This is a genomic window from Bradyrhizobium sp. WSM2254 (assembly GCF_000472645.1).
Classification (GTDB): Bacteria; Pseudomonadota; Alphaproteobacteria; order Rhizobiales; family Xanthobacteraceae; genus Bradyrhizobium; species Bradyrhizobium niftali.
Window position 1 is genome coordinate 55,844 of sequence record NZ_AXAB01000024.1, and the last position, 56,084, is coordinate 111,927.

General features: G+C 64.9%; 57 protein-coding genes (2 of these 57 running past the window's edge). 27 read left to right on the plus strand and 30 right to left on the minus strand.

The features are described from left to right. From cyoB to A3M7_RS44425, 7 genes are all read left to right on the plus strand, one after another. Positions 1–1,893 carry the 3' portion of a cytochrome o ubiquinol oxidase subunit I gene (cyoB, locus tag A3M7_RS0118165; protein ID WP_027545211.1) on the plus strand. 105 nt of this gene lie to the left of the window's left edge, so the window shows 1,893 of its 1,998 coding nt (coding positions 106–1,998); the start codon falls outside the window, past its left edge; the stop codon is at positions 1,891–1,893. Continuing rightward, positions 1,894–2,523 carry a cytochrome o ubiquinol oxidase subunit III gene (gene cyoC / locus A3M7_RS0118170; RefSeq protein WP_027545212.1) on the plus strand — a complete coding sequence of 210 codons (630 nt, stop codon included), beginning with the start codon at positions 1,894–1,896 and terminating at the stop codon, positions 2,521–2,523. Continuing rightward, positions 2,520–2,900, plus strand: a complete 381-nt coding sequence (gene cyoD, locus A3M7_RS0118175; RefSeq protein ID WP_027545213.1) for a cytochrome o ubiquinol oxidase subunit IV — start codon at positions 2,520–2,522, stop codon at positions 2,898–2,900. Before cyoC ends, cyoD begins: the two co-directional genes overlap by 4 nt. Beyond that, positions 2,897–3,757: an SURF1 family protein gene (locus tag A3M7_RS0118180; protein ID WP_027545214.1), complete on the plus strand. Its 861-nt coding sequence runs from the start codon at positions 2,897–2,899 to the stop codon at positions 3,755–3,757. The genes cyoD and A3M7_RS0118180 overlap by 4 nt, the downstream gene beginning before the upstream one ends. Continuing rightward, a complete protein-coding gene (locus tag A3M7_RS0118185) occupies positions 3,729–5,126 on the plus strand; it encodes an ATP-binding protein (RefSeq protein ID WP_027545215.1) in 1,398 nt (465 codons plus the stop codon). Before A3M7_RS0118180 ends, A3M7_RS0118185 begins: the two co-directional genes overlap by 29 nt. Further along, positions 5,116–5,649, plus strand: coding sequence for a response regulator transcription factor (locus A3M7_RS0118190; RefSeq protein ID WP_027545216.1), 534 nt, complete (start codon positions 5,116–5,118; stop codon positions 5,647–5,649). The genes A3M7_RS0118185 and A3M7_RS0118190 overlap by 11 nt, the downstream gene beginning before the upstream one ends. Before the next feature lie 140 nt (positions 5,650–5,789). Further along, positions 5,790–7,181 carry an adenylate/guanylate cyclase domain-containing protein gene (locus A3M7_RS44425; RefSeq protein ID WP_049823512.1) on the plus strand — a complete coding sequence of 464 codons (1,392 nt, stop codon included), beginning with the start codon at positions 5,790–5,792 and terminating at the stop codon, positions 7,179–7,181. Between the two features lie 89 nt (positions 7,182–7,270). Here the strand turns inward: A3M7_RS44425 and A3M7_RS46685 are convergent, their stop codons facing one another. The 5 genes from A3M7_RS46685 to A3M7_RS0118220 all read right to left on the minus strand — a co-directional run bounded on the left by A3M7_RS46685 (position 7,271) and on the right by A3M7_RS0118220 (position 14,308). Next, the gene (locus A3M7_RS46685; RefSeq protein WP_198033762.1) at positions 7,271–8,053 is read right to left on the minus strand and encodes a CarD family transcriptional regulator; all 783 of its coding nucleotides are present in this window, start codon (positions 8,051–8,053) and stop codon (positions 7,271–7,273) included. Positions 8,054–8,397: 344 nt separating this feature from the next. Continuing rightward, on the minus strand, positions 8,398–8,736 hold the full coding sequence (gene fdxA, locus A3M7_RS0118205; protein ID WP_027545217.1) for a ferredoxin FdxA: 339 nt from the start codon (positions 8,734–8,736) through the stop codon (positions 8,398–8,400). 132 nt (positions 8,737–8,868) lie between these two features. Further along, positions 8,869–9,126, minus strand: a complete 258-nt coding sequence (locus tag A3M7_RS0118210) for an RNA-binding S4 domain-containing protein (protein ID WP_084302260.1) — start codon at positions 9,124–9,126, stop codon at positions 8,869–8,871. Positions 9,127–9,147: 21 nt separating this feature from the next. Beyond that, complete coding sequence (locus tag A3M7_RS0118215) at positions 9,148–12,543, minus strand: helicase-related protein (RefSeq protein ID WP_027545219.1); 3,396 nt, start codon at positions 12,541–12,543, stop codon at positions 9,148–9,150. A 955-nt stretch (positions 12,544–13,498) separates the two neighbouring features. Beyond that, positions 13,499–14,308 (minus strand): DUF3108 domain-containing protein, encoded by an 810-nt coding sequence (locus tag A3M7_RS0118220; protein WP_027545220.1) that lies wholly within the window; start codon positions 14,306–14,308, stop codon positions 13,499–13,501. Between the two features lie 531 nt (positions 14,309–14,839). Here A3M7_RS0118220 and rpmB point away from each other — a divergent pair. After that, positions 14,840–15,148, plus strand: coding sequence for a 50S ribosomal protein L28 (gene rpmB, locus A3M7_RS0118225; protein WP_027545221.1), 309 nt, complete (start codon positions 14,840–14,842; stop codon positions 15,146–15,148). A 242-nt stretch (positions 15,149–15,390) separates the two neighbouring features. Here the strand turns inward: rpmB and A3M7_RS0118230 are convergent, their stop codons facing one another. Together A3M7_RS0118230 and A3M7_RS0118235 are read right to left on the minus strand one after the other, a co-directional pair. After that, positions 15,391–16,380: a DUF3644 domain-containing protein gene (locus A3M7_RS0118230; RefSeq protein ID WP_027545222.1), complete on the minus strand. Its 990-nt coding sequence runs from the start codon at positions 16,378–16,380 to the stop codon at positions 15,391–15,393. 97 nt (positions 16,381–16,477) lie between these two features. Then, positions 16,478–17,257, minus strand: a complete 780-nt coding sequence (locus A3M7_RS0118235) for a hypothetical protein (protein WP_027545223.1) — start codon at positions 17,255–17,257, stop codon at positions 16,478–16,480. Here A3M7_RS0118235 and A3M7_RS0118240 point away from each other — a divergent pair. The 3 genes from A3M7_RS0118240 (at position 17,256) to ftsZ (ending at position 19,628) form a co-directional block, all read left to right on the plus strand. Beyond that, positions 17,256–17,618: a hypothetical protein gene (locus A3M7_RS0118240; protein ID WP_027545224.1), complete on the plus strand. Its 363-nt coding sequence runs from the start codon at positions 17,256–17,258 to the stop codon at positions 17,616–17,618. The genes A3M7_RS0118235 and A3M7_RS0118240 overlap by 2 nt on opposite strands. 389 nt (positions 17,619–18,007) lie before the next feature. Continuing rightward, positions 18,008–18,316, plus strand: coding sequence for a hypothetical protein (locus A3M7_RS50520; RefSeq protein WP_245284272.1), 309 nt, complete (start codon positions 18,008–18,010; stop codon positions 18,314–18,316). 52 nt (positions 18,317–18,368) lie between these two features. Beyond that, positions 18,369–19,628, plus strand: coding sequence for a cell division protein FtsZ (gene ftsZ, locus A3M7_RS0118250; RefSeq protein ID WP_027545226.1), 1,260 nt, complete (start codon positions 18,369–18,371; stop codon positions 19,626–19,628). Positions 19,629–19,785: 157 nt separating this feature from the next. Here ftsZ and A3M7_RS0118255 read toward each other — a convergent pair whose 3' ends face one another. Then, on the minus strand, positions 19,786–20,466 hold the full coding sequence (locus A3M7_RS0118255; RefSeq protein ID WP_027545227.1) for a hypothetical protein: 681 nt from the start codon (positions 20,464–20,466) through the stop codon (positions 19,786–19,788). Positions 20,467–20,518: 52 nt separating this feature from the next. Here A3M7_RS0118255 and A3M7_RS50525 point away from each other — a divergent pair, with 52 nt between their 5' ends. Further along, on the plus strand, positions 20,519–20,644 hold the full coding sequence (locus tag A3M7_RS50525; RefSeq protein ID WP_245284273.1) for a DUF2235 domain-containing protein: 126 nt from the start codon (positions 20,519–20,521) through the stop codon (positions 20,642–20,644). An 11-nt stretch (positions 20,645–20,655) separates the two neighbouring features. Here A3M7_RS50525 and A3M7_RS0118265 read toward each other — a convergent pair whose 3' ends face one another. From A3M7_RS0118265 to A3M7_RS0118275, 3 genes are all read right to left on the minus strand, one after another. Further along, entirely contained in the window at positions 20,656–20,934 is a 279-nt protein-coding gene (locus A3M7_RS0118265; RefSeq protein WP_011083000.1) for a DUF1488 domain-containing protein, read from the minus strand. A gap of 269 nt (positions 20,935–21,203) precedes the next feature. Beyond that, the gene (locus tag A3M7_RS0118270; RefSeq protein WP_027545228.1) at positions 21,204–21,500 is read right to left on the minus strand and encodes a hypothetical protein; all 297 of its coding nucleotides are present in this window, start codon (positions 21,498–21,500) and stop codon (positions 21,204–21,206) included. Further along, complete coding sequence (locus tag A3M7_RS0118275) at positions 21,493–21,789, minus strand: hypothetical protein (RefSeq protein ID WP_027545229.1); 297 nt, start codon at positions 21,787–21,789, stop codon at positions 21,493–21,495. The genes A3M7_RS0118270 and A3M7_RS0118275 overlap by 8 nt, the downstream gene beginning before the upstream one ends. Positions 21,790–22,179: 390 nt before the next feature. Here A3M7_RS0118275 and A3M7_RS44430 point away from each other — a divergent pair, with 390 nt between their 5' ends. From A3M7_RS44430 to A3M7_RS0118295, 3 genes are all read left to right on the plus strand, one after another. Then, positions 22,180–22,515: a hypothetical protein gene (locus tag A3M7_RS44430; protein WP_049823513.1), complete on the plus strand. Its 336-nt coding sequence runs from the start codon at positions 22,180–22,182 to the stop codon at positions 22,513–22,515. A gap of 334 nt (positions 22,516–22,849) precedes the next feature. Next, entirely contained in the window at positions 22,850–24,214 is a 1,365-nt protein-coding gene (locus A3M7_RS44435) for a DUF2235 domain-containing protein (RefSeq protein ID WP_049823514.1), read from the plus strand. Between the two features lie 436 nt (positions 24,215–24,650). Next, positions 24,651–24,896 carry a PilZ domain-containing protein gene (locus tag A3M7_RS0118295; protein ID WP_027545230.1) on the plus strand — a complete coding sequence of 82 codons (246 nt, stop codon included), beginning with the start codon at positions 24,651–24,653 and terminating at the stop codon, positions 24,894–24,896. Between the two features lie 212 nt (positions 24,897–25,108). Here the strand turns inward: A3M7_RS0118295 and A3M7_RS0118300 are convergent, their stop codons facing one another. From A3M7_RS0118300 to cobS, 7 genes are all read right to left on the minus strand, one after another. After that, positions 25,109–25,516, minus strand: coding sequence for a hypothetical protein (locus A3M7_RS0118300; RefSeq protein WP_027545231.1), 408 nt, complete (start codon positions 25,514–25,516; stop codon positions 25,109–25,111). 153 nt (positions 25,517–25,669) lie between these two features. Next, on the minus strand, positions 25,670–26,782 hold the full coding sequence (locus A3M7_RS0118305) for an NADH:flavin oxidoreductase/NADH oxidase (RefSeq protein ID WP_027545232.1): 1,113 nt from the start codon (positions 26,780–26,782) through the stop codon (positions 25,670–25,672). 282 nt (positions 26,783–27,064) lie between these two features. Beyond that, positions 27,065–27,763 (minus strand): hypothetical protein, encoded by a 699-nt coding sequence (locus A3M7_RS0118310; protein ID WP_027545233.1) that lies wholly within the window; start codon positions 27,761–27,763, stop codon positions 27,065–27,067. A gap of 31 nt (positions 27,764–27,794) precedes the next feature. Beyond that, complete coding sequence (locus A3M7_RS0118315) at positions 27,795–28,865, minus strand: esterase-like activity of phytase family protein (protein ID WP_027545234.1); 1,071 nt, start codon at positions 28,863–28,865, stop codon at positions 27,795–27,797. Next, entirely contained in the window at positions 28,862–30,769 is a 1,908-nt protein-coding gene (gene cobT, locus A3M7_RS0118320) for a cobaltochelatase subunit CobT (RefSeq protein WP_027545235.1), read from the minus strand. The genes A3M7_RS0118315 and cobT overlap by 4 nt, the downstream gene beginning before the upstream one ends. Next, positions 30,766–31,176: an N-acetyltransferase gene (locus tag A3M7_RS0118325; protein ID WP_027545236.1), complete on the minus strand. Its 411-nt coding sequence runs from the start codon at positions 31,174–31,176 to the stop codon at positions 30,766–30,768. Before A3M7_RS0118325 ends, cobT begins: the two co-directional genes overlap by 4 nt. A 3-nt stretch (positions 31,177–31,179) precedes the next feature. Continuing rightward, positions 31,180–32,178, minus strand: coding sequence for a cobaltochelatase subunit CobS (cobS, locus tag A3M7_RS0118330; protein WP_008144548.1), 999 nt, complete (start codon positions 32,176–32,178; stop codon positions 31,180–31,182). Positions 32,179–32,476: 298 nt separating this feature from the next. Here cobS and A3M7_RS0118335 point away from each other — a divergent pair, with 298 nt between their 5' ends. Continuing rightward, positions 32,477–33,136 carry a DedA family protein gene (locus A3M7_RS0118335; protein WP_027545237.1) on the plus strand — a complete coding sequence of 220 codons (660 nt, stop codon included), beginning with the start codon at positions 32,477–32,479 and terminating at the stop codon, positions 33,134–33,136. A gap of 70 nt (positions 33,137–33,206) precedes the next feature. Here the strand turns inward: A3M7_RS0118335 and A3M7_RS0118340 are convergent, their stop codons facing one another. Beyond that, positions 33,207–34,445, minus strand: a complete 1,239-nt coding sequence (locus A3M7_RS0118340; RefSeq protein WP_027545238.1) for a citrate synthase family protein — start codon at positions 34,443–34,445, stop codon at positions 33,207–33,209. A gap of 78 nt (positions 34,446–34,523) precedes the next feature. On the opposite strand from A3M7_RS0118340, the gene A3M7_RS0118345 reads away from it, so the two are divergent. Continuing rightward, the gene (locus A3M7_RS0118345) at positions 34,524–35,618 is read left to right on the plus strand and encodes a citrate synthase/methylcitrate synthase (protein WP_027545239.1); all 1,095 of its coding nucleotides are present in this window, start codon (positions 34,524–34,526) and stop codon (positions 35,616–35,618) included. A gap of 346 nt (positions 35,619–35,964) precedes the next feature. Beyond that, a complete protein-coding gene (locus A3M7_RS44440; protein ID WP_198033763.1) occupies positions 35,965–36,888 on the plus strand; it encodes a sensor histidine kinase in 924 nt (307 codons plus the stop codon). Here the strand turns inward: A3M7_RS44440 and A3M7_RS0118355 are convergent. Further along, positions 36,885–37,517, minus strand: coding sequence for a J domain-containing protein (locus A3M7_RS0118355; RefSeq protein WP_027545240.1), 633 nt, complete (start codon positions 37,515–37,517; stop codon positions 36,885–36,887). The genes A3M7_RS44440 and A3M7_RS0118355 overlap by 4 nt on opposite strands. Before the next feature lie 107 nt (positions 37,518–37,624). Between A3M7_RS0118355 and A3M7_RS0118360 the strand changes: the two genes are divergently transcribed. Further along, positions 37,625–37,900, plus strand: coding sequence for a BolA family transcriptional regulator (locus tag A3M7_RS0118360; RefSeq protein ID WP_027545241.1), 276 nt, complete (start codon positions 37,625–37,627; stop codon positions 37,898–37,900). A 158-nt stretch (positions 37,901–38,058) separates the two neighbouring features. Here the strand turns inward: A3M7_RS0118360 and A3M7_RS0118365 are convergent, their stop codons facing one another. From A3M7_RS0118365 to A3M7_RS0118375, 3 genes are all read right to left on the minus strand, one after another. After that, positions 38,059–39,363 (minus strand): HlyC/CorC family transporter, encoded by a 1,305-nt coding sequence (locus A3M7_RS0118365; RefSeq protein ID WP_027545242.1) that lies wholly within the window; start codon positions 39,361–39,363, stop codon positions 38,059–38,061. 92 nt (positions 39,364–39,455) lie between these two features. Continuing rightward, positions 39,456–40,604 (minus strand): 3-dehydroquinate synthase, encoded by a 1,149-nt coding sequence (gene aroB / locus A3M7_RS0118370; protein ID WP_027545243.1) that lies wholly within the window; start codon positions 40,602–40,604, stop codon positions 39,456–39,458. Then, on the minus strand, positions 40,601–41,224 hold the full coding sequence (locus A3M7_RS0118375; RefSeq protein ID WP_027545244.1) for a shikimate kinase: 624 nt from the start codon (positions 41,222–41,224) through the stop codon (positions 40,601–40,603). Before A3M7_RS0118375 ends, aroB begins: the two co-directional genes overlap by 4 nt. Positions 41,225–41,406: 182 nt before the next feature. Between A3M7_RS0118375 and A3M7_RS44445 the strand changes: the two genes are divergently transcribed. From A3M7_RS44445 to A3M7_RS0118410, 7 genes are all read left to right on the plus strand, one after another. Then, entirely contained in the window at positions 41,407–41,553 is a 147-nt protein-coding gene (locus A3M7_RS44445; protein ID WP_035669499.1) for a hypothetical protein, read from the plus strand. Between the two features lie 17 nt (positions 41,554–41,570). Then, positions 41,571–42,530, plus strand: a complete 960-nt coding sequence (xerD, locus tag A3M7_RS0118385; protein ID WP_027545245.1) for a site-specific tyrosine recombinase XerD — start codon at positions 41,571–41,573, stop codon at positions 42,528–42,530. Positions 42,531–42,875: 345 nt separating this feature from the next. Then, the gene (locus A3M7_RS0118390) at positions 42,876–43,838 is read left to right on the plus strand and encodes an acetyl-CoA carboxylase carboxyltransferase subunit alpha (protein ID WP_027545246.1); all 963 of its coding nucleotides are present in this window, start codon (positions 42,876–42,878) and stop codon (positions 43,836–43,838) included. Positions 43,839–44,361: 523 nt separating this feature from the next. Next, positions 44,362–45,912 carry a murein L,D-transpeptidase family protein gene (locus tag A3M7_RS0118395; protein WP_245284274.1) on the plus strand — a complete coding sequence of 517 codons (1,551 nt, stop codon included), beginning with the start codon at positions 44,362–44,364 and terminating at the stop codon, positions 45,910–45,912. 104 nt (positions 45,913–46,016) lie between these two features. Then, positions 46,017–46,859 (plus strand): DUF3883 domain-containing protein, encoded by an 843-nt coding sequence (locus A3M7_RS0118400; protein ID WP_049823516.1) that lies wholly within the window; start codon positions 46,017–46,019, stop codon positions 46,857–46,859. Positions 46,860–46,989: 130 nt separating this feature from the next. Then, positions 46,990–47,226, plus strand: a complete 237-nt coding sequence (locus A3M7_RS0118405) for an AbrB/MazE/SpoVT family DNA-binding domain-containing protein (RefSeq protein ID WP_027545249.1) — start codon at positions 46,990–46,992, stop codon at positions 47,224–47,226. Then, entirely contained in the window at positions 47,223–47,627 is a 405-nt protein-coding gene (locus A3M7_RS0118410; RefSeq protein ID WP_027545250.1) for a PIN domain-containing protein, read from the plus strand. The genes A3M7_RS0118405 and A3M7_RS0118410 overlap by 4 nt, the downstream gene beginning before the upstream one ends. A 298-nt stretch (positions 47,628–47,925) precedes the next feature. Here A3M7_RS0118410 and A3M7_RS0118415 read toward each other — a convergent pair whose 3' ends face one another. The 7 genes from A3M7_RS0118415 to A3M7_RS0118445 form a co-directional block, all read right to left on the minus strand. Further along, on the minus strand, positions 47,926–48,621 hold the full coding sequence (locus A3M7_RS0118415) for an ABC transporter ATP-binding protein (RefSeq protein ID WP_027545251.1): 696 nt from the start codon (positions 48,619–48,621) through the stop codon (positions 47,926–47,928). Continuing rightward, the gene (locus A3M7_RS0118420; RefSeq protein ID WP_027545252.1) at positions 48,614–49,348 is read right to left on the minus strand and encodes an ABC transporter ATP-binding protein; all 735 of its coding nucleotides are present in this window, start codon (positions 49,346–49,348) and stop codon (positions 48,614–48,616) included. The genes A3M7_RS0118415 and A3M7_RS0118420 overlap by 8 nt, the downstream gene beginning before the upstream one ends. After that, a complete protein-coding gene (locus tag A3M7_RS0118425) occupies positions 49,335–50,444 on the minus strand; it encodes a branched-chain amino acid ABC transporter permease (protein WP_027545253.1) in 1,110 nt (369 codons plus the stop codon). The genes A3M7_RS0118420 and A3M7_RS0118425 overlap by 14 nt, the downstream gene beginning before the upstream one ends. Positions 50,445–50,450: 6 nt before the next feature. Further along, positions 50,451–51,668: a substrate-binding protein gene (locus A3M7_RS0118430; RefSeq protein WP_027545254.1), complete on the minus strand. Its 1,218-nt coding sequence runs from the start codon at positions 51,666–51,668 to the stop codon at positions 50,451–50,453. 4 nt (positions 51,669–51,672) lie between these two features. Next, positions 51,673–52,530 carry a branched-chain amino acid ABC transporter permease gene (locus A3M7_RS0118435; protein ID WP_025576496.1) on the minus strand — a complete coding sequence of 286 codons (858 nt, stop codon included), beginning with the start codon at positions 52,528–52,530 and terminating at the stop codon, positions 51,673–51,675. A 99-nt stretch (positions 52,531–52,629) separates the two neighbouring features. After that, a complete protein-coding gene (locus A3M7_RS0118440) occupies positions 52,630–54,144 on the minus strand; it encodes an amidase (protein WP_027545255.1) in 1,515 nt (504 codons plus the stop codon). A gap of 165 nt (positions 54,145–54,309) precedes the next feature. Then, on the minus strand, positions 54,310–55,494 hold the full coding sequence (locus A3M7_RS0118445) for a substrate-binding domain-containing protein (protein ID WP_027545256.1): 1,185 nt from the start codon (positions 55,492–55,494) through the stop codon (positions 54,310–54,312). 179 nt (positions 55,495–55,673) lie between these two features. Here A3M7_RS0118445 and A3M7_RS0118450 point away from each other — a divergent pair, with 179 nt between their 5' ends. After that, a protein-coding gene (locus A3M7_RS0118450; RefSeq protein ID WP_027545257.1) for a MarR family winged helix-turn-helix transcriptional regulator crosses the window boundary here: on the plus strand, positions 55,674–56,084 show its 5' portion. 33 nt of this gene lie beyond the right edge of the window; the window shows 411 of its 444 coding nt (coding positions 1–411); its start codon is at positions 55,674–55,676; the stop codon falls past the right edge of the window.

The following is a 56,084-nucleotide window of genomic DNA, read 5'->3' on the forward strand; positions in this document are numbered from 1 at the left end:
GGCGCCACGCTGCTCGGCGGCCTCACCTATTTCCGTCTCTGGGGCTACCTCTGGCGCGAATGGTTCACCACGGTGGACCACAAGCGCATCGGCATCATGTACATGATCCTCGGCATCGTGATGCTGCTGCGCGGCTTCGCGGACGCGCTGATGATGCGCGGCCAGCAGATGCTCGCGTTCGGCGGCTCCGAAGGCTATCTCAACGCCCATCACTACGACCAGGTCTTCACCGCCCACGGCGTGATCATGATCTTCTTCGTGGCGATGCCGCTGGTCACGGGCCTGATGAACTACGTCGTGCCGCTCCAGATCGGCGCGCGCGACGTGTCGTTCCCGTTCCTGAACAATTTCAGCTTCTGGATGACGGTCGGCGGCGCGGTGCTGGTGATGGCCTCGCTGTTCATCGGCGAATTCGCCCGCACCGGCTGGCTCGCCTATCCGCCGCTGTCGAACATCGGCTACAGCCCTGACGTCGGCGTCGACTATTACATCTGGGCGCTGCAGGTCGCCGGCGTCGGCACGACCTTATCCGGCATCAACCTGATCTGTACCATCGTCAAGCTGCGCTGCCCCGGCATGACCATGATGAAGATGCCGGTGTTCACCTGGACGTCGCTCTGCACCAACATCCTGATCGTCGCCTCCTTCCCCGTCCTGACCGTGGTGCTCGCGCTGCTCTCGCTCGATCGCTACGTCGGCACCAACTTCTTCACGAACGATTTCGGCGGCAGCCCGATGATGTACGTGAACCTGATCTGGATCTGGGGCCATCCCGAGGTCTACATCCTGGTTCTCCCCGCCTTCGGCATCTTCTCGGAAGTCACCTCGACCTTCTCCGGCAAGCGGCTGTTCGGCTACACCTCGATGGTCTACGCCACGGTCGTCATCACCATCCTGTCGTACCTGGTCTGGCTGCACCACTTCTTCACGATGGGCTCGGGCGCCAGCGTCAACTCGTTCTTCGGCATCACCACGATGATCATCTCGATCCCCACGGGCGCGAAGATGTTCAACTGGCTGTTCACGATGTATCGCGGCCGGATCCGCTACGAGCTGCCGATGATGTGGACGATCGCCTTCATGCTGACCTTCGTGCTCGGCGGCATGACCGGCGTTCTGCTCGCAGTGCCGCCGGCCGACTTCGTCCTGCACAACAGCCTGTTCCTGATCGCGCACTTCCACAACGTGATCATCGGCGGCGTGGTGTTCGGCGCCTTTGCCGGCATCAACTACTGGTTCCCGAAGGCTTTCGGCTTCAAGCTCGATGTCTTCTGGGGCAAGCTGTCGTTCTGGTTCTGGGTCGTCGGCTTCTACCTCGCCTTCATGCCGCTCTATGTGCTCGGCCTGATGGGCGTGACCCGCCGTCTGCGCGTGTTCGACGATCCCAGCCTCCAGATCTGGTTCGTCATCGCCGCGATCGGCGCCGGCCTCGTCTTCCTCGGCATTCTCAGCATGCTGATGCAGTTCGCGGTCAGCTTCCTGAAGCGCGAGCAGCTCAAGGACGTCACTGGCGATCCCTGGGATGCGCGCACGCTGGAATGGGCGACTTCCTCGCCGCCGCCGGACTACAACTTCGCCTTCACCCCCGTCGTTCACGACAATGACGCGTGGTGGGACATGAAGAAGCGCGGCTACCAGCGTCCGCTCACCGGGTTCAGGCCGATCCACATGCCCCGCAGCACCGGCACCGGCGTCATCCTCGCCGGCCTCGCCACCGCGATGGGATTCGGCCTGATCTGGTACATCTGGTGGCTGGCGGCTGCGAGCTTCATCGCGATGCTCGTCGTCGGGATCGGTCACACCTTCAACTATCACCGCGACTTCGACATTCCGGCCGACGACGTCATCCGGACCGAGGACGCGCGCACCAAGCTGCTCGCCGGAGTCAAGTAAATGACTGTCGCTCTCAATCCCTCGCAAACCGGCGAGCCGGTCTTCTATCTCGCCGACGAACATCCGCATCCGGAAGGCTACAGCACCTCGCTGGGCTTCTGGATCTACCTGATGAGCGACTGTCTCATCTTCGCGATGCTGTTCGCCGCCTTCGGCGTGCTCGGCGCCAACTACGCCGCCGGGCCCGCGCCGAAGGACCTGTTCGACCTGGACCTGGTCGCGGTGAACACCTCGATGCTGCTGCTGTCGTCGATCACCTACGGCTTCGCGATGCTGACCATGCAGCAGAACAAGATCGCCCAGACGCAGATGTGGCTGGCGATCACCGGCCTGTTCGGCCTCGCCTTCATCGGCATCGAGCTGACCGAGTTCGCCCACATGATCCATGAAGGCGCAACGCCCCAGCGCAGCGCCTTCCTGTCCGCCTTCTTCACCCTGGTCGGCACCCACGGCCTGCACGTCAGCTGCGGCCTGATCTGGCTGGTGACCCTGATGGTGCAGGTCTGGAAGTTCGGCCTGATCGAGGCCAACCGCCGCCGCCTGATGTGCCTGTCGATGTTCTGGCACTTCCTCGACGTGGTCTGGATCGGCGTCTTCACCTTCGTCTATCTCCTGGGAGTTCTGCGATGAACACCGATACCCACGCCGCCCACGGGGGCGATCATCACCACGGCGATGGTCACGCCCACGGCACGTTCTCGACCTATCTCCTCGGCTTCGTGCTCTCGGTCGTGCTCACCGCGATCCCGTTCTGGCTGGTGATGAGCGGCGCGCTGCCGAGCAAGCAGATCACCGCGCTGGTCATCATGGCCTTCGCGGTCGTGCAGATCGTGGTGCACATGATCTACTTCCTGCACATGAACACGAAATCCGAGAACGGCTGGAGCATGATGGCGCTGATCTTCACCATCGTCATGGTGGTGATCGCACTGTCCGGTTCGCTGTGGGTGATGAACCACCTCAACAGCAACATGATGCCGATCCACCAGATGAGCGGAATGAAGTGAACGAATTGGGGACCCTGACGAGCAAGACAGGATGGGCGCGCCGTAACGCTGCGCGCCCGTCCCTGTGGCTCACGGTCCTCTCGCTCACGGCCTTTGCAGTTCTGATCGCGCTCGGCGTCTGGCAGATCGAACGCCGCGCCTGGAAGCTGGCGCTGATCGACCGCGTCGAGCAGCGCGTCCATGCTCCGGCCCAGCCGATCCCCTCGCCCGCTTCGTGGCCTGCGGTCTCCACCGCAAGCGACGAATACAGGCACGTCACGGTCAGCGGCCGCTTCCTGCATGACCGCGAGACGCTGGTTCAGGCCGTCACCGAGGAAGGCCCCGGCTATTGGGTGCTGACGCCGCTCAAGCGCGACGACGGCACGCAGGTCCTGATCAACCGCGGCTTCGTGCCGCCCGAGCGGCGCGACGCATCGACACGCCGGGATGGCAATCCGGACGGCGCGGTCGTGATCACCGGCCTGCTCCGCATGACGGAGCCGAAAGGCGGCTTCCTCCGGAACAACGTTCCCCAGCACAACCGCTGGTATTCGCGGGATGTCGCCGCGATCGCGACGGCACGCGGCCTCCACGATGTCGCACCCTTCTTCGTCGATGCCGGTGCCGGATCACAAACCGCCCAAGGCCCCATCGATGGCCCCATCGGCGGATTGACCGTGATCCGCTTTCCCAATAACCACCTGATCTACGCACTGACGTGGTTTGCCCTGGCTTTCATGCTGGCCGGTAAACTTTTCGTCACATTCGGCGGCGGGCTGTTCCGCCGCGGGCGCTTCGTCCACGAACCGGCCGGCGGCTCCGATGCTGCCGCCCGCAGGACGGGATCAGATGCTGGAACGATCGTCGAACAGGCCTGACGACGGAAGAACGCCTCCCCAGGCGTTTGGCGAGCTCGCCGTCACACTGCAATCGCAGGCGGACGCGCGCAGCGAGCTGGTCGGCGCTACGCCGACCGACGACGAGACCAACCGCAAGAACATGGCGCTGCTGATCCAGCTGCGCTGGACCGCGGTGGTCGGCCAGATCGTGACCATCGGCGGCGTGCATTTCTGGCTCGGCATTCCCCTGCCGCTGGAGCGGATGGGCGCGGTGATCGGCGCGCTGGTGCTGCTCAACGTCTCGAGCCTGGTCTGGGTGCGCCATCGTGCCGCGATCTCCAACAACGAGCTGCTGGTCGCCCTGATGCTCGACGTCGCGGCACTGACCGCGCAGCTCTACCTCAGTGGCGGCGCCACCAATCCGTTCACCTCGCTATTCCTGCTCCAGGTGACGCTTGGCGCCGTGCTGCTCGATGCGCGCTCGACCTGGTCGCTGGTGGCGCTGACCTGCGCCAGCTTCGTCTGGCTGACGCTGGCGTACCGGCCGCTCGACCTGCCGCCGAACCCGATCAGCGAGACCTACAGCCTCACGGTAACAGGCATGCTCCTGGGCTTCGTGCTCAATGCCGTGCTGCTGGTCGTGTTCGTCACCCGCATCAACAGGAACCTGCGCGAGCGCGACGCGCATCTGGCGGCTCTGCGCCAGCATGCGGCCGAGCAGGACCATATCGTCCGCATGGGCCTGCTGGCATCGGGCGCGGCGCACGAGCTCGGCACCCCGCTGGCCTCGCTCTCGGTGATCCTCAGCGACTGGCGCCGCATGCCGGATCTCGCCGCCGATCAGGAGCTCGCGGAGGATCTCGCGGAGATGGAGACCTCGCTGCAACGCTGCAAGTCGATCGTCACAGGCATCCTGGTGTCGGCGGGCGAAGCGCGCGGCGAAGGGTCCTCGCCGACGACGGTGACGGCCTTCGTCACCGCGCTGGTCGATGAGTGGCGCAACGCCCGTTCGGCGCGCACGCTCTATTTCGTCAACACGTTCGGCGAGGACGTCGCGATCGTCTCCGACGTGGCGCTGAAGCAGGTCATCTTCAACGTGCTCGACAACGCCTATGAGGTCTCGCGCGAATGGGTGGAACTGCTGGCCGAGCGCGAGGGCGACAATCTCGTGCTGTCGATCAGCGATCGCGGCCCGGGCTTTGCGCCGGAGATGCTGGCGCAGCTCGGAAAACCCTACCACTCGAGCAAGGGCCGCGCCGGCGGCGGGCTCGGCCTGTTCCTGGTGGTCAACGTGGTACGCAAGTTAGGGGGCAGCGTGACCGCCGAGAACCACAGGAAGCGCGGCGCCACCGTCCGCCTCACCCTGCCGCTCGCAACGCTCGCGATCGGGGGCAGCTTTGACGCCTGACCGTTCGCTCATCGTCGTCGAGGACGACGAAGGCTTTGCGCGCACGCTGAAACGCTCGTTCGAGCGCCGCGGCTACGAGGTCGTGCTGGCCGGCTCGATCGAGGAGGTCCGGAAAGTGCTGGAGGAGCGATCCTTCGGCCACGCCGTCGTCGACCTCAAGCTCGGCGGCGCCTCGGGGCTAGCCTGCGTCGAGCTGCTGCACACCCACGATGAGGAGATGCTGATCGTGGTGCTGACCGGCTTTGCCAGCATCTCGACCGCCGTCGAGGCGATCAAGCTGGGCGCCTGCCACTATCTGGCAAAACCCTCCAACACCGACGACATCGAGGCCGCCTTCAACAAGGCCGAAGGCAATGCCGAAGTCGCGCTCGACGCGCGGCCGACCTCGATCAAGACGCTGGAATGGGAACGCATCCACCAGACCCTGATCGAGACGGATTTCAACATCTCGGAAGCCGCAAGGCGGCTCGGGATGCACCGGCGGACGCTGGCAAGGAAGCTCGAGAAGCGGCCGGTGAAGTGAGCGGTTCGCTGCGCGGGTGAAAAACACTCACCCGAGCTGATGACCTCGCGGCCATGCATCACTAGACTGAAGATCGGTTGCGGCGGCTGACAGCCGTCGTCGTGCTGCAACGGCTCAAGCGAGGAGACCGCCCCGTGACAATGCTCGTCGAGCGCAGCGAATCGTCTGCCGAGCCTTCACGCGCGCGCAGCCAGCGCGAGACCGAAACCGTCCAGTTCGCGCAGGCCGCACTCGCATCCGCCAAGCAGGAGGGCCTGCAACTGGCCGTGCGGGCGCGCTATGTCGCGCTTGCCATCATCGCTTGCCTGCTGCCGGCCATTAACCCGGCATGGGAGCAGCTCTACTACGTGGCGCTGCTGGGCCTGTTTGCGCTGATCGGCTGGGCCCAGGTCAGGGTTGGGCGGGTCGGCGTGTCGCGGTCGGAATTGGCGCTTTTGTTCTGCGACCTGGCGCTGCTCACCTTCGTCATCGTCGTCCCGAACCCCTTCGGCACGACGCACTGGCCGGTGGCGATGCAGTACCATTTCGGCAACTTCATCTACTTCTTCGTGCTGCTCTCGGGCGCCACGCTGGCCTATTCCTGGCGAACCGTGGTTGCGGTCGGAACATGGACCGCAGCGCTCTGGGTGATCGGCATGGCCTGGGTGTGGTGGCAACCTGATCGCGATCCCGCACTGACCGCCCGCATTGCGGACGCGGTGGGCAGCGATCACAGGCTGTTCGCGCTGATCTCGCCCGCTGCGATCGGATTCGGCCTCCGCATCCAGGAAATCGTCGTCTTCATGATCGTCGCCGTGACGCTGGCGCTCGCCGTCCGCCGCAGCAACGATCTGCTGATCCGGCATGCCGCGGTGGAACGGGAACGCGGCAATCTTGCGCGCTACTTTTCACCCAACGTCGTGACGGAATTGTCGAAGCACGACGAGCCACTGAAGCAGGTGCGCACGCAGGACGTCGCCGTGCTGTTCGTGGATATCGTCGGCTTCACGGCCTTTGCCGATGCGCGCACCCCGGAGGAGGTGGTGCGGACGTTGCGCGAATTCCACGGATTGATGGAGCGGGAGGTATTCCGTCACGACGGCACGTTGGACAAATATCTGGGTGACGGATTGATGGCCACATTCGGCACGCCCTTCGCCGGCACGCGTGACGCCAGCAACGCGCTGCGCTGTGCCCAGGCCATGATTGCGGCGGCGGACAGGTGGAGCGCGCAGCGAAGGGCATCCGGTGAGCCGCCGATGCACGTCAGCTTTGGCCTGCATTACGGGCCGGTGGTGCTCGGCGACATCGGGCACACCTGTCTGGAATTTGCCGTGATCGGCGCGACCGTCAACGCAGCAAGCCGTCTCGAAGCGCTGACGCGCACGCTCGACTGCGCGCTGGTGGCAAGCCACGATCTCGTCAGCCGCGCCATGCTGGAGCTCGGCAGCACAGCCGAGACATTTGCATCGTTGATCGCCCTGGATCCCCAAGCGATCCGCGGGCTGGAGCGGCCGATCGCGATCTGGACCCAGCCGCGCGCGGCGCCGTAGGGCGAGGCTCGACCGCCGTTGCATCACAAACAAAAAGCCCGGCCAAGCAGCCGGGCTTTTGATCTGTTGCGATCGACGCGACGAGAGGCTTACGCCGCCTCGTCGGCGACGGTGGTGTCGTCGCCATCGGTATCGTCGGCATCGCCCTCGGCATCCGCCTCGCCCTCGGCGGCTTCCGCCTTGGCGTTGCGGCGCGGGCTCTTGGCGAGCTGGGCCTCGATCTCCTTGACCGCTTCGGTCTCGGTCGAGTGCTGCACCACCGCGATCTCGCGGGAGAGACGATCGAGCGCGGCTTCATAGAGCTGGCGTTCGCTGTAGGACTGCTCAGGCTGCGACTCGGAGCGATAGAGGTCGCGCACGACTTCCGCGATCGCGACGATGTCGCCCGAATTGATCTTCGCTTCGTACTCCTGGGCGCGGCGCGACCACATGGTGCGCTTGACGCGGGCGCGGCCCTTGAGCGTCTCCAGCGCCTTCTTCACCAGCGCGGGCTCGGACAGCTTGCGCATGCCGACATTGGCGACCTTGGCGGTCGGCACGCGCAGCGTCATCTTGTCCTTGATGAAGTTGATGACGAACAGCTCGAGCTTCGCACCGGCGATCTCCTGCTCCTCGATGGCCAGGATCTGGCCGACGCCGTGAGCGGGATAGACGACGAATTCGTTGGCCTTGAAGCCCTGACGCTGGGTCACGACCTTCTTTTCCTCGACCTTCGGCGCAGCAGCCGCCGGCTTCACAGCCGGCTTGGCAGCGACAGGAGCCTTGGCAGCAGCAACAGGGGCCTTCGGCGCGACGGACTTGGCAGCGGGAGCCTTGGCAGCAGGCTTGGCAACGGTCGCTTTCGCGGCCGGTTTGGCAGTCTTGTTAGGCATTGCGCTTCTTTTGTTCTTCGAGGACTTTGCAGCCGGCGCCTTCGTCGCGGTCCGACCCTTGGATGCGCTACGGCTGGCCGCGGCGACTTTTTTGGCCTCCTTATGGGAAGCCCTCGCTGAAGTACTCTTTTTACGCGTTTTCTGTGACACAGCCTGCGCGCGGAAACTGCCACGCCCCTGTTCGACATTTGGTTTCACGGGAACCCAGAAGGGCCAACGGGGCTGACGGGGTTCGGCTTAATGTGCCCAATATAGCACATTTCCCGCAAAAATCAATGATTTAGGGGTCTTCAGGCCTGGTTTTCGGCGGTAACGCCGCTATTAGGGTTAAGTTTGCGGCCGAATTAGTCTCCGGAGCCGGGGTTCGGAGAAAAATATTTCTCGAACTTCCCCTCCATGCCGTCGAATTCCTTGGCGTCGGCAGGTGATTCTTTCTTCTGGGTGATGTTCGGCCAGCTCTTGGCGTAGTCGGCGTTGACCGACAGCCACTTTTCCAGGCCCGGTTCCGTGTCCGGCTTGATGGCGTCGGCCGGGCATTCCGGCTCGCACACGCCACAGTCGATGCATTCGTCGGGATGGATGACGAGCATGTTCTCGCCCTCGTAGAAACAGTCGACCGGGCAGACCTCGACGCAGTCGGTATACTTGCACTTGATGCAGGCTTCAGTGACGACGTAAGTCATCCAACGCTCCGAAAAGCTCTTTTAAAAGTCGCGGCTTGCGTAGCGCGGATGGCCCGGCGCCGCAAGGTCGGGGACGGTCGATCATGACGGCTTTGCGCGATTGATCGACCAAGAAATGAATTCAAAGCGCAATTAATTGCGCTTTCCTTCGCCGAGCTCGTCGTAGAGCACGCGCGCCGAGGCGGCATCGCCGCGGCGCTCGTTGAAGGCTATCACTTTCAACACGCGAATGGTGCGGTCGAGCGCGATGGTGAGCACGTCGCCGGCCTTGATCGCGTGGCCCGGCGAGGTCTCGCGCACGCCGTTGACGCGGACATGGCCGGACTCGACCAGCTCAGCCGCGGAGGTGCGCGCCTTCACCACCCGCGCGTGCCACAGCCATTTGTCGATGCGCTGCCGCTCGGTCGTGGGCTACTCCTTGCGCCCCGCGAGCTGCTCCTTCAGCGCAGCGAGCTTTGCGAAGGGCGAATTGGGATCGACCGGCCGATCGCGCTCGCGCGGGTTCGCGCTCGAGGCGTAGGGGCGCAGCGACGGCCCGCCCTGGCGGTCACGGCCCTTGTCACGGTCGCGGCCGCGATTGTCGCGGCCCTTGTCGCGATCGCCGCCGAACTTGCCCTTGTTGCGATCGCGATCCTTGTCGCGGTCCTTGCCCTGGAAGCTGCGGTTCTTGTCATCGCGCCCTTCGGGGCGCGGCGCGCCTTCGGCACCGCCTTCGCGGCTTTTGCGGAAGTCTCTGCCGCCATCCCTGCGACCGCCGTGACGATGGCGCTCGCCGCGCTTCTCGCCGTCGGCTGCTTGCGCTGCCTCGCCTTCCGCGGGCGCAGCACCCGCCTCGGCGCCCGCCTGCGGACGCGGCTGATGATGGTGACGCTGGTGACGATGACGCTCGTGGCGCGGCTTGCGATCCTCGTGACGGCCGCCGGGACGCCAGACCTCGACCAGCTCGGGCTCGGCGGGCGCGGCCTCGACAGGCGCGGCGGCATCGGGCGCGGCGGCGTCGGGCGATGCAGCGGCCTCGACCGCGGCAGCTTCAGCGGGAGCTGCCTCAAGGCCGGCAGCCTCCGCAGGCGCAGCGGCTTCCTCTTCGGCCGGCGGCGCGATGCCGGGAGCGTCTTCGGGCGTGACGGGAGCATCTAGCGATGCTTCGAGCACCGGCTCGTCCTGCGCGGGCTCGTCGTGCTGCTCCATGCCGGGCGCGTCTTCGACGGTGACTGCGACTGCAGCGGCTTCGATCGGCGTGTCTGCGAGGACAGCGTCCTCGACCGGTGTTTCGGTCGCAGGCGTCTCGGCGGGAGTCTCTGCGCTGGACGCTTCCGCAACGACCGCCACAGGCTTCGGCGGCAGCGGCGGGCGCTTCTCCATGCGATAGCCGAGCGCACGCAGCACCGAGGCGAAATCTTCGCCCGCGGAGCCCGTGAGCGAGGTCATCGCCTGCGTCACCACGAAGCTGCGGCCGTCGAACGCGCCGGCGGGCTTTTCGCCGGGGGAGTTATCACGCCAGGCCAGCGCCGGGCGGATCAGATCGGCAAGGCGCTCCAGAATGTCGACGCGCACGGCGCGCTCGCCGGCCTGCTTGTAGCCGAGCACGCGATAGGCATCGCGCGGCAGTTGCTTGTCGACCGGGAACGAGGTGCGGCCCGAAGATGCCAGATGCTGCGCGCCCGAGAGCGAGGACAGATCGACATTGTCCTGCTTCAGCGCCCACAGCAGCGCGGCCAGCGCACGCGCGGCGGGCTTCAAGAGGCCGGGGAAATAGAGGTGATAGGCGCCGAAGCGGACGCCGTATTTGCGCAAGGTCGCGCGCGAGGGCTGGTCGAGATCCTTCAGCTCGTTGGCGATCTTCGGACGCTCGAGCACGCCGAGCGCCTCGACGAGCTGATAGGCGATGCCGCGGGCAATGCCGGTAACGTCCTCGGCCTTGGAGAGCTCGAACATCGGCCCGAGCAACTTCTCGATATGCGTCTTGAGCCAGAGTTCGAGCCGCGCCTGCACCTTCTCGCGCGGGCTGCCGGTCAGGCGCTCGTCGGAGATGATGCGGATGCGCGGATGCAGCGCGTCCTCTGCAGCGGACAGTCGCGCCACGGCGTCGCCGGTCCAGCGGATGGTGCCTTCCGAGGTCAGCACGAACTGCTCGTCCGGCGCGTTGCCCAGTTTTTCGGCCCGCGCGTTGATCTCGCCGGCGAGCACCGCTTGGGCCGCAGCCTGCAAGGCTTTCGCATCGGAGCCGGCTTCCGCCGCATCCGGTGCAAAGGTGAAGCCATCGAGACGGCCGATGACATGGCCTTCGACGATGACTTCGCCGGTCTTGCCGATTTCAGTATTCAAGCTCGTGTTCTCCCGCAGGCGGCGCATCAATACACTGGTCCGGCGATCAACGAAACGCTCAGTCAAGCGTTCATGGAGCGCATCCGATAATTTATTTTCGACCTCCCGCGTAATCCCCTGCCAGTGTTCGGGGTCCGCGAGCCAGTCCGGCCGGTTGGCGACGAAGGTCCAGGTGCGGATCTGCGCGATCCGGCCCGACAGCGTGTCGATATCGCCGTCGATGCGGTCGGCCTGGTCCACCTGGGCCGCGAACCAGGCATCTGGAATGCGGCCTTTCTGCATCAGGAAGCCGTACAGCGTGGTCACGAGCTCGCCATGGGCCGCCGGCGACAATTTTCGGTAATCGGGGACCTGGCAGGCCTCCCACAGCCGCTCCACGGCCAGCTTGCCATGTGCGGAATCGCGCACATCGGCGTCGCGGGCGACGTGGTCGAGCACGCGCATGTCTTCTGCAATGGGCGCCCGCGTCAGCGCCTCATGGCCGGGGGAGAGGTTCAGCGACACCTGGAGCGCGCCGAGCGAGGAGAAATCCAGCTTCGAATTGCGCCATTGCAGCATCTTCACGCTGTCGAAGGTGTGGTTCTGCAGCGCGTTGACGAGCTCGGGCTCGAACGGCGCGCAGCGGCCGGTGGTGCCGAACGTTCCATTCCGCGTGGCGCGGCCGGCGCGGCCGGCGATCTGCGCGAATTCGGACGGCGTCAGGCGGCGGAACTGGTAGCCGTCGAACTTGCGGTCGGAGGCGAAGGCGACGTGGTCGACGTCGAGATTGAGGCCCATGCCGACGGCGTCGGTGGCGACGAGATAGTCGACGTCACCGTTCTGGAACATCGACACCTGCGCATTTCTGGTGCGCGGACTGAGCGAGCCGAGCACGACAGCCGCGCCGCCATGCTGGCGGCGGATCAGCTCGGCGATGGCGTAGACCTCGTCGGCCGAGAACGCGACGATGGCGGTGCGGCGCGGCTGGCGGGTGATCTTGCGATCGCCGGCGAATTCCAGCTGCGACAGCCGCGGCCGCGTGATCATGGACACGCCGGGCAGGAGCCGCTCGATGATCGGGCGCATGGTCGCAGCGCCCAGCAGCAGCGTCTCGTCGCGGCCGCGGCGATTGAGGATGCGGTCGGTGAAGACGTGGCCGCGCTCCAAGTCAGACGCGATCTGGACCTCGTCCACGGCGAGGAAAGAGACGTCGAGATCCCTGGGCATCGCCTCGACGGTCGAGACCCAATAGCGCGGGTTCTTCGGCTTGATCTTCTCCTCGCCGGTGATCAGCGCGACGCTCTCCACGCCCTTGCGATCGACGATCTTGTTGTAGACCTCGCGCGCGAGCAGCCGCAGCGGCAGGCCGATCATGCCGGAGGGATGCGCGAGCATCCGCTCGATGGCGAGATGGGTCTTGCCGGTGTTGGTCGGCCCGAGCACCGCAGTGACGCCCGCGCCGGGTGCGCGCTCGGAGGCGAAGGGGGAAGGGGGAAAAGCCATTCTGTACGATTAGGTAGTGCCGATTGGGGCGAATGTCAGTGCTGTTTGGGGCGTGTCAGGGGCTGCCGCCTTTTCCGTCATCCTGAGGTGCGAGCCGCGCGGCGCGGCGCGCCGGGCGGAGAGCCTCGAAGGATGAACGGCCAAGGTGCCAGCCGGACGCACTCTCGCGACACCAGTCGGGCCCGTCGCCCTTCGAGGGCCGCTGAAGAAGCGGCCACCTCAGGGTGACGGGAGTGGGACCGGCTCCTCAAAACCTCGCGCAACTGTCTCACTTTGCGACGCTTTTCCCTGTGTCCTTAAGTATCGGAACGACTCTAGAACGAATCGCGGCCGAATCGCTGACTCCCCATTGAGTCCTGTTCCGTTCACGCAACATGTCGCGGCGCCCTGTGTTTGATTGCACTAGATGGAGTTTTGGGCTGCCGCACAAGCGACACTTCGGTGGCGAGTTCCTTAAAATTGGGGACGGCGCGGAGTCGAATCAGAATCGGGGCGGAGTCAAATGGATTCACTGGCCTCGTCATGCGCGGGCCTGACCCGCGCATCCATCGACGGAAGAGCTTTTCCGAAGCGGGATGGATGGCCGGGTCAGGCCCGGCCATGACGGGCATGCCCCCCAAACTCATTTTCGCGAAAACAACCCCATGCACAGTAGAAACGGCGCTCGGGCGAATGGCGGGGTGACGGCGGGTAAGGTGTTGAGGTTGTGCGCCGAATGCCTCCGCCGGTCATTCCGGGGCGCGACGCAGTCGCGAACCCGGAATCCATCAGGCCGCAGGGCCTATCTCACGATGGATTCTCAGGTGCGCAATTGCGCACCGTAGTTCGCGCCAAGGGGCGCGCCCCGGAATGACGGAGGGATCGTAGCCCGTATGGAGCGGGGCGGAATACGGGGAGCCAAGGCGAAGAGCCCCGGATTGCGCTGCGCTCCATCCGGGCTACGGCAGCGCGGCCGTTACTGCGTCTTCGCAACCCGCGGCGGCTGGGCTGATGTGATGAAGCTAGTCGCTTCCAGCATCGCGGGGCCGAGCGGCGTCGGCACTTTCAGCCAGAACGGGACCAGGATGCGCGTGCCGGCGACGGGGGCGAAGGCGATCTCGATGTTGCGCTGGGCGGCGAGGTATTTGATCACGGGGCGGTCGGGGATGTAGCCCGCCACGGGCACGAAATAGAGCGCGCAGACGACGACCGGGCCGTGATAGCCCTTCTCCGCCTTCACATTCTCCATGCGCTTGAAATCGAGCTTGAGGTCGTAGCGCATGCGGCCGTCGAACACGGGCGCGCCGTTGTGGCAGGCGTCCGGCGTCACGGGGTCGCCGGTGCCGGGCACGCGCAACAGCGAAGCCGTCATCGGATCCCAGACGCCGCGGCGATGCGCGTCGGTGACGAGGATGCGGTCGGGATCGACCGGCGGCTCCGGCACGATGCCGAACTCCTTCACATTGCCCTTGTCGAGCGTGATGTGGATCTCTTCGGTCTTCTTCGAGGTGGTGGTGGAGGCCTGGTAGCCGGTCGCAACCAGCGCGCCGTTGACGACCCGCCCTTGGCTGGCGCCGGTGCCGGACCCGCCCGCGAAGGACTTCAGCAGCCCCGTGGTGCCGCCGGAGGCGGCCGCGGCGAACACGTCGTCCTGGATGTCGATGTTCCAGGCGCCCCTGCCGACCGGAATGCCGGCCAGCGTCGCCTCATACTGCGCCTCGAGCTTGCCTTGCGCCGCCGCCGGCTTCGCCTCCCAGGCGAAGACCAGCCCGCACAGGGCCGCCATGGCCAGCCGGGCGGCAAACCGCGGACTAGCGATGCGCGGCTTGGGCGCAAATCGGGGGAAAATGAGCACGAAACAATCCAATCGGGGCGCGACGGTTGTTATTTAAGCCAAAAACCGCGGCAAACAATGTGTCCGGGCGTATCAGGCGCGGAACTCCACCGGAGTCTTCCGGTGCGAATACGCCCTTTATGTGATGGTAAGGCACTTCAAACATTGCCGTTTTGGTGATCTGGGCGGTAATCCTGTGCCAGCACTCCGCCGTTATGCCCCGGCTTGACCGGGGCATCCAGTACGCCGCAGCCCCTCGACTCCGGCCGCGCCGTCACGGAATACTGGATCGCCCGGCCAAGCCGGGCGATGACACCTATTGTGGGGCATGGCGCGGGGCCCAAAACCCCGCCCCAAAAACTTGACGTCCCGCCGCTTCCCCCCTATACGTCCGCCGCTCCCTGCAAGGACAGAGAATTTGCCCCCGTGGCGCCCCGAATGGCGGCCGCAAATCGTTGGGGGCTTAGATTGAGGAATTGTGACATGTCTCGCCGCTGCGAACTGACGGCCAAGGGCCCCCTCGTCGGCCACAAGGTCAGCCACTCCAACATCAAGACCAAGCGCCGCTTCCTGCCGAACCTCGTCAACGTGACGTTCATCAGCGAAGCCCTGGAGCGCAACGTGCGCCTGCGCGTCTCGACCAATGCGGTCAAGAGCGTGGACCACAATGGCGGCCTGGACGCCTTCCTGCTCAAGGCCAGCGCCGACGCCCTGTCGCCGCGCGCCCTCGAGCTGAAGCGCGCCATCCAGAAGAAGGTCGGCGACACCGCGCCGGTCAAGAAGGCCAGCTAAGCGATTTTTTCGAATTGGGCGGGGGCTAAGTAGCGTCGCGTGGCGTAGGCTTAGCCAAGTAGAGTTTTGTGTAGCGGCCGGATCGGAAGATCCGGCCGCTTTTGTTTTTGGGATTCGAATGGCGAAGTGCTGGCGACGAGCGGAGCGTTGCTGGCAGATCGCGGCCGAGGTCGGCATCTTACCTCGCGTTCCAGGGCTATCTCTCGCTCGAACAACGTACTGTTTGATCGCGCCGCAACCCCTCAAACATAGTGCTTCACGATCTCGTCGAGGATGGCCGGGCTGTAAAATCGCTGCTTTGAGCTTTTCTTGTTCCGTGGATCGAGCAGACGGACGCGACAAAACCGCGGATCGTCCTCGAGGGGTCTGCGCAGCTTGTGAAATCGCTCGTTCTCTTTGAAGTTGGGTGTCTTCCGTAGCGCCTTGCAGAGCGTCCGGTAGTCCCACGGGTAGCGCTTCAGCATGTCCTCCTCGCTCAACGTCACCCGAATGGCATTGGGGTCGTTGGGGGAGACGATGACCGGCATCGCCTGCGCGTTGGAGTTCCGGACGAACCTCAGCTCGACCTCCACGCCGACGTTGAAGGGCTTGGCAGCCTCGAAGGGAAATTTCCGCTCCTGATCGGCCAACAGCTTTGCGAGCTTGCCAGCGGCGCCTTTGGTGTCGTCACCGAAGACCGTCTGTATGACTCCGGCCGGTGTCTCGAAGGCGACGGGCATCAGCGCGAACTGGTACTGTGACAGGTCGCAATCAAACCATTTCCTTGCAGCGAAAGCGAAGTTGCGCAGCGCGGCGGCGCCGACCTCCTGCACCCTCTTATGCAGGTCTCGGCCCACGTTGTGGAAGTGGATCGCGTTGTCCCTGATCTCCATCAGGAGCGAGATGTTCTCGATAGCGTGGTCATCAATCGAGTCCTGCGCGTACTGCCTCACGATGTTCGCCCCGGGCAGCACGCCGATGGTCATCGTGTTGCCGGCCCGGTTCTTTTTCGGGGCGAGCCTCTTGCCCTTGCCTGTCTTCGTGACCTTGGGCTCCCATACCTCGATAGAGCGGAGCTTGTTCCGGTTGGCCTTGAGGATGCGCGCCTTGAGCAGGAGTTCCCACGCATTCAGCATCAGGATCGCAAAGGTTTCCTCCCGGTACTTGAAGCCCGGTTTGTTGTAGACCTCGATTGCCGCAACGGCGGCTTGGGTCGCTTTCTCGACAAGGTATCCATAGCGAGGGCGGCGCATGGTAAAACGAATCGGTTAGGTTGCACTGCCCGATACTATCGATTCGAACGCGCGTCGGAGACCGTGAATCTACGGTCGTGCTCTCGGATCTAGCTGGCTAGCTCTGCAACTTCTTCAACACCATCTCGGCGTCGCCGCGCACCATCGCCGCTCGAATTTCGAAGGGCGAGCCGAATACCTGTTGATGAACAAGGGAGACAAAAGCACCAAGGTCTTTCCAAAACTGCTCCCATTCGGCCCAACTCGCGGCGCCAAGTGGCTTACCCGCTTTAACGGTCTCACGGTCAGCATGGGCGGTCAATTTGTTGCGCGCCGGTTCGAGGCGATCTCGATGCTTTTCCATGCTGGCTTGAAGATCGGTGAGCTGCTTGTGCAGTGCCTTATTTCTCGCGAAGACGTTCGCGAAAAGTCCGACCACGAAATTCTCACGGCGGCCGTCGATCCACGGATCAGTGATCCGGCAAGCAGCTAGAACTATGAACTCCGCAAAAACCAGCGCCAAATCTTCAAAGAAGAGCGGTGCAACAGACTGCATAGCGGCTCGTTCCGCCTCGCTACTCTCGGCGAAGAATCGGCGCGCGTATTCGTAGACCGATCGGATGTAGACGCAATGATCCGCAAAATTCCTCACCTCCTCGGCTGACACGAAGGCGGACCTAGCGCGTTCGACATTCTTGCCGATGATCTCCACTCTTAAGTAGCCGACAAAAAGGATTGCGACGTTGTGATTGGTGAAAATGAAACAGTGCCAATCGTCAGGCTCCGGTTTCCACCAAAATAAGGAGTTGTGTCTTTCAGACAGATACGACGCCTTCGCCAAGACTTTTGTGAAATCGCTTCCCAGCGAGCGAACGAGAACGGGGTAGTCGGCAATCATGCTCCGCAACCTTCCGACCTGCACACTGCTTCTTCAGCTCTTCAATGTCCTGATCTCGGATTATAGGCCGGAATTTTTTGAGAAGATGCTCGGGAAAGGAGACCTGCTGGCGAACTACTCTCGTTCAGTCTTCAAAAAAACCGGCCGTAAAGAGGTAACGCACGCTGTTTGGCAGGAAAACGTCGGACATTTTCAGATCAATCATTGGTTCAACCTCCGCCCGCACCCTTCGTTCGGTAGTCCATTCGATGGCTCGACCACCATTTACGAAATCGTGGCGAACGATTTCGATCTCGCCAGCCAAAAACGAGTTATGGAGAGTTGGATCTGGGGAGAACCTGGCAACGGAGACCATCCATAGCTGGGCTTCATCGTCACCCGCGGTAGTGGTGCCCTGCGATCCCAAGGCCGGCACGGCGACGCCACCCGTAAACCAGCACCGCGCGCGTGTTAACCTTGCATTAACCAACGCACCCTAGCCTGCGGTAATCGTCCAGCCATCATTAGCCCGAAATGCCTCCCCGGTTCGCTCCAGGAGAAGCGCCGATGTGCGTTGCGTTGTTGACGTATGCCGATCTCAGTGCCCGCCTCGCTATCTCGCGTGAGGCCGCGCGTTCGCTGGCGAGACGTCGTCGGTTGCCGCGCTCGCGCTCCGATGATGGCAAAGCCCTGGTGAGCGTTGATCTCTCCGAGCTCCGGTACACGCCCCGCCCACGACGTGCCCGCCGGGCAGACCCCATCGATGTTTCCATGGCAAGGATCGAGGCCGTCAAGACCGAGGTCTTCAAGGCGGAGATCGCGCGGCTCGAAGACGTCGCAACCGCCTACAGGGCGGTGTTCGAGCGCGAGCGGGAGCGCGCCGAGCGCCTCGCCGTGGAGCTGCAGCAGGCGAGCGCCGAGGCGACGGCAGCCAATGCGTGGGCGGCACGACTGGAAGACGAAATGGCGGCGCTGCGGACCGAACGCCGCCCTGGCGGCTCGTTCGTGGGACACGCCGCGCTTCGCCTGGGACATCTGGCCGCTTCGATCGTGCAAGCAGACCGCATGGCCCGCAGGTAGCACTGGAAATTTACTTTAATCCCCGGCTTGCCGGAGCAATCGCGAGGGAAGAATGACTGGCACCACCGATATCCATGAAATGAAGGCCCGCATCGTCGTATTCGGCGTCGGCGGCGCCGGCGGCAACGCCGTCAACAACATGATCACGGCCGGGCTGCAAGGGGTCGAGTTCGTGGTCGCCAACACCGACGCGCAGGCGCTGGCGATGTCGAAGGCGAAGCGCCTCATCCAGCTCGGCACAACGGTCACCGCAGGCCTCGGCGCCGGCTCGCAGCCGGAACTGGGACGCGCCGCAGCCGAAGAGGCGATCGACAGCATCCGCGATCAGTTGACCGGCGCGCACATGGTGTTCGTGACGGCCGGCATGGGCGGCGGCACCGGCACCGGGGCTGCACCCATCGTTGCCAGAACCGCACGCGAGCTCGGCATCCTCACCATCGGCGTGGTCACCAAGCCGTTCTACTTCGAGGGCCAGCGCCGCATGCGCTTTGCCGAAGCCGGCATCGAGGAGCTGCTGAAGACGGTCGACACCCTCTTGATCATCCCGAACCAGAACCTGTTCCGGGTGGCCAGCGAGAAGACCACGTTCGCCGATGCCTTCGCCCTTGCCGACCAGGTGCTCTATTCGGGCGTGGCCTGCATCAGCGACCTCATCGTCAAGGAAGGTCTGATCAATCTCGATTTTGCCGACGTCCTCTCCGTCATGAAGGAGAAGGGCAAGGCGATGATGGGACGGGGCGAGGCTTCCGGCGAGAAGCGCGTGCTCGCCGCCGCCGTGGCCGCGATCTCCAATCCGCTGATCGAGAATCCCTCGATCAAGCGTGCCAGTGGCCTCATCATCTCCATCACCGGCGGCAGGGATCTCATGCTGTACGAGGTCGACGAAGCCGCGACCCGCATTCGCGACGAGGCCGATCCGGACGCCAACATCATCGTCGGTGCGTCGTTTGACGAAAGCCTCGAAGGCATCGTCCGCGTCTCGGTGGTTGCGACCGGAATCGATAATCTCGATCCGGCGCAGCAGGCGCTACCGGTGGAAACCGCCCTCACGCAGCTCGCCGGCAGGCTGCGCAACGACGGCCGTCGCATCGCCGATCGCATCGAGCGCAGTGCTACCCTGCCGCAAGTGGAAAGCCCGCCGCTCCGCCCGCAGCCGCACCACCCCGTGGGGCCACCGGCAAGGCCGGGTCTGGACTATGCGCGGCAGGCGGCGCTTCAGCCGCTCGATCCTTACGGCCGCGCCCCTGCGCGCAATGCGCCCGACGAGGCCGTTCTCGATATCCCGGCCTTCCTGCGCCGCGCCGCCAACTGAGCGGTGGCCCAACAATAGATCGTCATCCCAGGGCGCGACGAAGTCGCGAGCCCGGGATCCATTTGGCCGCAGTGACTGTTGAGGGATGGATTCCGGGTTCGCGCCAAGAGGCGCGCCCCGGAATGACGGCGTAGAGCGTGCGCAGCGTGCCGGGGCTTCAAGCCGCCGTGCTGCGCGGGCTCTCAGCGGTGTCCTTCTTGTCCGTCTCCCTGTCGCGGGACAGCCACGCCGGAAAACGAAGCAGGCGCTCGTTGGTGTCCTTTGGCAGCTCGATGGGCGGCGCTTCAATGGCCGAACTCGGCAGGTCCAGCGCTGCCTGTCCGGTTCGCACCGCATCCGCGCGCTGATCCAGTTCGCGGAGCAGGGGGTCGAGCACGCTGTCGATCTCGGTCGCCACCGACACCAGGAAACTATTGAGCTCGCGCGCCTCGGGCACAACCGCCGCAGCCTGCTCGATCGCCCTCGAGAGACCATCGACGACAGGCGCAAACGCGCCGGCGGCTTGCTTGATTCGCGTCTTGATCGCTTCGACCTCGCTCAAGACGCGCTCACGCTCACGCCTTTTCTTTTCCTCCGAAAGACGGGCTTCAATTTCGGCGATCTGGGCCGTCAGGGTCGTGGCTTCGGATGCGAGCGCATCTCGTCTTCCGCGCGCGCGCTCGAGATCGCGGCTGAGATTGTCCACTAAGTCGTCCTTTCCGAACATGGCTTTGCTCCGTAGGACAGGCGCTTTGCCCTGTAGGACGGCCTTGGCGCGAACCGCCAGCCTCGCCACCGACCGGATGGCCGGATCGGCCGAAACAGGCATCAGCCTCGGTCGCGTCACATGGGCCGACATGGTGATCCCCCCATCGTCAACATTAGGCAACCGCATGGTTAACAGACGGTTAATGTCAACAGACGATGCGGCCATGGGGCGTGACGGCACCGGCAACGAGATCCCGAAGAACATCTCCAACGTCCTGAAGCTCTATCGCTGCCTGCGCAAAACAGACCGACAGGACGCAGCCTCGTAAGCCCGCCTCCCCTACCCCCGAAAATCAATGCTCCGCAGCACGATCCCTGGCGGGGTGCCCTCGAACTCGGTCGCGCGGTACTTGCTCGCGGCGCGGGCCTCGATGCGGTCGCGCAGGCGGGTGAACTGGGCTTCGCGCTGCTCGGGCCGAGCCTGCGGGCCGCGCTCGAGATAGTCCATCGCGGAGGTCGAGATCGCGCATGCGATCTCCTTCGATCCGTCCTGCATCAGGAACTGGACGATGCCCCGGTCCTGTTCGTAGCCGACGAAGCGGCTGCTCGTGAGTGTCATGGCTTACTCCCTTACGCGATTGCGCCCTGGCGCGGTTGGCGCGTGGTTCGGCGCCGCCGCCCGTGAATTCTCTGACGTCGGCCCGGCCTGGTGCGCAATTGCGCACGGGGGGCCGGGGCCCATAAGTCCGGTCAGCGTTGTGGAGGCACGCTGTGGCCGCGTTCATTCACAATAACTCGGTTCGGTGGTTATGGGTCCTGGCTTTCGCCAGGACGACACCTGTGTTCCAGGTGCGCACCGTCGCTGCCGCGCTCCGGCCGGGATGGCCTTCAGCTGTCGCCACTGAGCCTGGCGAAATCGTCGAACAGGGCCGTCACCAGCGCGCGGTGGCGGGTGTCCTCGGTGGAGAGGCTGGCGGCATAGAGGTTGAGCAAATAGCGCGCCTTCACCGCGGCCTCGGGCCACGAGGTGGCGGGCACGGTCATCAGGCGGTTCTCGAGATCGGCCTCGCGCTCGCGCAGCTCCCGGACATTGTTCTCGACCTCGGCCAGCGCGCGGCGCAAATCGGTTGCCTTCTGGGCGGCCATGCCGCGATGCCTGTCGAGATCCACCGGGACGTCAGTCATGGGCGACACTCTGGGCGACGCTCGCCGGCGCGGCCTGCGCATCCGCGGCTTGCGCGTCCGCAAGGTCGACCGAGCCGATCGACAACATTTCCGTCACACCGCCGCGCCCGCCTTCGGCCGGCACGGTGATCATGGTGGCGATGCGGCGCCAGCACGGGAATGACAGGCCCTCGATCATCTCCTCGTCGGTGACGACGTCATAGCCGCCCGCGGGCAGCAACCGGTCGATGCCGTTGATGCGGAACGGATGCCTGAAGGTGACGGTTTCTCGGCGCGAACGGATGGTCATGGACGCCTGCCTTTCTGCGAGCGGAGCCCCAACCGACACCGGCTTGCCGTGAGCATGCGCTCCCAGGGCGGCAATAGCCAGCACTATCGTCGCCGCGGCACGCGCGGCTAAGGCTGCGGGCTACGCGCGGCGTTTTAGTCCTCGCTATTGGGGTGGGGCGGGCGTAGGCTCGCTCCTATCACCGCACTTCCTGCAACGGCATCGACCGGTGACTGAGGGTCACGTGCGCTCCCGCCGCTAGACCAGCTATCAGGGCATGGTGTTGTCATGCTCTGCAGGAGCGTGCGATGTCGCGGTTTCGCGTCTCGGAATGGATCGTTCCACAGGTCGACGTCGCGCTGTTCCTTCTGCTTCTGGTCTGCGCGGCGGCCATCCTCAATGGCTAGGACAATGCGCGTGCCCTATCTGGTCAGCGGTACCAACGAATATGGCTGCTCCAATCTCGGCCGCGGCAGCGCCACCGTCGCGCTGCGGCTGGCGCGGAAGCTGCTGCGCGAGGGCTACATGGACGTGCGCGTCTGCACGCCGCGCGGACGCGTGCTGCAATCCGACGAACTGGACGAACTCAAACCCCCACAGGAGATCGACGCCATGGCCAAGGGACAGCAACGCGGCAATCGCGAGACCAAGAAGCCGAAGAAGGACAAGACCAAGATCATCGCAGCAGCGCCGAGCCGCAAGGACGTGGCCTGGCAGCCGGACTTCGGACCGGGAAAGAAGAAGTAGGCGGCAGCAAGCGCCGGCGATTACCCTCCCCTGGAGGGCAGGGTAATCGCGTGTGACTCTTTGGCAGGGCCTGAGCGCGCGCCTCGTCCTTCGAGACGACCGCTCCGCGGTCTCCTCAGGATGAGGCTAAGCGGCATCTTTGCCGGTTGAAATTGCTGCCGCGCCTTCCGTCCTCATCCTGAGGGCCCGCCAAAGGCGGGCGTCTCGAAGGATGGGCCGCAGAGCAATTGCCTTAGATGCGATTGCCCTGGAGGGTAGCAACCCCCACCGTCTCCTCGCCGTCGCGCTTTTTTGCTATACTCGCCCCGGTAGCATTACCGGGAGGGGCCGACCTGTGGAGCACGAGCGCAAGATCGAAGCGAAGACCGAACCCAAGAGCGAACCGAAGAGCGAACCGAAGAACCTCGTCATCTGCTGCGACGGCACCGGCAACGAGATCAGCGAGAACATCTCCAACGTCCTCAAGCTCTATCGCTGCCTGCGCAAGACCGACAAGACGTCGCCGCGGCAGATGGTGTTCTACGATCCCGGCGTCGGCACGGTGACGGAGCCGACGACGTGGCACCGCCTCAAGGCCAACGTCAATCTGGTGCTGGGGCTCGCCACCGGCTACGGGCTCGATGACAACGTGCTGTCAGCCTATTGCTTCCTGGTCGAGCACTACGCGCCCGGCGACAAGATCTACCTGTTCGGTTTTTCGCGCGGGGCTTACACAGTTCGCGTGCTGGCGGGGCTGATCCACAAGATCGGGCTGATCTCGCCGGAGCAGGCGAACCTCGCAGGAAGCGGCCTCGTCGCCTACAAGCAATATTCCGGCACCGGGCGCGGCAACGACATCTCCGACCTCCAGGACATCGCGACCGACGAGAGCGGGCCGCTGCCGCAGGACAAGTTCGACCTCGCCGCGCAATTCGCGCGCATCACCTCGACGCGCTGGCCGACCATCCACTTCATCGGCGTCTGGGACACGGTGGCGAGCGTGATCGTGCCGCGGCGCGACAATTTCTTCTTCGTGATCAGCCTGGAGGAGCTCGCCTTCACGCTGCGCAATCCGAGCGTCAAAATCTTCCGGCAGGCGATCGCGATCGACGAGCGGCGCTGCATGTTCCGCCTCAAGCAGTACAAGGAGCCGCAGGACTATTGGAGCAACCGCTACGTGCCCGACGAGAAGAAGGTGCCGCAGGACATCCTGCAGGTGTGGTTCGCCGGCGTGCATTGCGACGTCGGCGGCGGCTATCCGGAGGCCGAAAGCGGGGAATCCAAATACCCGCTGATCTGGATGATTGAGGAGGCCGAGAAGGCCGGGCTGAACTTCAACCCGCGCACCGTCAACCAGCTCGCCTGGGGCGTCCAGCGCAAGAACTCGCCGTTCCAGTATGTCGCCCCCGCCTACACCGGCAAGACCGGCGAATTGCACAATTCGATGACGGCGGCCTGGCGGCTGCTGGAGTATTTGCCGAAGAGCGCGAAGTACAAGGAATGGCCGGAGCGGAAGGTGTCTCTCGGTTTCTACATCCCCGATTGCGAGCCGCGCCTGATCCCCGAAGGCGCGCATGTGCACGAGAGCGTGGTGAAGCGGATGGCGGTGGAGCCGGACTACCGGCCGGTGAATTTGCCGAAGACGTACGAGACGGTACCGATGCCGGTGCCGCCGCATGTGGGGGTGGCGGCGGAGGCGGATGAGATGGTGACTGGGTGAGGTGATGCCGGCGCCATACGCGCGTCATTGCGAGGAGCCCTTGCGACGAAGCAATCCAGAATCCCTCCGCGGCAAGATTCTGGATTGCTTCGCTTCCGCTCGCAATGAGGGTGATGGAGGCAGGGGCGCGCGACACCTTCTGCCGTCGTCCCGGCGAAGGCCGGGACCCATAACCCCAGGGTGAAGTTTGGCGAAGACTCGTCGTTCGGGACTGCCACCTTCCACAGCCGAGAAATCACGCGGTATGGGTCCCGGCCTTCGCCGGGACGACGGCGGAGCTTGAGGCAACGCCGTCGCACCCCGCTACCGCCGCTTTCTCCATTCGCCGCTACTTTTCATTAAAATTCTCGCGCCGACCTTAGTCGGATCGCATGATCTCCGGTCGATCATCGGAGCCTACCACCGCGCTATCCGCGGAATTGGAGGAGATGTGCCAATGCATCCGCGAAGGTTCGCCCGTGTGAAGCCCGCAGGACTGGTGTCGCGCCAGGCCAAGATCATCACCGACCCGCGCGCGCCGGTGATCCCCTGCACGCTGATCGACTATTCGCCCGGCGGCGCCTGCGTCGATCTCGGCGGCCAGGTGAGCATCCCCGACAGGTTCGAGCTGCTGCACGTCAACACCAAGAAGCGCTGCCGCATCGCCTGGAAGCGCGGCACGCGGGTGGGCGTGGTGTTTTGAGAGGGATCGCATTCAGCCGTCTAGACTGAACGCCCGCCGCGCCCCCATCGTCGTCCTGGCGAAAGCCAGGACTCATAACCACAGGGAGCAGTTTGGCGACGACTGGTTGTTCGGTACGCCTGCCGTCCGCAATCGATAGACCTCGCGGTATGGGTCCCGGCATGCGCCGGGACGACAGCGAAATGTTGGGCGCGCTTCGCCCCTGACCCCGCCTACTTCCGCATCCGCGCCTTCGCGCCCGCGACGATCTGCATGGCGACGCCGGCGATCCAGCCGAACAGGACGAGCCAGGTCCAGACCATATGCGGATCGAGCCGCAGCACGATGACGGCGACCGAGGCGAGCGCGGTGAGCGTGGCGCAGAGCGTGCCGGCGGAGCTCAAGAATTCCGCGGCGTCGATGGCGCTGTGCGCCTCGTCGAAGGGCAGCTGCGGCGTGTCGATGCCGAGATAGAAACCGACCGCACCGAGCCCCATCATCAGCGCCAGGAACCCCTGCGTGGTGAGCGGAGCGATCGCCGATCCGACATAGGCGCCGACGAACAGCCCGCACGCGGCCCCCGCCATCGCGAGGCCCATGCGCTCCAGCACGTGAGCGGCGTTGCGAACACGAAAACGCATGGCGGGCCTCCGTGAGGCATTGAACGTGGAAAGGTTAGGCCAGTTTTGCGGGGGGTGGAAGCTGAGGGAGGTTACGGATGCGTGAGGGGCGGCCGCGATCCCGCAACTAACCTATGGAGTTACTCCCTATGGTTATGCCGTCGTCCTCGCGGCTCACCTCGCCCCGAACGTCGTCTTGCCGAACAGCGCCTTCTGCGTCGACGGCTGCGAGCGCCAGTATTGCGGTGGGGCTTCGACCTCGCCGCCGAGCTCGGCGGCGGCGTGCCAGCCCCAGCGCGGGTCGTAGAGCATGCCGCGGCCGAGCGCGATCATGTCGGCCTTGCCGGAGGCGACGATCTCCTCGGCGTGCTTGGCATCGGAAATCATGCCGACGGCGATGGTGGGCAGTCCCGTCTCACGGCGAATGGCGTCTGCGAACTGCACCTGATAGCCGGGGCCGAGCGGAATCTTCTGCAGCGGCGAGACGCCGCCGGAGGAGGCATCGATCCAGTCGATGCCGCGCGCCTTCAGCGCGCTGGCGAATTCGAGGGTCTGCGCCAGATCCCAGCCGCCCTCGACCCAGTCGGTCGACGACACCCGCATGCCGATCGGCTTGTCGTGCGGGAAGGCGGCGCGCACCGCGTCGTAGATCTCGAGCGGGAAGCGCATGCGGTTTGCGAGCGAACCGCCATACTCGTCGGTACGCCGGTTTGAGATCGGCGACAGGAACTGATGCATCAGATAGCCGTGCGCGCCGTGCAGCTCGATGGCGTCGATGCCGATGCGCTCGGCGCGTTGCGCAGCCTCGACGAAGGCCTCGCGGATGCGCGTCAAGCCCGCGGCATCGAGCGCCAGCGGCGCGGCCTCGCCCTCCTTGTGCGGCAGCGCGCTCGGGGCCACCGTCTGCCAGCCGCCTTCACTGACCGGGATCAGCTGGCCGCCGTCCCAGGGCCGCGCGCTGGAGGCCTTGCGGCCGGCATGGGCGAGCTGCATCGCGACCGCGGTGGAGGAATGCTTGCGCACGGAGGCGAGGATCTGCTTCAGCGCGGCTTCGCTGGCGTCGCTGTAGAGCCCGAGGCAGCCCGGCGTGATGCGGCCGATCGCCTCGACATGGGTCGCCTCGATGCAGAACATCGACGCGCCCGACAGCGAAAGATTGTTGATGTGGGTGAAGTGCCAGTCGGTCGGAACGCCGTCCTCGGCCGAATACTGGCACATCGGCGACACCACGACGCGGTTCTTCAACGTCAGGCCGCGCAGCTTGATCGGGGAAAACAGGGCGCTCATGCGGGGGAGTTCCGGGGATGAGAGGGGAGATTAAGGGGAGTGTAGTGAGGGATGCGCGGATTTCCAGCGGCGTGGCAAGCATGCCCGCCAGCGAGGCCATGCATTGCGCGCGTCATATGATCACGGGATCGTGCCGCGATCTCCGCCGTCGTCCCTGCGAACGCAGGGACCCATAACCCCAGGGAGAGGTTTGACGAAGACTGGTGGTTCGGGACTTCTACCATCCGCAATCGATAAATCACGCGGTATGGGTCCCTGCGTTCGCAGGGACGACAAAGGCCCCTACTCAAGTTCCTCGAACTGGCCCGCCCTGGGCTTGCCCATGCGGATGCGGCCGTCGGGCAGCAGCTCGCCGTCGGCCTCGGCGGAAAACTGGATGGTGGTGCGGCCGTCCTTCATCGCTGTCGCCTTGCCGAGCGGCCCGAGCTTGTCTGCGAGCGCGGCGTCGTCGAGCACGAACACGCGGTAGTCGGTGAGATGGAAGCGCCGCGGCGCCTGCCATGTCAGCGCGGGGACCGAGGTGCGCATATCGCCGTCGGTCTTGATATCGATGCTGCGGCCGGTCGCGTCGCGGAACAGGTCCGGCGCATCGATGAGGCGCGCGCGGCCGCCCTCGACCGCGTAGAGATTCAGCGTGACGATATGGCGCTCGCTGCGGAAGGAGACGGCGACGGTGCGCGAATCGGCCGACCAGGCGGCGTGGAACGCATCCGGCGCGGTGTCGAGGATGTTGTCGTCGTTGACGTTGTCGAGCGTCATCAGCCGGCGATGGCCCGGCTCCGCCATCAGATAGATGCGAAAACCCTCGCCGCCGGTCTCGCCGCCGCCATGGGCGGCGACGGAGAGCTTCCCGTTCGGCGCGCGGCCGCCCTGGATGATGGCGTATTCGTTCTTTCCATACCGGTGCTCGGCCGTCGCAAAGGCCGGCGGCAGCGCGGCGAGCGTGAGGGCGAGGGCGAGGATGGCGCGGCGGAGGGGCATGAGGGTGTGTCGCGATACGGGCGGCGAACGTTCACTCCACCAGCGTGAACTGGAGCAGCAGCGTGCGCTGGAGCAATGAAAAATTGTCGTCCGAGACCAGCGTCAGCACGGTCTCGCCCGCGGGCGTGACGTGGGCGTCGATGCCTTCCATGTTGTCGACCTCGTGGCCGAGATCGGCGGCGAACAGCGCAGGCCCGTCGACCAGCGCGTTGGGCGCGATGGATTTCAGGGGGATCGACCGGATGCGGATGTTGATGCCGGTGAACCAGGAGAATTTGCGTTCGAGGATGAGAAGCTCGCCGGACGGCAGCAGCACCGCATCGCTGATGTCGAATTTTTCGGTGCGGCGGACGCTGAACTGGCCGGGCGACGGACCGCCGATCAGGAACGCGACCAGATTGCCGTCGGCGTCGAGCCCGCGCTCGGAGAAGGCGATCAGGCTGCCCGCGAGCGGCTGGCCTTTCGGCACGACGACCATCGCTTCGAGCCCCTTGTTGGTGGGCAGCTTCCGCACGGCCGCCGGCGTCGGCACCACCTCGCCGCGGGCGCGCGTGCCGCCCTTGGCGAAATCGAAACGCAGGATCTGGTTGACGCGCTCAAGCCCGACATAGACGACATTGCCGTCGCGCGCGAGCGACTCGGTGTCGTACCAGAACCGCTTCTCCGTGATCGGCCGGCCCTCGGAATTGAGCATCGGGGATGCCTCGACATCGTCGAGCCCGATCATCTTGCCGCCGGAATAGCGGATGCTGCCGGTGAACCAGCCGCCCTGGTCGGAGATCGCGAGGAAGCGCTCGCCCTTGGCGTCGAGCCGGATGCCGGACAGGCCGCCGAAGCCGCGATAGGGCGAGGTCAGCACCAGGCCGCTGCGATACTCCAGCGAACCGAAGCGCGTGCGCGAACGGTCGCGCGGCTCGAAACTGGCGATCGGCCGCGCGTTGACCTCGATGCTGACCGGCTCGGCGACGGCGCGCTCGACCTGGAGCGGGCGCGGCGGCGGCTCGGTCGCGGCTTGCGCCTGCGCCAATCGGGACAGTGCGAAAGTGGAAAATCCCGCCGCCGCGTGGCCAAGGAAGCTGCGGCGGGATCGATGGGTGCTCACGAATGCAGTTTGCGTCGCGGCCGGCCGGCCGGCTGGCTCGGCGCGGTGTTGGTCTCGCTGAACAGTTCGGCAAGCTTCTCGGTGATGGCGCCGCCGAGCTCCTCGGCGTCCACGATCGTCACCGCGCGGCGATAGTAGCGCGTGACGTCATGGCCGATGCCGATCGCGATCAGTTCGACCGGCGAGCGGGTCTCGATCTCCTCGATGATGTGGCGCAGGTGCCGCTCGAGATAGTTGCCGGCGTTGACCGACAGCGTGGAATCGTCGACCGGCGCGCCGTCCGAGATCATCATCAGGATCTTGCGCTGCTCGGGCCGGCCGAGCAGGCGCTTGTGCGCCCAGTCCAGCGCCTCGCCGTCGATGTTCTCCTTCAGCAGTCCCTCGCGCATCATCAGGCCAAGGTTCTTCCGCGCACGGCGCCAGGGCGCGTCGGCGGACTTGTAGATGATGTGGCGGAGGTCGTTGAGACGGCCGGGATTGGCCGGCTTGCCGGCGGCAAGCCACGCCTCGCGCGACTGCCCGCCCTTCCAGGCGCGCGTGGTGAAGCCCAGAATCTCGACCTTGACGCCGCAACGCTCCAGCGTGCGCGCGAGAATGTCGGCGCAGGTCGCCGCGACCGTGATCGGGCGGCCGCGCATCGAACCGGAATTGTCGAGCAGCAGCGTCACCACTGTGTCGCGGAACGTCGCCTCCTTCTCGTGCATGAAGGACAGCGGATGATAGGGATCGGTGACGACGCGGGACAGCCGCGCGGGGTCGAGGATACCCTCTTCGAGATCGAACTCCCAGGCGCGGTTCTGCTGCGCCATCAGCTTGCGCTGCAGCCGGTTGGCGAGGCGGGCGACGATGCCCTGCAGATGCGCGAGCTGCTTGTCGAGATAGGCGCGCAGGCGCTCCAGCTCGTCATGGTCGCAGAGATCTTCGGCCGCGATGACTTCGTCGAATTTCGGCGCGAAGGCGTGGTATTCGGGCCCGCGCGGTTCGTTCTTCCCGTGCGAATTCGGCCGCGTCGCCTCGCCCGGCGTCTCGTCGTCGCCGAGTTCGCCGTCGTCGAACGTGTCTGACGTCGAGGCCTGCGCGCTTTCCATCGCGCTCTCGCTCATCTCCTCGCTCGACGCCTGCGCCTGGTCGGCGCTCATGTCCTGGGCGGCATCGGAATCGGGCGAACCCTCGGCGCCGGACTGGTCGTTGTCGCCGTCGCGGTTCTCGTCGTTGTCGTCATTCTCTTCGCTGTCGGCGTTGCGCTCGTCACCGAGCTCGAGCGCGGACAGGAGGTCATGCACGGCGTCGCCGAACCTGGTCTGGTCCTCGACCACGCCGTCGAGCCGGTCGAGCCGCTTGCCGATCTTGTCTTCGAGAATCGGCCGCCAGAGATCGACCATCTTCTTCGCAGCCGTCGGCGGCGCCATGCCGGTCAGGCGCTCACGCACCAGCATCGCCAGCGCATCGGCCAGCGGCGCGTCGGCGCGGTCGGTGATCTCGTCGAACTTGCCGCGATGGAAATGATCGTCGAGCATCGCGGTGAGGTTTTTCGCAACGCCCGCCATGCGGCGCGCGCCGATCGCCTCCACCCGCGCCTGCTCGACCGCCTCGAACACGCCGCGCGCCTGCGGATTGCCCGGCATCAGCTTGCGATGCAGCTTCGGATCGTGACAGGCGATCTTCAGCGCGATGGAGTCGGCGTGGCCGCGCACGACCGCTGCGTCACGCTTGGTCATCTTGCGCGCCGGCTCGGGCAGCCGCGCCTTGCCCGGCGCAAGGCCCGGCCGCTCGGCGGCAAAGGAGACCTCGAGCTCGGGCGATTTCGCGATCGCCTTGAGGCAGGAGGCCACCGAGCGCTTGAACGGCTCGGTCGGCGCTTCCTTGCTGTTACGGAATTTGGAATTGGATGATGATGTGCTCATAGCGACTTCGTAAACGAATGGCGCGTCACGCCGCCGGGATAGCCCTTGAGAGTGCCGAATTCCTCGTACCCGCAGGAACGATAGAAGCCCGGCGCCTGGAAACTCATCGTGTCGACATGGGCCTGGATCGCGCCCTGCCGTCTTGCCTCGTCCTCGATCGCCGCGATCAGCTTCGTGCCAAGCCCCTTGCCGCGCTGCTTCTGGTCGATCCAGAAATACTGGATAAACAGAACAGTGGCCCAGAGATGCCCGACGATGCCGCCGACGATCTTGCGGCCGTCCTTCAACGAGACCGCGATGCTCTTGGCCCTCTGCTTCCCGAACTGCTCGTCGTTATAGGCGCCGAGCCCGGCGAGCACAGCCTTCTTGGTGGTCCCAATGGTGCGCTCGACGGTGATGGTTGGCATGGCCTAGCTGAGCGCCACGTTGACCGCCGATTCCGGCAGCTCCGCGTTGAAGCAGCGCTGGTAGAACTCGGCGACCAGGGGACGCTCGAGCTCGTCGCACTTGTTGAGGAAGGTGACGCGGAAGGCGAAACCGATATCGCCGAAGATGTCGGCGTTCTCCGCCCAAGTGATCACCGTGCGCGGGCTCATCACCGTCGACAAATCGCCATTGGCGAAGGCGTTGCGGGTGAGATCGGCAAGGCGCACCATCTTGTTGACGATGTCGCGGCCTTCCTGGGTGCGATAATGCTTGGCCTTCGCCAGCACGATCTCCACTTCCTCGTCATGGCTGAGATAGTTCAGCGTGGTGACGATCGACCAGCGGTCCATCTGACCCTGGTTGATCTGCTGGGTGCCGTGATAGAGGCCCGAGGTGTCGCCGAGGCCGACCGTGTTGGCGGTCGCGAACAGGCGGAAGGACGGATGCGGCTTGATCACCTTGTTCTGGTCCAGCAGCGTCAGGCGGCCGGACACCTCCAGCACGCGCTGGATCACGAACATCACGTCCGGGCGGCCGGCGTCGTATTCGTCGAACACCAGCGCGACGTTGTGCTGAAGCGCCCAGGGCAGGATGCCGTCGCGGAATTCGGTGACCTGCTTGCCGTCGCGGACCACGATCGAGTCCTTGCCGACAAGGTCGATACGGCTGATATGGCTGTCGAGGTTGACGCGCACGCAGGGCCAATTCAGGCGGGCAGCGACCTGCTCGATATGGGTGGATTTGCCGGTACCGTGATAGCCGGTCACCATCACGCGGCGATTGCGGGCGAAGCCGGCGAGAATGGCGAGCGTGGTGGCGCGGTCGAAGCGGTAGTCGGAATCGACTTCGGGCACGTGAGGATCGACTTCGGAATAGGCCGGCACTTCGAGATCGCTGTCGATCCCGAACACCTGGCGCACCGACACCTTCATGTCGGGCAAACCGGAAACTTCCTCAACTTTGGACAGAGCGGCGGTCGTCATCAATCCTCCGAGGTCCCGGGCGATCCCGAGACCAGTTATTGCACGGTGGCTGCGGCTGGGTGCGTTTGCGAACCTATCAGAGACAACGTGCGGGCAGAAGCCCGCCCCGCAATCAAAGTTCCATTGTCTTTTCATTTAGATAGGCAAGGAGCGCGATTTTTGGAAGGCTGCCCTGCGAATCCCGCTCGAATTTCAGGCGGGTCAGCTGGCCTGCCCACGCGAATGGCACTTTTTGCCGCCTCACCTTACTTATGTAGGGTCTGAACCCGCCTTGGCCCCGCCCAACACGAAAGCCGACGTGACGTCATTCCTCGATCCCTTCATTTCGTTCGTTTCGGCCCATGCGTGGCTGGCTTATCTGACCCTGTTCCTGGCGGCGCTTCTGGAAGCCGTTCCGGTGGTGGGATCGGTGGTCCCAGGCTCGACCATCATCCTGGCGCTCAGCGCCCTGGTCCCGGGCGGCGAGCTGAAGCTCGGCTGGGTGCTGCTGGCGGCAGCTACCGGGGCCGTGCTGGGTGACGGCTCGGCCTACTGGATCGGGCACCGGCAGCAGCGCGAGATCCTCAACACCTGGCCGCTGACCAATTATCCGCGCGTGGTCGAGGAGAGCGAAAGCTTCTTCCACCGCTTCGGCACCTGGGCCGTGTTCTTCGCCCGCTTCGTGCCGCCGATCCGCGCGTTTGTCCCGGTTACGGCCGGCGCGCTCGGGATGCCCCCCGCCCGCTTCTACGCGATCAATATCCCGGCAATCCTGGTCTGGGCCCCCGCGCATGTGCTGCCGGGCGTGCTGGCGGTGTCGGCCCTGCACGAATATGCCGGGCTGCATCATCACGGGCATGTCGGCAAGCACATCTGGATTTTGACCGTGGCGGCCGTGGCGATCACATTGGGGCTGGCGATATGGATCATTCGCCGGCGGCAGGGCAGCGGTGTCGCGGCGGCAAAGTCGCGGGGTTAGACGAGGCACGCTCGCGCCACACCACAGGTGTCGTCCCGGCGAAGGCCGGGACGACGCTGAGAAATGAGCTTTATCGCTCTTCCAATTTGGCGGGCGTGCCCCCCGCCCGCCGCCCCGGCGCCGGCCCCACATACCTTGCCCTTGGCCTGATCAGCTTGCCGAACTGCAATTGCTCGCTGGCATGGGCGATCCAGCCGACGCTGCGGGCCATCGCGAACAGGGCCAGTTCGCTGCCGGCGGGCAGGCGCAGGGCATGCACGAGGACGGCGAGCGCATAGTCAATGTTGACGAATTCGCCGGTCGCCTCCGCAATCCGCTCCGGCACTTCGCGCGTGAATTTGCGCGGCGCGCCGGCGCGCGAGAGCGCATTCAGCAGCGATTGCGCGCGGGGATCGCCGCGCTTGTAGACGCCGTGGCCGAAGCCCGCGAAGCGCTCGCCGAGCGCGACGCGTTCGCGCACCACGGGAGCGACGTCGCGGTCGACCAGCGTTTTCACCAGCTGCGAAGCCAGCACGCCGGCGCCGCCATGTTTCGGCCCCTTCAGCGCGGCGAGGCCGGCGATGACGGCGTCGTAGAGATTGAGGCCGGTCGAGGCCGCGCAGCGCGCGGTGAAGGTCGATGCGTTCAGCTCATGATCGGCGAGCAGAACGAGCGCGCGGCGGATCAGATCGGGCGCATGCTTGTTGTCCGTCGCCCAGACGCGCGCGACCTGCTGATGCAGCGGCTCGGCCGAGGCTTCCGCATTGAGCATGGTCGCAACCAGCAGGCGGACGATGCGCGCGCCGACCATGGCGCGGCCATCGGGTGCACGGGTGAAGGCGCGGGGATCGGCGCTCGCGGCCAGCGCCAGCACGGCGATGGCGCGGTCGATCGGCGCCGCCCGCCGCGCGGCCCCTGCGATCGTGCGCATCTCCTCGGATATCTCGGGCTGATTATCAGGCGCAAATGGATCGACGCCGGAGACATCCCAGAGCAGCGTCGCCGTGTGCTCCAGCGTGTCGTTCTCGGCGAGATCGACGCAATTGACGCCGCGATAGATCGCGCCCTCCTCGGTGATGGTCGAGATCTCCGTGTCCATGACCGGCAGGTCGGCATCGAAGCTGCGCAGCCCGCGCGGCTCCGGCGACGGCACCCGGCGCTCCTTCAGGGCGCGGACATCCTCGGCGCGGTAGCGGTTCTTGCGCGAATCCGGCGTCGGCTCGGAGCGGATCAGGCCGCGGCTGACATAGGCGTAGAGCGTGGCCGGCGAGATCGCGAGCTCGGCGGCGGCCTCCCGGGCGGAGAGGTAGAGCTCATCGGAATTATTCATATTGATTTATGTAATCAAGATTGATCAATCTGTCGAGAGGCCTGACCTTTGTCCTGCGTAGAACAGGAGATTTGGGCCATGAACATCCACCTCACCAAAAGCCAGATCGGGCTGGACGGCGTCCCCGCGGCCGAGACCGTGCTGAGCCATGTCGACGGCGAGCGCGGCGAGCTGATCATCGCCGGCGAGCATGTCGGCCGGCTGGCCGCCAAGTCGAGCTTTGAGGGCGTCACCGCCCGGCTCTGGAACGGCGCCAGCAAGACCTCGCTGAGCGAGGCCAACGTACGGGCGAGCCTGGGCGCCGCACGCGAGCGCGCCTTCGCGCGGCTCGCCGACCTGCTGCCGGCGACGCACGGCATGGGGATCGTCGACGGGTTTCGCGCGGCTGTCGCGGGCCTTCGCGCCGAGCACGGGCTGGAACATGAGGCGACCATCGTCGGCGCGTTTCCGGTGATATCAGGCGCGCTGGTGCGGCGCGCCAAGGGGCTCGAGCCGGTCGCGCCCGATCCGAGCGCGAGCCACGCCGCCGACACGCTGCGCATGCTGCACGGGCGCGCGCCGGCAAAGCGCGAGGTCACGGCGCTGGATGCCTATCTCGTCACCGTCTGCGACCACGGCATGAACGCCTCGACCTTCACCACGCGCGTGGTGGCCTCGACCCAGGCCGACCTATTCGCGGCCGTCACCGCCGGCTATTGCGCGCTGACCGGTCCCTTGCATGGCGGCGCGCCGGAGCCGGTGCTGGAAATGCTCGATGCGATCGGCTCGCGCGAGCGGATCCAGCCCTGGGTGGATGCGGCGCTGGCGCGCGGCGAGCGCATGATGGGCTTTGGTCATCGCGTCTATCGCGTGCGTGATCCGCGTGCCGACGTGCTGAAGACCGCGATCGAGGCCCTCGCCTCCAACGGCGCCGACCTGCCCTTCGCCGGTGAGGTCGAGGCCTATATCCGCGCGGCGCTGCGCAGGAAGAACCCGGAGCGGCCGCTGGAGACGAATGTGGAGTTCTTCACCGCGATCCTGCTCGATGCGCTGGCGATTCCAAGGCAGGCGTTCACGCCGATCTTCGCGGCGGCGCGCGCCGCGGGGTGGACCGCGCATGCCCGCGAGCAGCAGCGGACGGGGCGGCTGATCCGGCCGAGTTCGTCTTACGTCGGGGCGATGCCAAAAGAATGATGCAGTGGCCCGGATGGAGCGAAGCGTAATCCGGGGAAGCCGATTGCTGTGCGAGAAAGTCCCGGATGACGCCGACGCTCCATCCGGGCCACGGCTACATGGCTGAACGCGCCAGCGCAACGCGTCGCAAGAGGCCGTGATTGCGAGGACGGACTGGCGGCCATGCAGGAACACCCGAGCGCCTGGCGACTTACCTATCTGCCCCCGGTAGATCAGGAACGCTATGCTGGACTTGTTAGGACATTCGGACGAGGCCAGGATCGGCGAGATCGCCGCCAGCTATGCGACGAGCCGGAGCGAGGCCGACGCCGATTCCGAAAGGCGCTTTCGCGACTTGCTCCAGGCCTTGCCCGCCGCGGTCTACACGACCGACGCAGACGGCCGCATCACATTCTTCAATCGCGCCTGCGTCGATTTTGCCGGACGCACGCCACAGATCGGCGAGATGTGGTGCGTGACATGGAAGCTCTACCTGCCTGACGGCACGCCGCTCCCCCACGATGAATGCCCAATGGCCATCGCGCTCAGGCAGAACCGGCCCGTGCGCGACGTCGAAGCCGTGGCCGAACGGCCAGACGGCTCCCGGATCTGCTTCATGCCGTATCCGACGCCGCTGCGCGACAAACGCGGCCGATTGGTTGGGGCGGTGAACATGCTGGTCGACATCACGGCCCGCAAGCAGGCCGAGCAGCGGATGATGCTCCTCACCTCCGAGGTCGACCATCGTTCGAACAATTTGCTCGCAGTGGCTCAGGCGATGCTGCGGCTGACGAAGGCAGACACCGCAGAAGAGTTCCAGACCGCGTTTCAGGGCCGACTCAGCGCCCTTGCCAACGTGCAGAGGCTGTTCTCGGCCTCGCGCTGGACCGGCGCGAATCTGAAGACCATCGTCGAAGAGGAACTGCGGCCCTACGCAAGCCGGGACGGCGAACGTATCAGGATCGCGGGAGACGACGTCCATCTGCCGCCTACCCTCGCCCAGTCGGTCGCGGTCGCGCTGCATGAGCTGGCGACCAACGCTGCCAAATACGGGTCGCTGTCGACGCCTTCGGGCACGTTGGAGATCCGCTGGGCGGCCAATGATGCAGAGCCCCTCGTGCTGCATTGGTCGGAGAGCGGCGGTCCCCGGGTCAACGAGCCGCCGACGCGCAGGGGCTTCGGGGTCGGCGCGATCGATGGCATCATCCGGACCTTGCGAGGAAAGGTTACCCGGCAGTGGAGGCCGGAAGGACTGGTTTGCGAACTGTCCTTCCCCGAGGTCGCCGCCTAGGCCTCCCGCACGACCGTCTTCAGATAATTATACGCCTTGATGATCTCGATCAGGCGGTCTTCGGTGGAGCGGTCGCCGCCATTGGCGTCGGGGTGGTGCTGCTTCACCAGCGCCTTGTACTTGGACTTGACGTCGGCGAGCGTGGCACTGGGGCCGAGGCCCATGACCTGGAGCGCCTTGCGCTCGGCGTTCATCACCTTGCGCGTCTCGGCCTTGGGCTGGGCGTCCGGCCCCTTCCGCCAGTTGGCGCGGCCGTTGATCTCGCTGAACATGCTGAACGGATCGGACGCCATATCGATCTCGGCTTCCGCACCCTTCTTGCCGCCATTGGCACCCATCTTCCAGGTCGGACGGTGGCCGGTCAGCGCATCCTTCTGGTAGCGCGCGACGGCGTCGGCATTCATGCCGGAGAAGAAATTGTAGTTCTGGTTGTACTCGCGCACGTGGTTCAGACAGAAATGCCAGTACTCGCGCTGGTTCTCACGCCCCTTCGGCGCGCGGTGTGCGCCCTTGTTCTGGCACCCGGCCCATTCGCACGCGACCGCGGTGTCGCGCGGCTTCACCTCGGGCTGCTTGCCCCGCGGCTTGACGCGAATGGAGTCGAAGAACTTTGATGAATCGATCGGCATGACTGACTTTGACTACGCAATGCAAAAACCTTCAAGTCTTGACATTGCAATTAGCTGCGAACCCGGCAAATAACGGAGTGCGATCTCTGCACCTGAATGGCACACACATGGCTATGAGCGACACTATCAGCAACAAGTTGCAGGAAGCTTTCACGCCGGAAAGCCTGCAAGTCGTCGACGAGTCACACCTGCATGAGGGCCATGCCGGCCATCGGCCGAGCGGTGAGACGCACTTTCGCGTTTATATTGTGTCTCAAGCCTTCAAAGGGAAGAGCCGGGTCGATCGCCATCGCATGATAAATGCGGCGCTGGCCGCGGAACTCTCCGGCAGCGTGCACGCGCTCGCGATCCACGCGCAGGCGCCGGGGGAAGGCGGGAGCTAGCTCGCCAATTCGGCTGTCATGCCCCGCCACCGGGTCTCGCCTTCGGCGAGCCCGATGACAGGCTCCGGCGGGGCATCCAGTAAACACTGCTGGCGAGATTCAATTGATAAGCCGCGGCGTGCTGGATCGTCCGCCTGCGCGGACGATGACACCGTGCGTCAAAACGACGTCCCGGCCCGCCTCGGCTTTGCCTCCTCCAGCTCCGCCTCGCGCGGCACCGGTGAAATACGGAGCGCGGTGATGCGGTTGCGTTCGCGGCGCAGGACGCGGAAACGGAAGCCGTGGAACGTGAAGCTCTGGCCGCGATCGGGGATCGAGCGCGCCTCGTGAATGACGAGGCCCGCGACCGTGGTTGCCTCTTCATCGGGCAGATGCCAGTCCATGGCGCGATTGAGATCGCGGATCGGCACCGAGCCGTCGACCACGACCGAGCCGTCAGGCTGGGCGCGCACGCCGGCGACCACGACGTCGTGCTCGTCGGAAATGTCACCGACGATCTCCTCCAGAATGTCTTCCAGCGTCACGAGACCTTCGACTTCGCCGTACTCGTCGACGACCAGCGCGAAATGGGTCTTGCGCCGGCGGAACGCCTTGAGCTGCTCGGAGACCGGGCGCATCTCCGGCACGAACCAGGGCGGCAGCGCGATGGTGGAGACGTCGATGCGCGAGGTGTCGCCTTCGGCGGCGCGGATCGCGCGCAGCAGATCCTTGGCGTGGAGCACGCCGATGATGTTTTCCGGCTTCTCGCGCCAGAGCGGAATGCGGGTGTATTCGGTCGCCAGCACCTCGCGCACCAGCTCCTCCGGCGGCAGGTCGGCGTTGATCATCATCATCTCGGTGCGATGGATCATGACGTCGGAGACCTGGAGCTCGCGCAGGTCCAACAGGCCGCCGAGCATGTCGCGGTCCTGCTTCTCGAACTTGCCCTCGTGATGCAACAGGTCGACCGCGCCGCGCAGGCGCTCGGTCGGCGACAGGATGGCCTGGTGCTCGCCGGCAAGGCCGAACAGGCGCATCAGGAGGCGCACGATGACTTCGACGATCTTGAGCAGCGGCCCCAGCACATACATGGTCAGCCGCATCGGGCGTGCGACCGCAAGCGCCATGCGGTCGGGCGCGTTGATGGCGATGGTCTTGGGCAGCACTTCCGCGAAGATCACCACCAGCGCGGTCATCACGCCGGTGGCGTAGAGCACGCCGACATCGCCGAACCAGGACGTGAAGATGGCGGTGGCGAGCGCGGAGGCGCCGATATTGGCGATGTTGTTGCCGAGCAGCAGCGCGCCGATCAGGCGCTCGCGCATGTCGAGCAGCTGCGAGACCACGTCGGCGTCGTGATTGCCCTGCTTGGAGAGCCGCAGCATGCTGGCGCGCGAGGCGCCGGTCAGCGCGGTCTCGCTCGCGGCGAAGAACGCCGAGACCAGCAGGCAGAGGACGACGATGGTGAATCCGAGCCAGTCCATGAACCACTCAAGTTTCTTGTCTTGACGCGTTTTCCTTGCGCGAACCGGTCCCCACTTCGCTCGAAAACGCTTTCACGAAGTTCAGCCGCGTGTCACGCCTTGTGAGCGAGCTTGTCCTTGAGGAAGTCGCGCACCGGGGCCGGCTCGACATCCTTTGCGATCACGGCGCGCCCCACAGCCTCGAGCAGGATGAAGGTGAGCTTGCCGCGCTTGACCTTCTTGTCCTGCGCCATCAGGGCCATCAGCGCGTCGGCATCGGCAAGCCCTTCCTGCGAAAAGCCCGCGATGTCCTGCAAGCGGGTCGGCAGGCCGGCCTCGACGAGATGCCGCTCGACGCGCGCCGCGTCGGCCTCGCCGATCATGCCGAGCTTGGCCGAGAATTGCGCCGCCAGCGTCATGCCGATCGCGACGCCCTCGCCGTGGAACAGGCGGTCGGAGAAGCCGGTCGCAGCTTCCAGCGCATGGCCGAAAGTGTGACCGAGATTGAGCAGCGCGCGCTCGCCGGTCTCGCGCTCGTCGCGCGAGACGATTCCGGCCTTGGCGCGGCAGGAGGTCGCGATCGCGTGCTCGCGCGCCGAGCCGCCCTTGAAGATGTCGGCGTGGTTCTTTTCCAGCCAGGTGAAGAAGGCCTCGTCGCCGAGCACGCCGTATTTGGCGACCTCGGCATAGCCGGCGCGGAATTGCCGCGGCGACAGCGTGTCGAGCACGGCGGTGTCGGCAATCACCAGCACCGGCTGGTGGAAGGCGCCGAGCAAATTCTTGCCCTGCGGCGAGTTGATGCCGGTCTTGCCGCCGACGGAGGAATCGACCTGTGCCAGCAGGGAGGTCGGCACCTGCACGAAATCGACGCCGCGGCGCAGGATCGCGGCGGCAAAGCCGGCGAGATCGCCGACCACGCCGCCGCCGAGCGCGATGACGAGATCGTTACGCTCGATCCTGGCCGCGATCAGGGCTTCGCTGACCTTTTCGAGGCCGGCATAGGTTTTCGAGATCTCGCCTTCCTCGACCACGATGCGCGAGGCCGGGATGCCAGCGGCCGCGAGCGATGCTTCCGTCGGCTCGAGCCAGTGTTTTGCGACGGTGCGATCCGTCACGATCGCGGTGCGCACGCCGGGCCGTAGGCGCGCGACCCGTTCGCCGAGCGAGGCCAGCACGCCGCGGCCGATGACGATGTCATAGGCGCGGTCGCCGAGCGCGACATCGACGTTGACGGGGTCGGAATGTTTCAAGGGCGCGGTCATCGTACGGCACTCGCAACGTCGGCAGGTGGCTGGGACGCCTGCTCACCGCAAAGATGCGCGCGCAGCGTCTCGATGCATTCCTCGACGATCTTGTCGTGCGGCACGTCGCGGGAGGCGATGGTGAGGTCGGCATGGCTGTAGACAGGTTCGCGCTCGGTGAGCAGGCGCGTCACCGTCCCTTCCGGATCGGCGGTCTGGAGCAGCGGACGATCGGCGCGGCGGCGGACGCGGCGCATGATGACGTCGTGGTCGGCCTTGAGCCAGATCGAGACCGCCTTCGCCGCGATCCGGGTCCGCGTCTCCTCGCGCATGAAGGCGCCGCCACCGGTCGCCAGCACCACCGGGCCGCCGTCGAGCAGGCGCGCGATCACTCGCGCCTCGCCGTCGCGGAAATGGGCCTCGCCATGGCGCTCGAAAATCTCTGGTATGGTCATGCCGGCCGCCGCCTCGATCTCGGTGTCGGCGTCGACGAAGGGCAGCTTGAGCCGGGCCGCCATGCGGCGGCCGATGGTGGATTTGCCCACCCCCATCATGCCGACGAGCACGATCGAGCGCGCCCCGAGCGCCGACAGGATGTCGGCCTCAGGCGAAGCTTGTATCGGCAACGCGGCGTCGGACATGGGTCTCGCTCTGGATCTCGCTCTGGGTCTCGCTCGATCTGCCGCCAAAAGCGGCCTGCTTTGGCCACCTATACGACCCCGAAGGGGGCCTCGCCAGAGGACTCTTGCCACGAAACGGCGAACATGTTGGATGATTTCATTGGTTAATTTGCCGGCCTGGACCTTTACCGAGACCTTGCACGATGCCCAGCCTGTTCCGCTTCCTGACGGTCGTCGCCGTGATCGCCGGCATCGTCTATGGCGTGGTCTTCGCGCTGGCGAACTTCGTCAATCCGAAGCCGCGGGAAATGACGGTGACGATCCCGCCGGATAAGTTTCTCAAGAAATAGGAGCTAGCCTCCAGGGCATGCGTGCAAAGCCCTCAGACAGCAAGCTCACCGGCCTGTTCCTCGACATGCTCGCGGCGGAACAGGGCGCCGGCCCCAATACGCTCGATGCCTACCGCCGCGATCTCACGGACTTCTCCGAGTTCCTGGGCCGCGTCGGCCACTCTTTTGCGGATGCCGAAACCCAAACGCTGCGCGACTATCTCGCCGATCTCGACACGCGCGGCTTCAAATCCACCAGCGTCGCGCGCCGCTTGTCGGCGATGCGGCATCTCTACCGCTTCCTCCTGAACGAGCGCATTCGCACCGACGATCCCGCCGCGATCCTGTCCGGCCCCAAGCGCGGCCGCGGCCTGCCAAAGGTGCTGTCGATCGCGGATGTCGACCGCATGCTCCGCCGCGCCAAGGAATTGAGCGAGGCGGAGGATGCCTCGCCCTCGAAGCGGCTGCGCGCCCTGCGGCTCTATTGCCTGCTCGAGGTGCTCTACGCCACCGGCCTGCGCGTCTCCGAGCTGGTGGCGCTGCCGCGCACGGCGGCCAAGCGCGACGCCCGCATGATCGTGGTGCGCGGCAAGGGCAACAAGGAGCGCCTGGTGCCGCTCAACGAGGCCTCGCGGCAGGCGATGGCGGATTATCTCGCCGCGACCGAAGCCGCGAAGACGGAGAAGAAGAAAGACGGCCTCGCCGCCTCGAAATGGCTGTTTCCCTCGTTCGGCGAGAGCGGGCACCTGACCCGGCAGCATTTCGCCCGCGACCTCAAGGAGCTCGCGGTCGCCTCGGGCCTGCAGGCCCGGCTGGTCTCCCCGCACGTGCTGCGCCACGCCTTTGCCAGCCACCTGCTGCACAACGGCGCGGACTTACGCATCGTGCAGACCCTGCTCGGCCACACCGACATCTCGACCACCCAGATCTACACCCATGTGGTCGAGGAGCGGCTGAAGAGCCTGGTGCGCGACCTGCACCCGCTGGCGGAGAAATAACTTGTCGTCGTCCCGGCCTAGTGCGCAATTGCGCACGGGGGGCCGGGACCCATACCGCGTGATCTATCGGTGAGGGCAGGTGTCAGTCCCGCAGAAAGACCGCATCACTCCGAGTCTTCGCCAAATTTCTCCCTGTGGTTATGGGTCCCGGCGTTCGCCGGGACGACAGCGGTGGCCGAAACCGCCTTGACTTCGGCCACATCTCCGCAGAAAGAGCCGTGGCCTCACGATTGATTTGGCGGGCGGCCCAGAAGCCCACAAGCCAACTCATTGAAGAAGCTACACTTCTTTCCGCAGGTCTGAAACCGCTTCGCCGCCTCGCCCCGTCCTCCCTATATTGAGTTGATGCAAGACCAGATGCGCAGCTATCTCGACTTCGAAAAGCCCGTCGCCGAGCTCGACTCCAAGGTCGACGAGCTGCGGACGCTCGCGGCCTCCGGGACCGACATCAGTGACGAGATCGGGCGGATCGAGGACAAGGCGGCGCAGGCGCTGGCCGACCTCTATACGAACCTGACGCCGTGGCAGAAGACGCTGGTCGCGCGGCATCCGCAGCGGCCGCATTTCAACGATTTCATCACGGGCCTGATCACCGAGTTCACCCCGCTCGCCGGCGACCGCAAGTTCGGCGAGGACGAGGCCCTGGTCGCCGGCTTCGGCCGTTTCCGCGGCGAGCCGATCTGCGTGATGGGCCAGGAAAAGGGCGATTCCACCGAGAGCCGCATCCGGCACAATTTCGGCATGGCGCGGCCCGAGGGCTATCGCAAATGCGTGCGGCTGATGGAGATGGCCGAGCGGTTCGGCCTGCCGGTGCTGTCGCTGGCCGATTCCGCCGGCGCCTATCCCGGCATCGGCGCCGAAGAGCGCGGCCAGGCCGAGGCGATCGCGCGCTCGACCGACGCGTGCCTGTCGCTGGGCGTGCCGAACGTCGCCATCATCACCGGCGAAGGCATGTCGGGCGGCGCCATCGCGATCACCACTGCCAACCGGGTGCTGATGCTGGAGCACGCGATCTACAGCGTGATCTCGCCAGAGGCCGCCTCCTCCATCCTCTGGCGCGACGGCACCAAGGCGCAGGAAGCCGCCAACAACATGAAGATCACCGCCCAGGACATGCTCCGCTTCGGGGTGATCGACAGCATCCTGAGGGAGCCGGTCGGCGGCGCCCACCGCGACCCCGCCGCCATGATCGCCACCACCGGGGATGCCATCGCCAAGGCGTTTGAGGAGCTCCACGGCCTCGACGCCGACGCCATCCGCAAGCAGCGGCGGCAGAAATTCCTCGATATCGGCCGCAAACTGGGCTGATTCGGGCGGGTTTGGTCCCGTCGGACCCATCGCCCTCTGCCGTCGTCCTGGCGAAAGCCAGGACCCATACCGCGGAATCTCTCGATTTGGGGCGCTGGGAGTACCGAACGACGAATCTTCGCCAAACCACTGCCTGGGGTTATGGGTCCTGGCTTTCGCCAGGACGACACTGAATTTGACGCCCGGGCAAACCACCCCAGACTAATCCCGGTAACCCCGCATTAACCCTTTTTTTGCCCAAATCGGCGATCTCTGTCTGGATCGGGCCGGAAGGCCCAAGTAAGGCCCAAAGTCGCGTCCATTTAGTCTCTGTTGACCATGCCATTGGGCCAACGGGCTCGTGATCCCCGCTCGGGTTGCGACCACATGACCCAGAGGTTAGAATTTTAATTAATGGCTTCAGGGCATAAGCGCTGGAGCATGGTTTGAAAAAGCCCGTCACGACGGGTCCGGATCTCCGGTCGGATCATGCTCCAAAGAATTGGGGTTCGCGCTCTCTGCCCGGCACGGTGTGGGGTCCATCTTGATTTCTCGTTCGCTTGCTCGCGCGCTCTTGGCTTCGGTTGCGCTGCTGACGGCCAGTGTTCTGCTGGCCGGCTGCGACACCGATCAGGTGTCGCTCGCGACCAACGCCAAGGCCAACCAGCCGGTGCCGCCAAAACTTCTCGCCGCGATGGTCGAGAAGGACATGGACCTGCAATCCCCGATCCTGGTCCGCCTGTTCAAGCAGGAAGCCGAGCTCGAGGTCTGGAAGCAGACCCGCAACGGCCAGTTCGCGCTGCTCAAGACCTATCCGATCTGCCGCTGGTCGGGCGATCTGGGTCCGAAGGTGCGCGAAGGCGACCGCCAGGCGCCGGAGGGATTCTACTCGATCAATCCGGGCCAGATGAATCCGCAATCGGCCTATTACCTCTCGTTCAACACGGGCTATCCGAACGCGTTCGACAAGGCTCTGGGCCGCTCCGGCTCGCAGCTGATGGTGCATGGCGACTGCTCTTCGCGCGGCTGTTACGCGATGACCGACGAGCAGATCGCGGAGATCTATTCGCTCGGTCGCGAGTCCTTCTTCGGCGGCCAGAAGGCGTTCCAGCTCCAGGCCTATCCGTTCAAGATGACGCCGGTGAACATGGCCAAGCACCGGAACAATCCGAACATGCCGTTCTGGAAGATGATCAAAGAGGGCTATGATCATTTCGAGGTGACGCGGCAGGAGCCGAAGGTCGATTTCTGCGAGAAGAAGTACGTGTTCGACGCGGCGAAGGCGCCCGATGCCAAGCGCGATCCGGTGTTCGACGCGTCCGCAAAGTGCCCGGCCTATGTGATCCCCGAGGACATCGCGAGCGCCGTGCGCGAGAAGGACGCGCGCGACCAGGCCGAGTATGCCAAGCTCGTCGCCAAGGGCACGCCGGTGGCACGCATGAACACCGGCATCGACGGCGGCATGAACAAGATCTTCGCCGCCAAAATTCCGGAAGGCTCGACCGGCCTGTCGGAGGGCGCCGAAGGCACCACGCTGCAGATGCTGGCGATGGCGAAGGCGCCGGGCACGATCCCCGGCCACGTCAATCCGCCCAAGCCGAATCTCGACGCGGCCGCGCCCTCGCCGCAGGAAGAGCCGGTCGTCGCCGTCAGCGCGCCCGCGACCAGCACCCGCGTCGCGGCCGCGGCGCCCGCCGAGAAATCCCAAGAGAAATCGCAGGGCGGTGGCTTCTTCTCGAACCTCGGCCGCAAGATGGGCCTCGGCACCGCCGACACGACGGCGACCACACCTCCGCCGCCGCAAGCCACCGCGTCCGTGACCCCGGCCACGACGCCGCCGACGGCAGCGTCCAGGCTGAAGGCCGCAGTGACCCATTTCGTGCCCGGCCGCGACACCTCCAAGGATGCGCCGAAGCCCGCTGTCGCTGCCGCCAAGCCCGCCGAGCCGGCGAAGCCCGACACCCGCCTCGCCGCAACGCGCCCGGCGCTGAAGCCGACGGTGTCGGATGATCCCGCCGGTGGCCCGCAGATGGCGGGCGCCGCGCCGGTGGTGCAGTCGAACTCGTTCGACAGCCGCTTTGGGGCGGTGAAGTAAGGACGACTTAATCGCTCGCCAAGAGTAAGTCCCTTCTGCATCTTCGGTGCCGACATTGCACCCAGCACCTTCCCTGATACTCTCCAAGTCCAAGAGGCTGAGACTTGGACCGCAAGCAAACCGAGGGGATCACTGGAACGCTTTGGACGGAGAGCGAAATCTCCGCCGTGGTCGATAGCTATTTTCGGATGTTGGCATCCGAGAGAGTGGGCGCGGCCTATAGTAAAGCGCAGAATCGGCGCCAACTCATGACGATCGTGCATCGATCTGAAGGCTCGATCGAACGCAAGCTTCAAAACATTTCCGCCGTCCTCGATGTGCTCGGAGCGCAGTGGATCAACGGCTACAAACCATTGGCGCACTATCAGGACGCCTTGGTGGCTGCCGTTGAACGCAACGTAGGACAGGCACCGGATTTTCTTTACCCCGCGAACACTCAGCCGCTGGCGCTCAACGACGATGCCGTCTTCGTTGCCCCACCGTCTGTCGTAGACTTCGAGAAGACACTGACACCCGCCGTCCGCCGGCTGGTTGGAAAATTCGACCCCGCCGAGCGCGACGCCAGGAACCGTCAATTGGGCAAAGCCGGTGAGAAATTCGTCGTGGAGTTCGAGCGCGACCGGTTGCGACGCGCTGGGCGCAACGACCTTGCGAATGACGTCCGTTGGGTTTCCGATCTGGACGGCGATGGCCACGGTTACGACGTCCGCTCCTTTGAGCCTGACGGCCAAGAGCGACTACTGGAAATCAAGACGACGTGCGGACACGAACGCACAGCGTTTTGGCTGACCAGGCGGGAAATCGACGTTGCCGCAGAGAGAAGTGATCAATATCGAATCCGGCGCGTCTTTCACTTTCGCAACCGCGCTCGGATGTTCGAGATAGCTCCCCCGCTTGAGCATGCGCTCTTTATGACGCCAACCACCTACGCCGCCGAACCGAGATAACTCGGCCTTCGACTTTTTTCGGTCGTCACGCAGGCTGTCCGGGCGAAATACCCTATTCCCCGAGCCCCTTGACTCCGATGATATACTCAATATGATATACATTAACAAATAAGATATCATAGAGGCAGTCATGCAGGTCTCTAAATGGGGTAACAGCCTTGCGGTGCGGCTGCCCAAAGTGCTGGTAGAGGAGCTAGGTCTGAAGGAAGGCGACGAACTCGACGTGGTCGCCGCCCGTAAGGGCACGATCGAGGTCGAGACCAAGGAGGAGAGGCGCCGACGCGCGATCGCGAATATGCGCGCACGCAACTGGCCGCCCTTGCCAGCTGACTACAAGTTCGATCGCGACGAGGCGAACGAGCGGTGAGCGCATTTCTGGATACCAACATTCTCGTTTACGCGCAGCAGACCGGCACCAAGGCAACGATCTCGCAAGACCTGATCGACCAGGGCGGCACCATCAGCGTGCAAGTTCTGAACGAACTCGCAAACGTCTTGCGCAGGAAGCAGGGGCGAAGCTGGCGCGACATCGAGCTCTTGTTCGATGATATCGACAATACGCTCGATCCGGCGCTCCCGCTGACGGCGAACACCAGCCGTGCGGCCCTTGCGCTGGTGCAAAATGATGGCTTGGCTTTCTACGATGCGCTGATCGTTGCCGCTGCGATCGAAGCCGGTTGCGATATCTTATACAGTGAAGACATGCAGCATGGCCGCAGCATCGGCGGGCTCACGATCGTCAACCCGTTTCTCGGCAGTGTGCCGTGAGCGGCTTCACCGAACATAGCCTAACGACGGTGGCGATCCGATTTGAAAACCGAAGTTGACGGTGCGCGAAGCAACAATCTCTCCCACCGTCACCCTGAGGTGGCCGCTTCTTCAGCGGCCCTCGAAGGGCGACGGCCCGACCACTAGCTCGGCCGTCCATCCTTCGAGGCTCGCTTCGCGATGCCACGCATCGCGCCGCTCGCACCTCCAGCGACGACGGCTTCGCCGTCGCGCGGGGATGACGGGATTGGCAGGATGCCCGCGGCGAGAGACAGCCGTAGACCGGGGGAGTGAGAATCTACGGCGCCAGATACCGCATCAGCTCCGGATTGCCGCGCACGTCATTCGCCTCCCCCTGCAGTGCGACCCTTCCGCGGTCCAGCACGTAGGCATAGTCGGCGACGCGGAGTGCGAGGTCGAGGTGCTGCTCGACGATGATGACGGCGATGTTCTTCGCGAGCTCGATCAGGCGCTCGGTGATCTCCTCGATGACGCCGATCCAGACGCCTTCGGTCGGCTCGTCGAGCAGCAGCAGTTTTGGATCGCCCAGCATGGCGCGGCCGATGGCGAGCATCTTGCGCTCGCCGCCGGAGAGCGTGCCGGCGGGCTGGTCGAGGCGCTGGCCGAGTTTCGGGAAGATGGTCAGCACGTGGTCGACGGCGTCGGCCTTGCTGCTCGCGAGCGAGCCGACGGCGAGATTGTCGCGTACCGACAGGCGCGCGAACACCGAATGCTCCTGCGGGACGTAGCCGATGCCGGCGCGCACGCGCTCCTGGGTCGCGCGGCGGCTGATGTCGCGGCCGTCGAAGGCGACCTCGCCCTTCCACGCCGGCAGCTCGCCGACGATGGTCTTCATCAACGTGGTCTTGCCGGCGCCGTTGCGCCCGAGCACGGCGACGCCGCCACGCCAGGGAATGCCGAGGTTGACGTCGAACAGGACCTGGCTGCGGCCATAGCCGGCGTCGAGATGCTTGATGTCCAAAAATTCAGGCACGGCGCAGATAAATCTCCTGGACGGATTTGTTGGCCTGGATCTCGGATACGGTACCTGACGCCAGCACCTTGCCCTGGTCGAGCACGGTCAGGCGATCGCAGATGTCGCGGATGAAATCGAGGTCGTGCTCGACGATGACGAGCGAGCAATGTTTTTTGATCGGCTGGAGCAGCTCGCCGGTGACGCGGCGCTCTTCCAGGCTCATGCCGCCGGTCGGTTCGTCCAGCAGCAGCAGCTTTGGCTTGCCCGCAAGCGCCATCGCGATCTCCAGCCATTGCTGCTGGCCGTGCGACAGCGCCGCCGCCGCGTCGAAGGCGCGATCGGCGAGGCGGAACTGCGTCAGCATGGTCATGACCTGGTCGTGCAGGAGCCTGCGCGTGCGCGAGAACAGGAGGTCGAACAGCGAGGACTGCGCCTGGAGCGCGAGCAGGATGTTGTCATAGAGCGTCAGCGTCGGCAGCACGCTGGTGATCTGGAATTTCAGGCTCATGCCGGCGCGGGCACGCTCGGTCGGCGTGAACGCGGTGATGTCGGTGTTGACGAAACTCACCTTGCCCTGCGTCGGCACCTCGGCACCGGCAATGCACTTCATCAGCGTGCTCTTGCCAGAGCCGTTCGGGCCGATCAGGCCGTGAAACTCGTTCTCGCCGACGGTGAGGGCTGCGCCATCGAGGGCGGTGAGCTTGCCGAAGATCTTTTTGATGCCCGCGGCCTCAAGGAGCGGCATTGCGCTTCTCCTTTCCGGTCTGCTTCTTGTTCTCCTTGGGCTTCGCACCGAAGCTGCCGACCCGTTCGCGCTCGCCCAGCACGAAGCTGATCAGGCCGAGCGGCCGGAACATGATCACGAGCAACAGCAGCACGCCCAGGATGATCGGCCAGATGTCGCGGTAATTGTCGGACAGCCAGAAGCTGACGCCTTCGACGATGACGGCGCCGATGACCGCACCGATCAGCGTGCCGGAGCCGCCGAACAGCACGTAGAGCACCACCTGCGTCGAGACGACGACGCCGACCATGTTGGGCCATACGAAACCCTCATGGAAGGCATAGAGGCTGCCGGCGAGCCCTGCGATGGCGCCGCCGATGGTGAAGATGATCGCCTTCAGATGCTGCGCCTTGTAGCCGAAGAAGGCGATGCGCTGCTCGTTCTCGCGCAGACCCGCGAGCGCGAGGCCGAACTGCGAGCGCACCAGGAAGCGGCAGAGCAGATAGACCACGACGAGGATGCCGAGCACGAGATAGTAGAAGGCCGGCCCTTCCGAGAACTCGTAGCCTCCGAGCGTCATCGGCGCGATCGAGGGAATGCCGTTCTGGCCGCCGAGATAGTACCAGCCGCGCGCCAGGCGATCGGCGGCGTAGGAGCCGGTGAGCGTGCCGAGCGACACGAAGATCACGCTGGAGGGATGCCGGCCCAGCAGCAGGAAGCCGCCGAGCAGCAGCGCGAAGGTGAGGCCGATGATGGTGCCCGCGGGCAGCACCAGGAAGATGTTGGTGATGTCCAAGTCGCGCGCGAGCAGCGCGACGCCATAGCCGGCCGAGCCGAAGAACAGGGCCTGGCCAAAGCTCATGATGCCGGCATAGCCCCAGACCAGATCGAACGACAGCGCGAACAGCGCGAGGATGATCACCCGCGTCGCGAACACCGTGAGATAGTCCTGCAGCACCAGCGGCGCGAGCAGCGCCGCGACCAGCACGACGCCCTCCACGATCGGCAGGACGTTTCGTCCTGCCGCGACCTCTACCGCTGCCGCGCGTTCAGCCATCGCATCGTCCGCTTCGTCGCCGGCGATGGCCTCTCTTACCACACTCATCGACTTCGGCATTCCGCCTCAGCATTCCTTGGGATCGACCAGACCGTCGCTGCGTCCGACGATCTCGTAGTTCCCGCCCTTGGCGACCGCGGTGTACATCTTCATCTTGCAGTGCCGCTTGCCCGGCACCATCTCGGCCGGTCCCCCGGGGCCCTCCGCGATCTTGGCATGGTCGAGCGCGGCGGCGACCGATTCGCGGTCGATCTTGCCCGCTTCCTTGACGGCCGCCTCCCACAGCTTGAGGCCGCGATAGGTGCCGGTGGCGGCGCTGCCGGCAGCGAACAGGAAATTGCCCGGAAAGTCCTTCTCGTAGGCCGCCTGGATTTTTGCGTCGAACGGATTCTCCTTGGTCAGCACCTTGAAATAGTCGAGGCAGCTTGCGAGGCCCTCGATCTCGGCGGCCTGGTTGATATTGAGCGTGTTCTCGTCGTAGTAGACGCAGGCGAGACGGCCGCCGTTCTTGAGGAAGCCCGCTTCATAGAGCTGCTTGAAGAACGGGCCGACGCCGGGCGGAATGACGGTGTTGAAGACGACGTCGACCTTGTTGGAGATGATGCGGTTGACGGTCGAGGAGAAGTCGACCTGGTCGAGCGGATAGTATTCCTCGAACACGACCTCGCCGCCGTTCGATTCGATCACCTTGCGCGCGTAGACGTTGAGTGTGTGCGGCCAGACGTAGTTGGCGCTGGGCAGCGCGAACTTCTTGCCACCGTTCTTGATCAGCCAGGGGATGAACTCGTCGCATTGCTGCGCTGGCGTCGGGCCGGTGCAGAACAGATAGGGCGTGCACTCCTTGCCTTCGTAGAGCTGCGGATAGATGTAGAGCGTCTTGCCGCGCGCGACGATCGGATCCTTGATCGCGTTGCGCATCGAGGAGGTGATGCCGCCCAGCACCATGTCGACCTTGTCGCGCTGGATCAGCTTGCGGACGTTGCCGACGGCGACGGATTCGTTCGAGGCGGTGTCCTCGATATAGAGCTCGAGCGGACGGCCGAGCATGCCGCCGGCGGCGTTGATCTCCTTGATCACCATCTTGGCGACGTTGGCGTCGGCATTGCCCGCGTAGGCGATCGGGCCGGTGAGATCGGTGGCGATGCCGACCTTGATCGGGGCTTCGGCCGCATTGGCCCAGGGGGCCGGGATCACCCAGCTGCCGACGCCGGTTGCGACCGCGCCGGACGCAAAGGCGAAATTGGAGAGAAAGCGGCGGCGTGAGAGCTGCGTACGATCGAACATGTGACTAAACCCCTTTTCCAGCGATGAGGCCCTGCGGCCGGAATTTGATGAAGACAATAGCGAGCACGAAGACGAGAACGTCGGCGACGACGGGCGCCATCACCCATGGCAGCGCGGCGCTGAGCGTGCCGATGACGCCGGCGCCTGCGACCGGCCCGATGAAGGAGCCGACGCCGCCGACCATGACCGCGACAAAGCCCTGGATCAGGAAGCGCAGGCCGAGATCGGCGAACAGGCTGAACACGGGCACGATCAGTGCCCCGGCGAGGCCGGCGAGCGCCGCGCCGAAGGCAAAGGTGGCGCCATAGATCAGCGGCGTGGAGATGCCGGAGGCGCGCGCCAGCGACGGATTTTCCAGCGTGGCGCGGACGCGAAGGCCAAAGCTCGTGCGCGAGAGCAGGAGATAACAGCCGCCCATCACCAGCAGCGTGATGACGATGATGGTGAAGCGCCAGGCCGAGATGTGCATCGCGCCGATGTCGATCGAGCCACCGATCGGCTCCGGCACGGTGAGATAGAAGCCGCCGATCAGCCCGCGCACGGATTCGCGGATGATCAGGCCCAGCGCATAGGTGCCGAGCATCGCCACGATCGGCGCGGCGTAGAAGCGCCGGATGATCAGCGCCTCCAGCACGAAGCCGAGCGCGCCGACCACGAAGGGCGCCGCGACCATGCCGGCCCAGATCGGCAGGCCCCTGGCGTAGGCGAGATAGGTGATGTAGGCCCCGAGCAGGACGAACTCGCCTTGCGCGAAGTTGAAGATGCCCATCATGCTGGCGATGATCCCGAGCCCCAGCACGATCAGGACGATGATCGCGCCAAAGCTCAGGATCTCGAACGCCGCGACGAACGCGTTAGCCATTTGGTGGATTCTTGTCTTGACGCGTTTTCTTGACGCGAACCGGCATCCACTTCGCTCGAAAACGCTTCTGTGTTCCGTCCGTCTGCATCAATGCCTCGCTCACATCTTCTTCCAGTCGCCGATCTGCTCGAAAGCGTGCGCGGCGCGATAAATCGTGGATTCCTCGAACATGCGGCCGACCAGCATCAGGCCGACGGGCAGGCCGTCGACCATGCCGCAGGGCAGCGACATCGCGGGATGATGGGTGATGTCGAACGGCGCGGTGTTGCCGATCATCTCCAGCGCACGGGCGACGTAGTCTTCGCGGCTGGCCGTGGGCTCTGGCAGCTTGGTCGCCTTCATCGGCGTGGTCGGCAGCAGCAGGAGATCGTAATCCCCAAAAGCCTTGTCGTAGGCCGCGGTGAGGCGACGGGAGATGTTCAGCGCCTTGCCGTAGAAGCGTGGACCGAAATTGTTGTTGATGTAGGTGCCGAGCATCATGAACAGCTTCGTGGTCTCGGACAGCGAGTCGGCCTGCCGGCGCCAGCCGCGATGAAAATCCATCAGCGAGGTCGAATAGAGATCGCCGCGGCTGAGGCCGTAGCCGTCGCCGAACATCATGGTCTGGGTCAGGCCTTCGGTGCCGATCGGGGTCCAGATCGCGCCACCCAGGAGATGCATCGGGATCGAGACCGTCTCTACGGTGGCGCCAAGATCCTTGAAGCGCTTTGCGGCCTCGCGCACGCTTTCATTCACCGCGGCCTCTGCGACCGGCTGCTCAAAGCCTTCCTTGAGGATGCCGATCTTCATGCCCTTGACGCCCTGGCCGAGCGCCTTGGTGTACTCCTCGACCTTCGGAGCCTTGATGCGCGGATCATAGCCGTCATCGCCGGCGAGCACTTCGAGCAGCAGTGCGTTGTCGGCAACCGTCGCGGTCATCGGACCGGTATGGTCGACATAGATTTCGATCGGCATGATCCCGGTATAGGGCACGAGGCCCCAGGTCGGCTTCATGCCGTAGATACCGCAGAACGAGGACGGCATGCGGATCGAGCCGCCCTGATCGCCGCCGATCGCCATGTCGACCTCGCCGAGCGCGACCACGACGCCCGAGCCTGACGACGAGCCGCCGGCCGAGTACCCCATCTTGTGCGGATTGTGCACCGGCCCATAGGAGCCGGTGTGGCTGCCGCCGGACAGGCAGAAATGCTCGCAATGCACCTTGCCCTTGATCTCGGCACCGGCATCCAGCATGCGCGTGACGATGGTGGCGTCGAAATCGGGCACATAGCCTTCCAGCGTCGATGAGCCGTTGGTCATGGGAACGCCGGCCAGCATGATGTTGTCTTTCAGCGCAACAGTCTTGCCCTTGAGCTTGCCGCCGGCGGCGCCCTTCACCGTCGACTTGCGATACCAGGCATTGCGCGGGTTCTCCTCGGGCGAGGGCCGATAGCCCGGCGTGCGCGGATATTTCACCTCAGGCACCTCGTCCGGCATTGCGGCAACGAGATTGTAGGCTTCGATCGAGCCCTGCATCAGGCCGCGGAACGAGGCGACGTCGTCGTCGGTGAGCGAAAGGCCGCATTGCTCGGCGACACTGCGAAGTTGGGCGGGCGTTGGAAGGACAACTGTCACGGCGCTCTCCTTGAGGCTTCTTGATCCCTGGCTTTGAATGGAGGCCGCTCGCTCGCGCCTGCACAGCGCGGGCCAATCGGCTTCGCCTCGATATTACAGACGGAAATATTTTCCTTTTCAAGTATTATTTCGAAAATCCGCCGCGATGGACCGAGCGACCGGATGTCAGAGCGTCTTGATGAGCTTGAAGTCGAGACCGTCCGCCTCGGCGAGGTACATCGGCATCTCGGCGCGGCCATCGCGGATGGTGACGGGGCCGCGGCCCGCCGAATAGACGGTGTTGCGCGCCGCCTTCAGCAGCGGACGAAAGGCCAGCGAGCCGGCACGGTTGGCCACGGACTCCAGGAACCGCAGCCCCTCGTAGTTCGACTGGCCGACGGAACCGACAGGCGGCGCGTGCGGGCCGAACATGGCCTGATAGCCGCCGAGGAACTCGTCATTGGCGCGCGAGGCCATGCAGTTGAAATAGCCGGAGGCGCAGAACAAATTCTCGGTGTTGTCGGCACCGATGCCGAGCAGCACGGTTTCGTCCATCGCGCCGGCCAGCCGCAGCGTCGCGGTGGCGAGGCCAGCCTCGGCGAAGGCGCGATTGAAGGTGATGCTGTCGGTGCCGATCAGCGAGATCAGCACCACGTCAGGCTTGGCGGCGCGGATTCGCGCCAGATGCGGCTCGTGATTGTCCTCGCCGACGGGGACGAACTCCTCGCCGACGACCTGGCCGCCGGCTTCCCTGATGTAGCGCTTGACCGCGCGATGCGACTGCCAGGGCCAGACGTAATCGCTGCCGATCAGGTACCAGCGCGCCGCCTTCTTGACGTCGGCCAGCCAGTGGATCGACGGCCGGCTCTGCCAGCGCGGCGTCTCGCCGATCGCCATCACGCCCGGCGTGCGCTCGCCGCCTTCGTAGACCGGCGTATAGATGTAGGGGATGCGGTTGCCAGTGACCTTGCGCAACGCGACGCGGACGGCGCTGATATGCGAGCCCATGATGAGGTCGACCTCGTCGAAGGCGATCGCCTGCTCGGCGCGCTGCACCACCTCGTCGATCGGGCCGCCGGAATCGTAGATCGACAGCTCCAGCTCGCGGCCCAAAATGCCGCCGCGCTTGTTGATCTCGGCGACCGCCAGCATCGCGCTGTTGGTGGAGGTCGGGCCCCAGATCCCGGGCGAGCCGGTGAAGGTGAGGAAATTGCCGATGCGCAGCTTGTTGCGCGCGCCGCGGCGCTTCATGAAATGCGCGTCAACCGGAGACAGGTCGAAGTCGGCCGCCGACGACGACAGATTCCTGAACAGCAAGGACGGCGGCAACGCCGGGCCGCCGTGAGCCGGGAAGTTTACCGTCGCGCGCACGCCAACTCCTGTCTGGCACCAGACCTGAAAGCACATTGAGCAGGCGGCCGCGGCTTCCGCCCTTTTGTTGGGCAATGATCCTATTTTGAAAATATTGAATATTCAAGAATTGAAGTGCATATAGATGCAGCATTGATTGCAAGACATTCACTCATTTGGGTCAAGACGAAGTCTTAGCCGTGGCAAAACCGTCGAAAGAAAACTCCCCGATCACCGAACACCTCGCCTACCTGCTCGCGCAGGCCAACCGGGAGATCAACCGGCAGCTGGAACTGCGCTTGAGCAAGGAAGGTGTTCCCGTCGAGCAATGGCGCATCCTGAAGGTCCTGTCGGACGGCAGCGGCCATTCGATGGGCGAGCTTGCGGACGCCGTGCTGCTCAACCATCCGACGCTGACCAAGATGATCGACCGCATGGTCTCCGACACGCTGGTCTATCGCGTGCAGGACCCGAACGACCGCCGCAAGGTCCTGATGTTCATCTCCGACCGCGGCAAGGTGCTGTGCAAGAAGCTCAACTCGCTCGCGGTCGACCAGGAGGAGCACATCCTGGAGAGCTACGGCGACAAATCGACGAGCGAATTGAAGCGG

Bases quoted from the DNA above. Each gene is read 5' to 3' on its own strand.
- cobS (WP_008144548.1), bottom strand. From the start codon at position 32,178: ATGACGACCGCCGCTCTGTCCAAAGTTGAGGAAGTTTCCGGTTTGCCC.
- A3M7_RS0118345 (WP_027545239.1), top strand. From the start codon at position 34,524: ATGAACATCCACCTCACCAAAAGCCAGATCGGGCTGGACGGCGTCCCC.
- A3M7_RS0118340 (WP_027545238.1), bottom strand. From the start codon at position 34,445: ATGAATAATTCCGATGAGCTCTACCTCTCCGCCCGGGAGGCCGCCGCC.
- A3M7_RS0118300 (WP_027545231.1), bottom strand. From the start codon at position 25,516: ATGCGTTTTCGTGTTCGCAACGCCGCTCACGTGCTGGAGCGCATGGGC.
- A3M7_RS0118270 (WP_027545228.1), bottom strand. From the start codon at position 21,500: ATGACTGACGTCCCGGTGGATCTCGACAGGCATCGCGGCATGGCCGCC.
- A3M7_RS50520 (WP_245284272.1), top strand. From the start codon at position 18,008: ATGGCAAGGATCGAGGCCGTCAAGACCGAGGTCTTCAAGGCGGAGATC.
- A3M7_RS0118215 (WP_027545219.1), bottom strand. From the start codon at position 12,543: ATGGCTTTTCCCCCTTCCCCCTTCGCCTCCGAGCGCGCACCCGGCGCG.
- A3M7_RS0118425 (WP_027545253.1), bottom strand. From the start codon at position 50,444: ATGCCGAAGTCGATGAGTGTGGTAAGAGAGGCCATCGCCGGCGACGAA.
- A3M7_RS44445 (WP_035669499.1), top strand. From the start codon at position 41,407: ATGCCCAGCCTGTTCCGCTTCCTGACGGTCGTCGCCGTGATCGCCGGC.
- A3M7_RS0118265 (WP_011083000.1), bottom strand. From the start codon at position 20,934: ATGACACTCACGAGCAGCCGCTTCGTCGGCTACGAACAGGACCGGGGC.
- A3M7_RS0118390 (WP_027545246.1), top strand. From the start codon at position 42,876: ATGCAAGACCAGATGCGCAGCTATCTCGACTTCGAAAAGCCCGTCGCC.
- A3M7_RS0118295 (WP_027545230.1), top strand. From the start codon at position 24,651: ATGCATCCGCGAAGGTTCGCCCGTGTGAAGCCCGCAGGACTGGTGTCG.
- ftsZ (WP_027545226.1), top strand. From the start codon at position 18,369: ATGACTGGCACCACCGATATCCATGAAATGAAGGCCCGCATCGTCGTA.
- A3M7_RS0118375 (WP_027545244.1), bottom strand. From the start codon at position 41,224: ATGTCCGACGCCGCGTTGCCGATACAAGCTTCGCCTGAGGCCGACATC.
- A3M7_RS50525 (WP_245284273.1), top strand. From the start codon at position 20,519: ATGTCAACAGACGATGCGGCCATGGGGCGTGACGGCACCGGCAACGAG.
- cobT (WP_027545235.1), bottom strand. From the start codon at position 30,769: ATGAGCACATCATCATCCAATTCCAAATTCCGTAACAGCAAGGAAGCG.
- fdxA (WP_027545217.1), bottom strand. From the start codon at position 8,736: ATGACTTACGTCGTCACTGAAGCCTGCATCAAGTGCAAGTATACCGAC.
- A3M7_RS0118230 (WP_027545222.1), bottom strand. From the start codon at position 16,380: ATGCGCCGCCCTCGCTATGGATACCTTGTCGAGAAAGCGACCCAAGCC.
- A3M7_RS0118220 (WP_027545220.1), bottom strand. From the start codon at position 14,308: ATGGCGGCCCTGTGCGGGCTGGTCTTCGCCTGGGAGGCGAAGCCGGCG.
- A3M7_RS0118430 (WP_027545254.1), bottom strand. From the start codon at position 51,668: ATGTTCGATCGTACGCAGCTCTCACGCCGCCGCTTTCTCTCCAATTTC.
- A3M7_RS0118310 (WP_027545233.1), bottom strand. From the start codon at position 27,763: ATGCCCCTCCGCCGCGCCATCCTCGCCCTCGCCCTCACGCTCGCCGCG.
- A3M7_RS0118235 (WP_027545223.1), bottom strand. From the start codon at position 17,257: ATGATTGCCGACTACCCCGTTCTCGTTCGCTCGCTGGGAAGCGATTTC.
- A3M7_RS0118275 (WP_027545229.1), bottom strand. From the start codon at position 21,789: ATGACCATCCGTTCGCGCCGAGAAACCGTCACCTTCAGGCATCCGTTC.
- A3M7_RS0118325 (WP_027545236.1), bottom strand. From the start codon at position 31,176: ATGCCAACCATCACCGTCGAGCGCACCATTGGGACCACCAAGAAGGCT.
- A3M7_RS0118435 (WP_025576496.1), bottom strand. From the start codon at position 52,530: ATGGCTAACGCGTTCGTCGCGGCGTTCGAGATCCTGAGCTTTGGCGCG.
- A3M7_RS0118305 (WP_027545232.1), bottom strand. From the start codon at position 26,782: ATGAGCGCCCTGTTTTCCCCGATCAAGCTGCGCGGCCTGACGTTGAAG.
- A3M7_RS0118355 (WP_027545240.1), bottom strand. From the start codon at position 37,517: ATGCCGATCGATTCATCAAAGTTCTTCGACTCCATTCGCGTCAAGCCG.
- cyoC (WP_027545212.1), top strand. From the start codon at position 1,894: ATGACTGTCGCTCTCAATCCCTCGCAAACCGGCGAGCCGGTCTTCTAT.
- A3M7_RS0118420 (WP_027545252.1), bottom strand. From the start codon at position 49,348: ATGCCGCTCCTTGAGGCCGCGGGCATCAAAAAGATCTTCGGCAAGCTC.
- A3M7_RS44430 (WP_049823513.1), top strand. From the start codon at position 22,180: ATGCGCGTGCCCTATCTGGTCAGCGGTACCAACGAATATGGCTGCTCC.
- A3M7_RS0118405 (WP_027545249.1), top strand. From the start codon at position 46,990: ATGCAGGTCTCTAAATGGGGTAACAGCCTTGCGGTGCGGCTGCCCAAA.
- A3M7_RS0118360 (WP_027545241.1), top strand. From the start codon at position 37,625: ATGGCTATGAGCGACACTATCAGCAACAAGTTGCAGGAAGCTTTCACG.
- A3M7_RS44425 (WP_049823512.1), top strand. From the start codon at position 5,790: ATGCTCGTCGAGCGCAGCGAATCGTCTGCCGAGCCTTCACGCGCGCGC.
- A3M7_RS0118240 (WP_027545224.1), top strand. From the start codon at position 17,256: ATGCTCCGCAACCTTCCGACCTGCACACTGCTTCTTCAGCTCTTCAAT.
- aroB (WP_027545243.1), bottom strand. From the start codon at position 40,604: ATGACCGCGCCCTTGAAACATTCCGACCCCGTCAACGTCGATGTCGCG.
- A3M7_RS0118185 (WP_027545215.1), top strand. From the start codon at position 3,729: ATGCTGGAACGATCGTCGAACAGGCCTGACGACGGAAGAACGCCTCCC.
- A3M7_RS0118365 (WP_027545242.1), bottom strand. From the start codon at position 39,363: ATGGACTGGCTCGGATTCACCATCGTCGTCCTCTGCCTGCTGGTCTCG.
- xerD (WP_027545245.1), top strand. From the start codon at position 41,571: ATGCGTGCAAAGCCCTCAGACAGCAAGCTCACCGGCCTGTTCCTCGAC.
- rpmB (WP_027545221.1), top strand. From the start codon at position 14,840: ATGTCTCGCCGCTGCGAACTGACGGCCAAGGGCCCCCTCGTCGGCCAC.
- cyoD (WP_027545213.1), top strand. From the start codon at position 2,520: ATGAACACCGATACCCACGCCGCCCACGGGGGCGATCATCACCACGGC.
- A3M7_RS46685 (WP_198033762.1), bottom strand. From the start codon at position 8,053: ATGCCTAACAAGACTGCCAAACCGGCCGCGAAAGCGACCGTTGCCAAG.
- A3M7_RS0118255 (WP_027545227.1), bottom strand. From the start codon at position 20,466: ATGTCGGCCCATGTGACGCGACCGAGGCTGATGCCTGTTTCGGCCGAT.